Here is a 57,671-nt window from a genome sequence, read left to right as displayed (position 1 = left end):
CATCTCTTCCATAACGTATCGGTCCCCGACCGCCGTCTTAGCCGAGCGCAATCCAAGCTTTTCAGCCGCTTTGAAGAACCCGATGTTCGCCATAACCGTCGTCACGACCGTATCCTTCGCCAGCTTGCCCGCGCGCCTCATCGCGTCGCCGCAAATGCACAAAATATAGTCGCCGTCCACTTCCTCGCCGTTCTCATCGATCGCGATCAGACGATCTGCGTCTCCATCGAACGCCAAACCAAGATCGGCTCCGTGCTCCTTCACTTTAGCGGCCAGCATCTCAGGGTGCGTCGACCCGACGCCTTCATTAATGTTCAGTCCGTTAGGCTCGGCTCCATAAGCGATAACCTCCGCCCCCAAGGCGCGGAAAATATCCGGAGCCAGCTCGTACGCGGCACCGTGAGCGCAATCCAGCACCAGCTTCACGCCGGAGAAGGAATTTCCCACAGTAGACTTCAAATACTCGGCATATAAGCTTTTGGCGCCTTTATCGGAAGTTACCGAACCGATGTCGCCGCCGACCGGCCTAGGCAGCGTATCTTCCGCCGCATCCATCAACCGCTCAATCTCCGCTTCCGTCTCGTCGAGCAGTTTATAGCCGTCGCCGCCGAAAAACTTAATGCCGTTATCCGCCACCGGATTGTGGGATGCGGAGATCATAACGCCCGCATCGGCCCCCATCGTTCGAGTCAAATATGCAACCGCCGGCGTGCTGACCACGCCCAACCGGACGACGTCCGCCCCGATAGACAGCAATCCCGCCGTCAGCGCGCTCTCCAGCATTTGTCCCGAAATCCGGGTATCCATCCCGATCAACACTTTCGGGCGTTTAACCTTGCCTGCCAATACGACGCCTCCGCAGCGTCCAATCCGATAAGCCAATTCCGGCGTCAATTCCTGATTCGCCACACCGCGAACGCCGTCCGTTCCGAAATATTTCCCCATATCCCGCTACCTGCCCCTTTGCTCTCCTGTTGTTGCTCAAGCCTGTCTTTTCTCTGTAATGTTATACCGCAGGCTCCTGCGTTCCGCCGCCGCTCTCCGGCGGCGGAGTCTCGCTTTCCTCAGGCACGCCTTCCTCCGGGGGCTCCTCCCCCTCCGTAGTCGTCTCCTGCGCTGCCTCGTCGACAATCTCCACGACGATGCTGCTCGTACCGCCTACTTGCTCCATAAACCTCTCCAGACTGACAACGAGAGGCAGCGTATAGACGCCCGGTCCTCTTCCGCTGAGGTCGACGATCACGTCGACGTCTCCCGGCCTCAGCCGATCCAGCGTCTGCGGAGCGCCTTGAATCGTAATGTCCGCTTTGCCTGTCTCCGGATCGACGATCTTGGCGAGCAAGCCTTCGCCTAGCCCGATCAGTTCGATCGGCAGCCCTTCCAGCTTACGGGTCGTAGACAGCAGCACTTCGATCTGAATATCGATCGTCGCCGGCGAAATCTCGATCAATGGAGGCGTCACCTTGAGCGGCACGGAAACTTTACCGGAATTCCGCACGTCCCCAAGCGGAACCTCTACTTCGATAAACTCGATTTTGTCCAACGCGTCCTGCGGTCCGTACACTGTCACCTGCTCCACGTCCGGCTTGAAGGAAGCGACGCCCAGACCCGATTGCACGCGTCCGACCATTTTGAATTGCAGCGGCACCGTCTTGAACGGATTGGTAATCGGCACCTCGACCTCCAGCACCGCCGGATCGATCGTAGCCCCTTCCATCGGCTTGCCTTGCTTATCGTAGACGACCAGCTTAACGCTCTTGTTCTTGATCGTCTCCTTCTCCCCGTCGATCTCGATCGTCGCCCCGACGCTCTCCGCCTCGGCCAACTGGCTCTTAGGCAGCGTTACATGAACCCGGTTGCCCGGCTTTAAGATCGGCGTACCGACTTTATATCCCTTCGCGGGGTTCCCCTTCGTCTGGATCGCCACTTCAAACTCCTTCGTCTGAAGCGCTTCGATACTGACAACGACCGTAGAGGGCGATATCGATACCGAAGTGATCCCTTTAGGAAGATTCTCTTCTAGTGTCAATGTATGCTGGCCTTCGCCCACCGTTCTCAAATCGACCCGAATGCGATAGTCCTTCGTCTGAGCGACTTTAAGATCGCTTTTCGTCCCTCGAACCGTCAGATTCACCTTGAGCGGCTCCATGCCGATCAGCACGAAGTTCCTCTCGTCCAGTCCGAAAGGCTGAACCGTCACTCCCTCGATTACCTTCGTATCGTACAGCGAAGCGACGTTGTTCGGTGCAGAATTGTCCGGATCGTAGTGCACGACCGCCCACATCAGAATGCCAAGCGCAAGCGCGACAAACTTGGCGATGGTAGGATGGTTTAGCCATTTATCCACGCTTGCCACCTTCTTTCCGCTTCCAGAAGGCCCAATCCGTATTCTTCGGCTTGAATTGCGGCCGAAGCTCTTCGAACAGCTTGGAAATCAGCGACTCTTCCTTAATGTCCCGCACGATCTGTCCGTTGATCGCCAGCGAAATCTGTCCCGTCTCCTCCGAGACGGTTACGGAGACCGCATCGCATACTTCCGTAATGCCGATGGAGGCCCTATGACGAGTCCCCAATTCCTTGCTGATAAAAGGGTTCTCCGACAGCGGCAAATAACAGCCCGCAGCCATAATCAGCCCGCCCCTTATAATGACGGCTCCGTCGTGAAGAGGCGTATTCGGAACGAACACGTTGCTGAGCAGCTCCGAGCTAAGCTTGGACTCCATCTTGATGCCCGATTCGATATAGTCGTTCAAACCGGTATTTCTCTCGAACACAATTAACGCCCCGATTTTTCGACGCGCTAAATAATTCACCGACTTAACGACCTCGTTCACCCTGTGGCTGACGTCCTGCTCCTCGGGCGACGAACGTTGGAACAGCTTGTTTCTCCCGATCTGCTCAAGCGCTCTTCGCAATTCCGGCTGGAAAATAATGAGCACCGTCACGACTCCGAAGGTGAACATTTGGTTCATCAACCATTTGAGCGTATATAGATTAAGCAGGTTGCTTAGCGCCCAGACGAGCACCAACAGGAAAATCCCTTGCAGCAGCTGTACAGCCCGCGTTCCTCGCACCATCATGAGCACTTTGTAAATAATGTAACTGACGATCAGCACGTCGACGATATCTTTTATTGAATTCTTCAATGTCAGCCCGGCAAAATAGTCCAAGACGCGACCCCCCGTCCCGGCGCTGGATTAGTTGCGACGAATAATGTCGAAAATGCGCGTAATTTCTAAACCTTAATTATCTTCTCTACTATTGCCCAAAAATCCTGTCATTTACACAAAAAAAACCTCCCCGACATCGGAGAGGCTCCTCTTGCCCGGTCTACGGTCGTGCGAGACGCTCTGTCGGACGCCCTCCGCGCCCTTAATGCGAGCCGTAAGCGAGCGTTCCGAAGAAGGAACTCACCTTGTACCAGAACCAATCGACCGCCCGGTCGATCGTCTTGATCTCGCCCGCGATATGAGCCGTAGACGCCAGCGGCGTCAAATGGCCGTCTATCACGGTCAGGTTGCCGTCCAGATCGCCCAACACTTGTACGTCTCCGTTTACGACCGTCAAATCTCCCGATACTTTTTGCCCTTCGGGTACGATCACCTTTTTACCTTCGATCACAACATGCTCAAGATCGGGTCCCGATACGGAAAATTCCTGACTCTGGTTCCACATCGACACGAAGCTGGACAACATGACCACCAGGAAAATAGCCGCAGCGGATACCGCCGGATGACGGCGCACCCAGGAAGTCCAGGCCGCTGGACGCCTTGAGCTGGGCAATGCTTTCATAATCCGGTCTCCGAGCTCTTTCGGAGCCTTCTCTATAGGTTGAGCTTTGGCGAGCGCTTCGGTGCGCTCCAACGCTTCATAACGAGAACAGCACTGGGGGCATTCACGCAGGTGCTGCTGCAACTGTAGGATTTCCTCGCGCGCCAGTTCTCCGTCCAAATAATCATGCATGTACATGACGGCGACGTTGCAATTCATATCAGCCATCCCTTTCCTCGGCGGGATCCCCTTACCCCGCTATCGATGCTTCTATACTGTACGTGCGGTTAAGCGACACGGTTTCACCTATTTTGTAGAGGCAGTACAAAAAGTCCGCTTTTGATCACGAAGCTGTGCGCAGAAGCCTATTCGACTTCGAACCAGCCTAAAGCTTATGCTCCAGCTTCTTCCGCAGAAATTCGCGCCCTCTGTGAACCCGTGTCTTAATGGTCGTCACCGGCATATCCAGAACATCCGAAATTTCCTGAAGGGACAGATCCTGCAAATAGCGCAAAATCATCACCGACTTATACTTGATCGGCAACGTCGCAATAGACTCTTGAATCAGCCGCTGCGTCTCCGAGAGCAGCAGCTCGCTTTCCGGCGTCCGGTCGTCGCTCGGCAGCATAGCGTAGCCGTCCAGCCCTTCATGATCCGCCGATTCCGCGTCCAGCGAATAGATCGCCCTCCGCTTTCGGAGGCGATCGATGCACAAATTCGTCGTGATCCGGTAGATCCACGTCGAGAATTTCTGATTCTCGTCGTACCTATCCAAATTTTTGTACACTCGCAGGAACGTCTCCTGCACGGCGTCCTCCGCCTCTTGACGGTTGCCCGTCATCCGAAAGGCCAGGTGGAACAGCTTGTCCTTGTACATGTCAACGATCTCCGCGAAGGCCCGCTGGTCCCCCTTCAGGGCCAAACGAATCAATCGCGTCTCAACTGGCTTCAATGTTGCGACTCACCTTCTTTCCCGTCCGCAGCCTGCTGGGACTTGCGTTGCGCTGTCATGGTGCCTGCGAGTATGAGTACTTAGCGAGGGTGCGGTCGCCATGACCGCGGACTTCGGAGTTCGCGAATGCTTGCTAGCAAAATCGTAATCCACGGAAACCGAAAAATCAAGGCGATTCCGTTCAAGCACAAAAGGACCCGGGTATATTGCCCGGGCCCTTCTTCCTCTTATGAATCAGCCCGTATTGCGAAGCCCGGCGGCGATGCCGTTAATCGTCAACAGCACTTCGCGCAGCAGTTCCGCGTCGTCCTCGTTCTGAGCGCGCAGGTTTCTAAGCTCGGTCAGCAGCTGAACCTGCAAGTAGCTCAGCGGATCGACATACGGATTGCGCAGCCGGATCGACTCCTGAATGACCGGAACGTTGTCCAGAATATCGTCTTGGCCCGTAATGGAGAGAATCATCGCCTGCGTCTTCGCGTACTCTTCCTCGATTTGCGTGAAAATACGGTTCTTGATCGTCCCGTCCTCGATCATGCCGGCATACTGCCGGGCGATCATGAGATCGGCCTTGCCAAGCGCCATCTGCAAATTGTCGATCAGCGACTTGAAGAAAGAATATTCGCGGTACATCGTCCGCAGCGTCTCCAGGCGGGCCGGATCGTCGTTCACGAACTTCGAGAAGGCCGTTCCCGCGGCATACCAGGCCGGCAGCAGATAGCGGCTCTGCGTCCAAGCGAACACCCAAGGGATGGCGCGAAGATCCTCGAACCGATCGCTACCCTTGCGTTTGGACGGACGAGAACCGATGTTCAGCTCGCCGACTTCCGGAAGCGGAGTCGATTCCTTGAAGAACGTCATGAAGTCCGGATCGCGGAAAATCAAATCCTGATACTTCGTCTGAGCGTCGACGGAAATGCCGCGCATGATTTCTTCCCACTGCTTCTCGTTCGAGCGCTCCTGCTCCGAATCCCGGGACAGATAAGCCGCCGTGATCAATGCGCCGGTAGCCTGCTCCAAGCTGCGGTAAGCGATCCCCTTCATCGAGTAGCGGGAGGACAGCACTTCTCCTTGCTCGGTAATCTTGATGCCGCCTCCGATCGTATGAGGAGGCTGGGCTAGAATGCTGCGGTTCAGCGGCATACCCCCGCGGCCAAGAGCGCCTCCGCGGCCGTGGAAAAACTTCAGGCGGACGTTATGCGACTTGCCCATCCGGGTCAGATCGTTCAATGCGACTCTCAGCTCCCAGTTGGCCGTCACCATACCGCCGTCCTTGTTGCTGTCCGAGTAGCCGAGCATAATTTCCTGCAGGTCTCCCATTGCGGCCACGCTCTGCCGATAGATCGGCAGCTTGAACAGCGTATCCATAATTTCCGGAGCGGCATGCAGATCGTCGATCGTCTCGAACAGAGGCGCAGCCTGCAGCGTGGAGAAAACGTTGCCGCTCTCGTCGCGGCCGAGCAGATCGGCTTCCTTCGCGAAAACCATGACTTCCAGAATATCGCTGGCAGCTTCGGACATGCTGATCAGGTAACTCGTCACGCAGCCGACGCCGAACTCTTGTTGCGCCTTATAGATCGTCGTGTAGACATCCAGACACTCTTGAGTGGACTCGCTAAGCTCGATTCCGTCCTGAAGCAGCTTCTTATCGCCGCTAAGCAGACCGTGCAGCAGATCGATCTTCTCCTGCTCCGCCAGCTCCGCGTACGCGCTCGCTATGCCGGCCTTAGCCAGCAGCTCCGACATCGCGTTCTCGTGCTCCTTGCTGTGCTGGCGAACGTCCAGCGCAGCCAGATGGAAGCCGAACAGCTCGGCCTGACGAACGAGCTTCTTCAGATGCGAATCCGCTACGTAGTCGGCGTAGTGGTGGCGAAGGCTGCGGTCGATAATTTCGAGGTCCGCCTTGAATTCGTCCACGGAGCTATAACGCTGCTTCGTGCCTACGAACTGTTCTTCCCTCATATTTTGCAGCTTTTGCAGCATGAATCTCGTCTTGACGCGATACGGCTCATTATCGTTCGTCCACGGCTCGACCGTCCGCAACTCCACAAACTTCTCGTCTATCTTAATCGAGGCCAACAGCTCATTCGACACGTTCACAATCGTCTTGCTGAAGCTGAGATGGCGGGCCAGCTCGCGCAGGCTGTTCTCGTATTTATGAATCGCCAGATTGCGCTGCATCTTCAACGTCTGCCACGTCACATCGGACGTCACCGAAGGGTTGCCGTCGCGGTCGCCGCCGATCCAGGATCCGAAGCGCAGATAAGTCGGCACGTGCCACTGCTCTTCCGGATAGTACTTGGTCAGACAGCGTTCCAGCTCCTCGTATACGTTAGGCAGAACCTCGAACAGCGTCTCATGGAAGTAGTACATGCCGTTGCGTACCTCGTCGAGCACCGTCGGCTTGCGATCCCGCAATTCGTCCGTCTGCCACAACGTCAGCACTTCGTTCATAAGCTTCTCGCGAAGCTTCTCTCTTTCGCGGTACGTGAGCGTCGGATTGTCCAACTCCATCACTTCGTCCGCGATCCGCTTATGGATGTCCAGCACGTCTCTGCGGGTCGCCTCTGTCGGGTGGGCCGTCATGACCAGCTCAAGCGAAATGCCGTCCAGCATCTGGCGCACTTCGTCCACCGGCAGATTTTTCTCCTTCAACGCTTGCACGACGCTCTCGATCGATCCCGGTTGAACTCCTTCGCCCGCGGAACGCTCGTAGTCGCGTTTGCGACGGATACGATGATTCTGCTCCGCGATATTCACGAGTTGGAAATAAATTGCGAACGCGCGAATGACCTGGTGGCGGATTCCCGGCTCCAAGCCTCTCACGTTTTGAATAAACCCTTCGTACAGTTCCGGCAAATACTCCGCGCGCAGCGCTTTGCTCATTTCCCGTATTTTCTCGACATGTTCCAGCAGCTCCCGACCACCCTGATGCACGAGCACTTCTCCCAGAATGTTGCCTAGAAAGCGCACGTCTCTACGCAGCAGATGATTGGAAGGAGAACGTTGACCTACAGTCGTTTCCGTCATCTCACTCACCCCAAACCTTGCTTCTCGAAATTGATGTCAAACCGCCCTTTAGGACGGGAATTGCCGACGCTCCGAGCGATCAACTTTGAAAACAAGCCTTGCCAAGCAAAACGCCCTCGACGTCTTCCCGACGCCAAACCGCATATTGTCGGAGGCGATTCGGAAAAGTATAGCGAATTTTATACTTTCTGAATCATCCAGCTCATTGTTCACCGATCGTTCACCAAAAGCTCTAACTTTTATCATACTACAATGAGCGACGAAAATCTCCTTTTAATTCATCTTTTTCGGGCTAAATCCCACAGGACAACAAAAAAAACGACCTCCTTCCTCCCATTATTGTGAGTGGGGAAGCCGTTTTTTTTAGCCCATTGTCCGCGCAGACCGCTCGCTCAGGAATCCCGGCGCAGCCGCTCGCGGTATTCCTGCGGCGTCGCGCCGAACTGCCGGCGGAACACTTTAATGAAATAATTGGCATTCAAGTAGCCCGTCATACAGCCGATTTCATAGATTTTAACGTCCGTGCTGCCGAGCAACTGGGCCGCCCGCTCCATCCGCAGACGGGTCAAGTATTCGCTGATGCCCTCTCCCGTTTCCTTCTTATAGATTTTGGACAGATGCGTCGGGTGCATATAGATGTAATCGGCCATTCTCTGCAACGATAGATCCTCGGCCAGCCGCTCCGCAATGAATTGCTGAAGCCGGACAATCGCATCCGTCCTTCCCCCCGCCCTCTCGTCCCCCTCCTTGCGAAGCAAATCCAAAATTTCGGAGATCCAACTTTTCAACCGCACCGGAGTCCACAAGAAGGCCGAGTCCGGGCTCGGCCCGGGGACCCTGCCGAGAAATTCCGTCAACCGTCGTCCGCGTTTGTGCAAATGCGTGCACAAAGCGGCGGCGAACGTTAAATATACCTCTGCCGATTGCTCGGTCTTGGAGCCGTCAGGAGCATCGGTATACTCCAGCGCGCGGTTCATCTTATCTCTGATCGCGTCCCAATCGCCAATTTCGAACAAGTGCCTGAGCAGCGGCGGCTCATGCAAGCAGCGCAAATAGCCGGGTTCGGCGGTTCTCGCCTCGTCGGCCATAATGAGGAATTGTCCCTGTGGAGAGCTCCCGTCGCGAATCGCCGACAGCGTACACTCGTACATGTCCGGAACCTCCGAAGGAAATTCGCCGATTCCGCTCATATACAAAGTAACATTCGCTTTCAGAAATTGCTCCGCATGTTTATGGAATAAAACCGCGCAGCGTTCCGCGTCCCGGATCGCAGACCTTTCGCCCTCGGGCGAAAGGGAGTCGGCACGTCCCACAGGCTTGACGAGAAACACGAGATGGCCGTGGGCGTCGCGGCAGCGCCAGAAATGAAAATCGTCGGAGAACGTTTCCTCGGCGATATTTTCCAGCCCGTACGCCAACAAGGCGGCATCCTCACGATCCTCCGCCCCCTCGGAATGCTCCGTTCTCGCCAGCAACAGAATGCAGCCGTCCCCCTTGCCGTAAGGGAGCCCGAACCATGCCAGCTTCTCTGCCAGCTCGGACTCGGCCATCCGAAGACCCGCGATCAGATCGTTGAGATGCTTCGCCTTCAATTCGGGCTCGTACGTACGCAGCGTGCGCATCGCTCGCTCCGCCGAAGCGATCTCCTCCCATTCCCCGCGCAGCTGCTCAATGGCTTGGCCGACCGTCTTCTCCAGCGTGTCCTTGCGCACCGGCTTCAGCAAATAATCCGTCGCCTGCCCTTGAAGCGCCTCCTTCGCATAATCGAAATCGGCGTACCCGGTAAGCATGATCACCTTCGTTCTCTTCCATCGCTCTTTGATCGCCTTCAGCAGAGAGATTCCGTCGCAGTCCGGCATCCGGATGTCCGTCAGCACGATGCCGATCGGCGAATCCGCCAGCTTCCGCAGCGCCTCCTCGGCGGAATACGCGACATGCACGGCGCCGATCCCCAGTTCCTCGCAAGGCAGCAGCGCCGCGATTCCGTGCGCGATTTGAGCTTCGTCGTCAACGATCATCACATGGATCATTCGGCCGCTCCTCCGTTTCTCCGGAATAGGGAATGCGCATCTCAATGCGGAAGCCGCCCTCCGGCAGCCGGTCGAAGCTTAATCCCGCTGCCGCGCCATATACGAGTTGAAGCCGCTGATGCACGTTATACATCCCGTACCCGCTGTCCTCCGACCTGGAACCGTCCAGATCGGAGGCGAGCGACCGCAGCTCCTCGCCGGACATGCCCGGTCCGGTGTCGGCAATGTATAGGGCCAGCTCGCCGGGGCGAATTTCTCCGCTCACGGACACAAAGCCGGGGCGGGAGAACGGCTCGATTCCGTGCACGACGGCATTTTCCACCAGCGGCTGCAGCAGCAGCCGGGGAAACGGCAAGCTTCGCGCCCGTTCCGGCACGTCGATCCGGTAATCGAGTCGGGGGAGTCTAATCTTCTGGATCTCCAAATAATTCACGACCAGCGCCAGCTCCTCCGCCAGCGTCGCGTCCGGCTTGTCCGCCCTTGTCGTATAGCGGTAATAATCGCTCAAATTGTGCGACATCGCCGCAACGCCTTCCGCATTGCCCATTTCAGCCATATGAATAATATGCGAGAAGCAGTTGTACAGAAAATGCGGATTGATCTGCGACTGCAATTGCTTCACGCGCGCATCCTTCGTGCGGATTCGCTCCTCGTACACGCGTTCGATCAATTCCTGAATCTGCTCGGCCATCTGATTAAACCGATTGTACAGGAAAGTGAACTCGGAGCTGGCCCGGTCGTGGATCCGGGCTCCGTAATGGCCCAACCGGATATGCTGAACGCCTTCGACCAGCCGTCTGATCGGCACTCTCACATGGCGATAGAGCAAAAGGGCGGACAAAGCAGCCGTGACGAGCATCAGGGCGGATACCAGGTAAAAAAGCCCTCTCTGGCGGGCGATCGGGGCCAGCGACTCGTTCAGGGGCACGTAATCGATCAGATATCCTTGCAGAGCTTCGGAGTATAAGAAGGTAGAGAGAACCTTTCCCCCATCCGTAAGCGTCTGGACAACGGAACCGCTTCGATCCGGGAATACGGCCTCAAGCTTCTCTGCCACCTCCCGCGCCTGCTCGGGTAAAGAGTGTCGATTGCCGATGACAATCTCCTCCTCCGGCAACCAGATAAACGGATTGCCCGAGCTGCCTGCCTTGTATTGATCCAGCATGCTCCGAAGACTGAGCCCGGAGAACGTCGTCTCCACTGCAAGGGACGCATTGCGAATGTCGCCGGTTTTGGGCCGACTGTCCGTCATTCTTCTTACGAAAGCCCACGTACTCGGCTGGGACGGCTCTCCCTTGAAGCTCCAGGAGGTCGGCTTGTCCTCTTCGCGCTCGGATTTGTCGAAGCCGCTTTTGCCGTCGCTCGATACTACGATGTCCAGCATCGGCGCGTATAGCGCGATCCGGTTCGTCCAAGGGCTGGTGATGCTGAGGAGCAGCAGCTTGTTTTCCAGCTCCGCCCGAAGGCGGCTTCGATCGTAGGGATCTTCCGTGAACCGGGTCGCGTATTTCTGGGCTTCGACATCCCTCACCAGCGTCAGCATATTGGCGTTAAGCTGATAGATTTGCGCGTCCAGTTGGCTAAGCAGGAAGCTCAGCTTGTGAACGGACGAAGCTTTGATTTCCTTCTCCACGACGGCGATACCGGTTTGATTGGAGTAGAACAGCAGCAGGAGCATCGGCAGCAGCAAGGAAACGATAACCGCCAGCATTTTGCGAAAAATGTCCCTTTGAATTTGCACGATCTCGTCCTCCCGCCGAACTCCGCCGCTTGCCGACGGCTACTCCTTGACGGCTCCCAGCGTCATTCCTTTAACGAAATATTTTTGCAGAAACGGATACACAACGAGAATCGGAAGCGCTCCCAAAAAGATCTGCGTCGAGCGCAGCCCCCGCTGGGAGAGGTTCTTAATATCCTCGGGATTTAGATTAATCCGCGTCAAATCCAGATTGGCCACCAGCGCCTGGACCATCGTGGCGAGCGGCTGCTTGGCCGCCTCCATATAAATCAAGCCGTCGAACCACGAATTCCAATGACCGACCATCGAAAACAGCGACAGAGTGGCGATCGACGGCATCGATATCGGCAAATACACGTTAATCAAGGTACGAAGGTGCGAAGCGCCGTCGATCTGCGACGCCTCCTCCAGCTCGGCGGGAATGCCGCGAAAAAAGTTCATCATCAGCACGACGTTAAACACGGCGACCGCCCCCGGCAAAATCAGCGCGAGCAGCGTATTGTTAATGCCGGTTTTGACAACGACGATATAAGCGGGAATCAAGCCGCCGTTAAACAGAATCGTCGCAACGAAAAACCAGGAGTACAGCGAACGTCCCTTGAATTTCTCGTCCGCCTTGGACATCGGATAGGCCGCCAATACGCATAGCGCCATGCTCAGCAGCGTTCCCAGCGTCGTGCGCAGCACGCTAATCCAGAGCGCTTGGAGAAACTGAGAGCTGCCGAACGTCTTCGCGTAATTGTCGAGAGTAAAGCCGATCGGCCAGAGCGACACCAGATTGCCCGTAGCCGCCGCGCTGGAGCTGAGCGACACCGCGACGACGTGAACCAGCGGCAGCACGCATGCGATGCTGATGGCCAGGAGCAGCCCGGTATTCGCGAAGGCGAACGCTCGATAGCCTGGTGATTTATAGTACATGGGACCGTCTCCCTCTAGAATATCCGATAATTCGCGTATTTGTAAGCCAGACGATAGGTTAGCGCGATCAGCACTAATGAAACGACCGATTTGAACAGACCGACGGCCGTCGCGAACGAGAATGCGCCTTGCAGCAGCCCGACCTTGTAGACGTAAGTGTCGATAATCTCGCCCTTGCCGGCTACGATAGGATTAATCATATTAAAGACCTGGTCGAAGCCCGCGTTCAGCACATTGCCCAGAGAGAGTGTGCCGATTACGACTCCCACTTTAATAATGGAGGGCAGCGTTACATGAAACGTCTGTCTCAGGCGGCTCGCCCCGTCGATTTCCGCAGCCTCGTAGAGCGCGGGGTTTACGCCGGCAAGAGCGGCCAAATAAATGATCGTGCCGAACCCGAATTCCTTCCAGATGTCGCTGACCACCAATGTAAAACGGAACCATCCTCCGCTTCCAAGAAAGAAGACGGAAGGCAGACCGAGCGCGCGCATCGCGGCGTTGACGATTCCGTGCTCCGACAGCATATCCGTCAGAATGCCTCCCAGAATGACCCATGACAGAAAATGCGGCAAGTATACAAGCGTCTGCACGGCTCTCTTCAACAGCAGAATGCGAACCTCGTTCAGCAGCAGCGCGAAGATCAGCGGCGCCACCCAACCGGCAGCCATTTTGGATAGCGCAATCACGAGCGTGTTCTCGATTATTTGGACGATTCTCTCGTCCATGAACATCGTGCGGAAATGCTCCAGCCCTACCCACTCGGAGCCGCCGATGCCCTTGTAGGTTTTGTAATTCTGAAAGGCGATAACGATACCGGCCATCGGAATATAGCTGTATACGATCAGCAATATGACGGACGGCAGTAAAAAAAGATGGAGCATCCCGTTTCTGCGAAGCCCCCCTTGTCCGGAACGTTTCGCTTGTTGCGCCGAAGCCTGCATATGCTCCCTCCTCCGTAACGGCTCACATGGACGCAAAGAAGGACAGGGTGCTGTCTCATAAGCCAACCCAAGTTGCTGTGAAAGATAATCGATGATAAAGGTGAAAGGGGGATGTACCTCGCTCCGGTGCTATACACTCCTGAAATCTGAATAGGTAAACTCATGATAGGGTGATTTCAGGAGAGTATGAGGCAGTCCCCGGGTTAATCGCGACCCACAACGTTTCCACAGCTTAAATAAGAAGCAAACGACGTAGGCGCTGTTCGAAAAATCGTACAAAGCAATTCGAATCAGGCTCAAACGACGGAAATTTGTAGGAAAATTCGTACAAAGCAATTCGAGTCAGGTTCAAACGACGGAAGCTTGTAGGAAAATTCGTACAAATCGACCGAAATCGAAGGTTGCAAATCACTTAAGCGTCTTCGATGATTTTGCAGATAACTACCGGTAATTATCTGGAAGTGTTATAGGCCATGATTAGGTCTCCGGGAGATACATACATCTCTTTTTTATATCGATCCTCTCAAGCAACTCTGCTTATGGGGGACAGCTCCCTCCCCCTCTTCGTTCATGTGCCCCCTAGATCACTGGACCGAGGCATACCATTCGTTAACCTCGTCCGTTATTTGCTGTCCGCCCTTGGACAACCAATCCTGAATGAATTGGTCCAGCTCGGCGTCGGTTAATTTTCCATAGATATACCCGATCGTAACTTCGCTCTCCATCTGGGTGAGCAGCGGCCACTTGCTGACCATCGTTTTCACCGGAGCGCCGATAAACATATCGCGACGCGCCTTGTCCAGCTGCTTGAGCGAGACGAGCATGCCTTCAAGGAATAACGGCGTGCTGGAGAAAGCCAGCTTCTGCTCATAGATTGTATCTCTCTTCCCGGCAATTACGCGTTCATAGATGTTCGGGCCTTCGATCATTCCAGGAGGCGTATTGCCGACCGTCGCCATCGTATACCTCAGATCAATCGCGCCGTCCGGGACGTCCCAGCTAGGCTTGCCGTCCACCATCACATAGTCGTAGCCTTCGCCCTGTCCGGCGGCGAACGGACTGTCCGGATCTTCGAGCAATACGCCCATCGACACGTCGTAGTACTGAAACAGTGCATCCATATGCTCGAAGTCCTTGCGGAACACGTACGTAATGTACACCAGCTTGGTGCCGATGCGGCCGACGGTACCGTCGACGCCGGACGGAAGCTCGTACGGCTTAACGACCGCCCCGGGGACATTCTTCGCCGTATCCTCCAGCGGCCAGGCGCCCATCCAGCCCGGTCCGAAAATGATGCCGGCCTCCCCCGACGTAAACAGCGAAGCCGCCTTCTGCTCATCGTGCGTCGCGAATTCCTTGCCGAGGTACCCTTTCTCGAACCAGAGCTTTAATTTGGCGAGGCCGTCTTTAAATCCGGGCTGCACGGAGCCGTATCGCAGCTTGCCGCCCTCCCCTTTGTCCCAAATATAGGGCTGCGTTCCGCCGAATACGAATTGCGCGTCGCCCATATAGCCTGCAAGCGGCTGCAGCGCCTTGCCGGACAGCGCCAGCGGAACCTTGTCCGGGTATTTCTGCTTAAACGCCTCCAGCAAAGCCTCGAATTGTTCCATCGTCTGAGGCGCTTGCAGGTTGACCGAGTCCAGCCAATCCTGGCGAATCCACATAATCGTATCGCCGATATTTCCGTCCGAGATCGTAGGCAGCCCCCACTTTTTCCCGTCCTTGGTCACGGCCATCCACACGTCCGGATTTTTCGCATAGGCTTCCTTCGTACGCGGCGAGGCGTACTTCTCGAACGATTCGTCGATCGCCATAATTTGTCCGGATTCGATCAGCTCGTTCAGCAGAACGTTATCGCTGATCGGCAGCAGGTCCGGCAGCTTCTCTCCGCTGGCCATCGCCAGTCTGATCTTCTGATTCAACGCGTCTCCCTGGTCGGTCAGCAGCCATTGATACTTCGTCTGAATGCCGAGATTGTCCCGATACCAGCGCGTCAGCGGATTGTCCTCGTAAGTGTCGCCGTTCCGAAGCTTATCCAGATCGCGAATGGCGAAAGCGGTCGATATCGTCACCGGCGGATCGAACTTCTTGCGCTTCCAGTCCCCGGCGTCCGACGAGGACGAGCTTTCCTGTGCCGTCGCGGACGGCTGCGACGAAGATGTTTCGCTTTCCCTCGGCTTCGCAGCCTGATTTCCCGAGCAGCCGGCCAGCCATAGCATTAGGCTGACCGCAGCCAGCAAAGATAACGTTTTCACGGTTCTGTTCATATCCGTCCCCCTGGATCATAATGACTACCGGGCTTCGCGCGTTGCCTGGCCTCATTATAGCAAGGCGCTTCCGTCGCCCGATATGGAAACCTGTCAAGCTTATCGCACTATATTGGGCGATTGGCCTTCTCCAGCGGGAGCCAATCCAGCACTTTGCGGATATGTGCGTCCCAATAGTCCCAAGCGTGCGTGCCCGGACCCTCTTCATAGGTCAGCGACAGCCCCAGCTTGCGGACGTGGTCCAGAAACCGCCGATTGTCGTCGTACAGGAAGTCTTCCGTGCCGCAGCACTGATAAAAGGCCGGAAGAGCCTCCTTATCTGCCGCTCCCCGCGCGAGACGTTCCGCCAGGGCGAACAAGTCGTTGTCGGATCCGGCTGCCGGACGATCCCCGAACACCTCTTGCGCTTCGTCTCCCATAAAGGCGCCGATACCCGCAAAATCGAGCGCTCCCGACAAGCTGGCTGCCGAAGCATAACGCTCGGGCAACCGCAGCGCCAGCTTAAACGCCCCATAGCCCCCCATCGACAAGCCCGCGACGAACCTTCCTGAGCGGTCGGTCGCAACGGGAAACAGCGCTTCCGCGATGGAGGGAAGTTCCTTGCTGACGAACGTCCAGTATTGACGATGCTTGCCGATGTCGGAATAGAAGCTCCGATGAACTTCCGGCATCACGACAGCCACACCGCGCTCCTCCGCATAGCGTTCGATCGACGTGCGTCTCAGCCAAGTCGAATGATCGTCGGACAAGCCGTGCAGCAGATAAAGTACAGGCAGTCGGCGTCCTCCGTTTTCCCATCCAGTCCCCCCGGCGTTCATCGCGAGCGCTTGCGGAACAATAACATTCATAGAAACGGACAAGCTCAAAATATCCGAATAAAAACCGCATTGAATAAGCGCCATGCTTCTTCCTCCCCTTGATAAAATCCATATCGTTCAGCCGCAATTTTCTCCCCAATCGTTGTACGAACCTATCGTAGATCCGCCCGAAACCATTTTCAATAAGCTCGGAGGAAACGACTGATAAGTAACGATAAACCTAAAAAAGTCGCATGCCTCTATGCGAGGAGCGACTGGTACGTGCGAGCAGACAAGTAGAAAAAGGAGCCGAACCGCTGTTCGACTCCCTCTGCGACCTTATGCGATGACCGTTCTAAAAAGGTTGCTCCGGCAAATAAACGTCCGCCCCGGCCACCAGATGGTAAATTCCCCGGAAAGTGCCGAGCAGCGTATTCTCGCTCAACAGAATGGGAGCGTTCAGACCGGCGCCGCGAAGCTTGGCGGCCAAGGCAGGAAGAAATAGCTCCCCGCTTTTCGCGATCTGGCCTCCGATTACGATCGCATCCGGCCGGTAGCTTAGCAGAGGCGCTTCCAGAATGCTCCCCATCCGTTCTCCGAACAGCCGGAATACCCGAATCGCCGGTTCATCTCCCGCTAACGCCGCCTGAGCAAGCTCCCTGACATCCTGCCCTTCGTCGAGACGCAGCCCCAGTTGCGCAGCCAATCCAAGCACGCCCCGACGGGATACGAAGTCGTCCGCTACGCCGTTCTCGTAAGGCACATGATACAGCCACCCGTTCTCCGGTACGTCCGAACGCCGCTTGACCAGTCGTCCGTTCTCGACGAAGCCGGAGCCTAAGCCGGTCCCGATCGTCATGCATACGACGCGATTGTAGGCGCTGGCGGCCCCGTGCACAGCCTCGCCGAGGGCGAACAAGGAGGCGTCGTTCTCGAACGCGAGCCGCCAGCCCGGAGCCAGGGATGCCGCGATGCCGGCATCTTGCTCGCAGCCGCTCCTGAGCTTCTCCCCTATATTTACCCCGTAGATCGCCTCGAACTTATTCAGCTCGCGAATATAACTGATCCCGCGCTCATAGTCGAAAGGCCCGGGAAACGCATAACCGATTCCGCTAATTCGCGCCTTCGGATCCCCATTTATTTTCGCCGCCAATTCCCGTGTAATCGAAATAAAATGAGCTATGATCTCCTCGGCGGTCCCGTTCGCGCATGACTCGTATTGCGTCAGCGACTGTTCCAGCACCGTGCCGTCCGCAGCGATAATTCCGGCTTTGATATAGGTTCCCCCGACATCGAAAGCAAGCAAAAGCCCGTTATTCATCTGCGTATCCCCCTCAAGCGTTCAAGACCGAACATAGGCTTTGATCGTAGCAATCTTCCCGCCTTCGCTCGGGCCGCTAGGACGAATTGTGTAGCTTGAGACAGACGCCGGAACAATAAACGTTTCCGCATACCGTACAACAAAAGGCTCGAACTCGCCACTCGGACTTTCCACGACCGCTTCTTCGCCTTCGACGAGATTCAGCATATGCACGCTTCCGTTCGCTTCGTGCAGAACCGGCTCCGAGAACCAGTGCCGACGGGTTTCGATAAACTGAAATTCATGCAGGCCCGTTCGTTCCTCCCGCCAGCCCGCTCCTCCTCCGACCTGCACAATCGAATTGACGAGCTGTTTCTCAACCCAGGATGTCGTGCGATCCCACTGAATCACTTTCTCGCCATGCTCAAGATGAACGGGACGCGGCTTGCCGTCCAGCCCGATCTGTCCCCAATCCCACAGCTTAAAGGTGAAAATGTAAGGCGTTGCGCTGATCTCCAGAACCATGCAATCCGATGCCGAGCAGTGAATCGTGCCTGCCGGAATGAGAAAATGGTCGTGTTTGTTCGCGGCATACGTGTTTACGTATTGCTCCGCCGGGAATGAGATCTCTCCCTCCTGAGCGAGCTGCAGTTCCCGCAGCATAGCCTCGCCGTCTGCATCTTCCCTCAGACCAAGGTACACGAGAGCGCCCGGCTTGGAATCGAGAATATAGTAGCTCTCATCCTGCGTATAATTCATTCCGAACGTTGAGCGAATGTAGTCCGTCGTCGGATGCACCTGAAGGCTGAGATTTCCGCCCCCGATCGTATCCAGTAAATCGAAGCGAATCGGAAACTCCGCCCCGAAGCGGGCGTACACTCTGTCACCAAGAAGCTCGCGTGGCTGGAAAAAAACCAGATTGATGGACGGCAGCTCCATACGAACCGAGCCGTACTGGAAATATAGACTGTTCTCTTCCGGGACGCCGTCGAAGCCCCATGCATACGGGTTCTCTCTTGGCGGCAAATCGATCTTCTCCTCCAGCCACTTGCCTCCCCATACGCCTGGATCGAAATAAGGAACGAGACGGAACGGCTGCGAAGCCGTCTGCCGAAGCCCGGCCATCAGGGCATCCCAGGTCACCATTTTCGGATCGTCCTTGGCGTTGGTATCCAGATAATAGTCGATTCGGGAAAATAGTTGGCGCTTCAGCCGATCAGCCATACGCCATTCGAAGAAGAAACCCGCTTTGTACTTGCGAAGAGTTTCCTCCTCCCGGTTGTCCAGACGCCAATTGCCGAATTCCTTCGATCGATAGCGCTGCTGAATTTCCCAGCGGGCAATATCCGCATAGACCAGGATATCCCCCTCCGCAACCAGCGATGCGCCAAAGCCGATGACGACGACCAGCCCGTCCTCGACCGTATCCGCTTCATTTTTCAAATCTTGCAGCAGCTCCCGCGAATAAAACTCGTCGACCGTACAAGGCGACATATACCCGAATACCCTATCGTCGGTCAAATAGCGCTGGATTAGCGCCTTGATTTGCTCGCCGGGCATCGCCGCCTGCTCGGAACGGATTACCTTGGTGAGGTTAAGCCGCGATTGAAGCGCCTGAATGATTTCTTCTTGCCGGACTGTCGGGTAGCATTCGACGACCAGCACCGTTTTACGGCGCGGCGAGCGGCTGATCCGGTCTTGAAGCTCCGATGCGATCTGATCGTAGCTTTGCCACACATATTGATCCCAGTCTTTGATTGGCACGGTAGGCGTCAGATTATAGCTTTTTTTATTGTTCGCATTGGATGACATTTGTACGAAGCGCCTCCTTCAGCTTAATCATAGTCAATCAAACTATATCATATATTAACATTAATTATCACATTATAACATGTAATCTTAAAAAAAATCTGCCCTATAATAGAATAGGCAGATTTAATAGCTCGTCTATCGTCTCTATACGATGTGCAAGGGGATATTGTGTCGATTGAAGTAATCCGCTATGTCCGCAGGTACTCCGCTATCCGTTATCACGGCGGAAACCTCGGTCGCCATGACCGTCGTCGTGAACGACCTGGCCCCGAACTTGGACGAGTCCAGCAGCATAATGGTTTGCCGAGCGGAACGAACCATCGCCTGCTTCACTCGGGTATCCAGCAAATTAGGGTCGGTGAAGCCGGTGTCCGAAGTAAAGCCAAGCCCGGACAAGAACACTTTATCGGCATGAAACTGCTCGAAGAACGATTCCGCGACCGGACCGACGAATGTGCCGGATTGCTCCCGCAGCGTCCCTCCGCAGCTCAGCACGACATGCCGCCCCGCTCTCTCCCGCAACGAATTTAACGTGCTTAATCCGTTCGTCAGCACAGTCAATTGGGAGAACGGATGCAAATACGCGGCCATGCGAGCCACAGTCGTTCCACCCTCGAGAACGAGCACGTCTCCCTCATGCACGAAATGCTTAACGGCATAAGCAGACAGCCGTTCCTTGACATCCTTATTCCGGCTTTCTTTATCGGTTGCCTGCGGTTCCTTTACATAATCCGGAGCAAGTATCGCTCCGCCATGCGACAGGATCACATTCCCGCTGGATTCTAATTGCTTCAAATCGCGGCGAACCGTCATCTCGGACACTTTCAACACTTGGCTAAGCTGTTTAATCGTACATCCGCCTTCATTGGCTAAATGCTCGATAATCGCGGATTTGCGCTGAATGGGAAGCACGCCATGCACCTCAACTTTTCAATTTCAATCATAATATAACATACGATTTCAATTTGGCGAAGGACGCTGCGGTAGAGAATCAGTTTCAGTTAGCTAAAATCAAGTTAGATTTGGCCGAATAGCTGTTTTAATTTTATAATTACATACATAATAGTGCTTTCTAATGAATTGAAGGGACGATCTATTCTTCTGTGAAAATTCGGCCAGGGGACCTCATGCCAAGGCACAGTCTACGGGAGGAATTGATATGGCAGATCAGGCACTTGTAGTGACGGAAGACGATGTGCGGGCTATGCTGCTTGCAGGGGACAGCATTGTCGGACAAGCCGGCCGAAGCATGCTGGCAAAAGTATTGAAAGGCTCGCGCGACAAGAAGCTGCTTGCGATTGGACTGGACAAAAGCGCAGGGTACGGATACTTTCGGTCTCTGACGTTGGACCAGATTACAGAGCGTGTCGACTGGATGATCCTGCACGACTTCTTTGCGATTGATTACGATCGGGATATGCCGCTGCTCGTATTCACGGACCGAGGCTGGGAAATCCAGATCGAGAATATGACGGAGCTAATGTTGAAACAGTGGGAGATGTGGGCCGATACAGTTCCGCAGGATCTGGATATGACCTATTTAAAGGATCTGAACCGCAGCATGATCCTCCTGTTTCTCGAGAAGGTCGCACGCACGCACGACGCTCGGTACCTCCCGCTGCTGCGACAATGGGCACCGATAGACTATCGGAAGGTGCGAGAAGCAATCGGAAAAGTAATCGACTATCTGGAACAGGGGAATTCTGAGTCGCCGTTAATGCTGGAAGGCGCTTACAGGTCGTTCTACTACACGCCTGGAGAGCCTCTCATCGAGCCGCGTGGCAGCGAGCGTCTGAAGTGCTGGGAGTGCGGCAAAAGATTCGAGTGGACTGTCGAGGAGCAGGACAAGTTCCGCATGCGCGGCTGGAAACCTCCAAAGCGATGCGAATCGTGCCGAGAGAACCGCCATGGACAGCGCGAGGCTTGGTTGTGAACGCGTAGCCGCACATTCAGGTAACCGATTCGAGAGTGCGGCCATCCTCTTACGGTCTGTCAGACCGTTACACGCGCAAATTCGTGCGGGCGCCCCTCTCTTACGGTCTGCCAGACCGTTACAGGCGCAAATTCGTGCGGGCGCCCCTCTCTTACGGTCTGCCAGACCGTTACAGGCGCAAATTCGAGCGGGCGCTCCTCTCTTACGGTCTGCCAGACCGTTACACGCGCAAATTCGTGCGGGCGCCCCTCTCTTACGTTGTCAGACCGTTACACGCGCAAATTCGTGCGGGCGCCCCTCTCTTTCGGTCTGCCAGACCGTTGCACGCGCAAATTCGAACTCTCGATGAAATCATGATCGCTAGCACAGTATATAAAAACAAAAAAATTGCGGGCAAAAACCCGCAATCCGTGATTGTGTAATGGTCGGGACGACACGATTTGAACATGCGACCTCTTGGACCCGAACCAAGCGCTCTACCAAGCTGAGCTACGTCCCGACAAATATGAAATTAGTGCCTCGACCAACAAGCGACATGAGTCAAAAAAAAGCCCGTAGGCTTGTCGTCTTGTTTGTTATAAATGGAGCGGGTGATGGGAATCGAACCCACGCTATTAGCTTGGAAGGCTAAAGTTCTACCATTGAACTACACCCGCAAAACGATGGTCGGGACGACACGATTCGAACATGCGACCCCCTGGTCCCAAACCAGGTGCTCTACCAAGCTGAGCTACGTCCCGACAATTATGAGTAAAAATGGCGCGCCCTGAGAGATTCGAACTCCCGGCCTTTTGATTCGTAGTCAAACGCTCTATCCAGCTGAGCTAAGGGCGCATATGGAGCGGAAAACGGGATTCGAACCCGCGACCTTCTCGTTGGCAACGAGATGCTCTACCACTGAGCTATTTCCGCATGATTTTGGGCATTTCCGCCGCCGCCCGTTTAGTTCGTATCACTTGAGGCGACAAGAAATAATATAACAAATACCTAAAACAATTGCAAGCCCCTTTTACAAAGTTTTTTTATTTTTTTCATTCACCGGTTTTAGACCCTTCGGCAACGCGCTTTTCCGCCACCCTTCCCGTTGACGTTAACGGAGTCGGCGTCCTTTTGCGCAGGCAGACCAAGAGCCTGCCTGCGCAAAAGCCGTTCACCGCTTCAACGATAATCAGATAAGATCGGACTTCTCCAACAACCGCTTCAGAAGAGCGGCTACCTCCGCCCGGGTAATCTGGGCTTTAGGCGCCAGACGTCCGTCCTTGGCGCCGGACGCGATTCCGGCCTGCGTCGCCGCGGCAACGCCGCTTCTCGCATAGGCGGACACCTCGGCGGCGTCGGCAAAAGGAAAGCTCGCCTTCGTTCCTGTCGCTACGTCGGTCTTTAATCCGGTTAAGGACATCGCTCTGGCGATCATGACCAGCGCCTGCTCGCGGGTCATGCGAGCTGTTGGACGGAACGTACCGTCCTCGAATCCGCCGATCATTCCGTAAACGTATGCCGTATGCACCGTATCCGCGTACCAGACGCCCGGATTCACATCTGCAAATGGAATCGTCGTCCCCTCCGCCTGCGGAAGCCCTAACGCGCGTACGAGCATCGCGGCGAATTCGGCCCGGGTAACCGGCCGATCCGGTCCGAACGTCCCCTTTGCCCCGTTGATTACGAGTCTGGCGCTCATCTCCGCGATATCTTCCTCCGCCCAATGGCCCGCCATATCCGAGAAATGAACCGGGCGCGAAACGAGCGCATACACACTATTGGTCAGACTGCTTATTCTTGCATACTGCTTGCCGTCTCTCTTAATCAGCTTAGTGGGCGCATGCCGCAAGCTTCCGTTATCGTCCATGACAACTCCCGTCGATATTCCAGCCCCGGCAGCGCCGTCCGGAAGCGCGATCAGCCGTTCTACATAGCCATTAAAGCGGGAGATTGGCACGGACTTCGCCCCCTGCACGGCGCGAATCGCAAATTCAACCGGCGAGCCGCGCAGTTCAAGCCGTTCTGCGGCCGCAGTCTTCGCGAGCCGCTCCTGAGCGGCCTCCGCCGGAAGGAAAGCTTCGATCCGCAGGCTGAAGCCGGTCTGCACCGCTGCACCGCCGAGACGCCGCATTACGTCCGCCAGATCGATCGCCTCGACGGGAACAGGGTATATGCTTGTCCCGATATCCAGCTCGACGGTGGCGTGTCGCTGCTGCAGCATTCGCAGCGCTTGCGCGTCCAACGCCACGACTAACCCGCCCGCCGAGCGATCCGCGACCTTGAGCGTGGCGTTGGCGCCTTCGCTTGCAGAAAGCACGCGCTCCAATAGGACGGAATCGACGACCAACAACGTCGCCTCCCGATCTCCCAGCCGTTCCTTCGCCGTTGCTCCCAGACTTGCGACTTGACCGTTCACCCAAACCTGTACGCTCGCAGCCGGGTTCTCCTTCGATTCCGCCGGCGTCTGCGGCGCGGACGATCCGCCTCCGCCTCCTCCGCCGACGTTGCCTCCATTACCGCCATTCCCCCCGCCTTCTCCGCCTCCCGGATTGCCTCCGTTGGAAGCCGCTCTCGGCGTCACTTCATTAGAGAGCGCCGAAGGCAAGCCCGGACCGGCAACATTAACCGCGGTGACGGTAAAGGCATACGCCGTTCCGTTCTCCAATCCTGTCACGGCGATCGGACTTCCCGCTCCTGCGGCGACCATTCGTCCGGCTGCATCAGCCACTTCGTACCGAACAATCGGACTGCCTCCGTTGCTGGCGGGGGCCTCGAATCTAACCTCGGCTCTGCCGTCGCCGGCCGTCGCGACGACGCCGCGCGGAACTCCCGGAACCGTTCTCGGAACGGCGACAAGCTCGTTGGACAGCTCGCTGTCCACGCCCGCATACGAAGCCTGAACGACGAAGAAGTAGGCTGTTCCGTTCGTCAATCCCGTTGCCGTATAACCATACACAGCGCCGGTTACGGTGTACGCCGGCGCAGCATACGAACCTTCGCCCGTGCGCCAATAGATTCTGTAGTCGGTCGCCCCCGCTGCAGGCGACCATGTCAAGCTCACCTGACCGTCTCCCGCTTCCGCCGCCATGAGAACAGGCGCATCCGCCGAATCCACCGGCCGGATCGTCACGTTCGCCGTATAGCTTTGCTCCGATCCGTCCGCCGCCGTCACCGTATAGATCACCGGCCCTGTGAAATCGCGGGCTTCCCCGGGTGCAGGCGTCACTGACGCTCCGGTATAAGCAATCGTCGGCATCAGCGCCTTCACATTCGTCCCGTAAGGAACCGACACCGAGATCGTCTTCTCCGTCTCGTCGACGATCCCGATCGCCGGCGGCGTCAGGCCGTCAAAACGGAAAGCTTCAATCGTCTTAACGGCGGACTTCTCCGCATTGACCCCGTCGATCACCTGCTGAAGCGCCGCCAAATCCTGAATGACTCCGACTTGAGCGATCGCTTCCCTGTAGCCATGCAAATAATCGTCCACAGCGCCCTCGATCCCCGCCGAGATCAAATCCGCATAAGCAAGCTCGCCGACATCCTCTCCCGCGGCGTAGGACCGAATCTTCGCCAGCGCCGGCCCAGGCTCGCCGGCAAACAACGTATAGTACTCCGCTCCGCCCGCATCGTAATAAGGACCGTAGACTTCCCTATTCGAGCCAATGTTGACGCTAGGCCTCACGCTTTGAGCCGTAGAATCAAAATACTTGTACGAGAACGTCCCGTTCTTTTTCACATAAAAAATGCTCGGACTGTTGTCATAGCTTGGAGAACGCGTCCAGTAATCCGCATTGATCGTCCGATAGTTTTCCGAACCGGGCACAAGCGTACCGTGATCCTTATACATATCGTAAGTATCGGCGTATCCCCACTCGGCGACCGACAGCAGGAACACGGTCTCGTCCGTCAGCGTCTGGCCGTACGTCTTCGTCGTCGTCGTTTCTATCGCGCTGCGGAAGCGCTCGGACAAGCTATTATAGAAGCCGTTCCTTAGCCACGTCCGAAGATCGGAATTTTCCCAGTTGGATAAATCGTAATCAAAGCTGCTATGGAACGCTCGACCGCCGCTCGGATGAACTCCCTTCAGCGTAAGCAGCGTCAAGCCTGCCCTGAAGTGGCCTTGCGCATGCACGATCCACGGCTCTCCGAACCCTTTGGTCTCCTTGACCACCGTTCCGGCGGGAAGAGCCGCTATCGGCTGAGGAACAAGCCTGCGCGCGCGGGTTTGCTCCACGTTGGCCCGATCGACGAGCTGTTGAAGCGCCCCCGGAGAGCTCACCGCTGCGGCATGAACGAGTGCCCATCGGTAGGCCGCCAGATTGGCCGCGACCGCTTCGGTCGTTCCGGCGTTCTCCAGCTCGGCGATCGTCAGCGGCCCGGCGTTCCGGTTGGCCGTATAATCGCGGATAATCGTCAAAGCGTTCGACCGATCGATCATTCGCTGCAACTCGGCCAAATCCGCAATCGTTCCCGCTTCGGCAATCGCCGCTTTATAGATCGCCAGATGAAGCGCAATCGTTCTAACTGCTCCGACCGTTAGCAGCTCTTCCATCGTCAGCTCGTCGGCATTCCCCGACGCCGCGTACTGCCGAATTCGGTCGAACAACTCCTGCAGCGCCTGCCCGTTGGCCTGGTCGACCAGCTCCTGCAGCTCCGTCGCGTCGCCAATCGCGCCCGCTCCGCCAACAACCGCCCGATACCGGGGCAGCTCCTCTGTTTTCACGCGATCCATACCGGCGGCGAGCAGTTCCTCAATCGTCAGCGACCCGGCATCCCCCGCCGCCGCATAATTGGCTATTGCGGCAACCCATGTCGCACGCTGCCCAGCATTGACGTCCGTCACGAGCTGCCGAACCCGAGACACCGAGCCTATCGTCCCCGCCCCCTCAATCGCGGCCTTATAAGCCTCCAAGTTCACGGCATAAGCCGGAGCGGCGTCCATAGCATCCAACTCTTCCATCGTCAGCTCTCCGGCGCCGTTAGCGGAATAATGCTGCATTCTGGCCAGCACGACGGCCGGATCAGCTGTGAACAGCGTGTAAAACTGCCCGCCCGGCCCCGTATAAGGGCCGTAAACCCGAGCGTTCTTGTCCAGATTCGCGCTAGGTCTTACCCCGTAGCTCATTCCCGCGTAGTACCGATATTCGATATCCCCGTTCGGCTTGACCATCAATAGACTCGGACTGTTGTCGTAGCTCGGCGAACGGGTCCAATAGTTCTGGCCCAACGTTTTGTAGCTCCCCGCTCCGGCAACCGCGGTACCGTGGTTAAGCTTCATATAGTAGGTATCGGTATACCCCCACTCCGCCGCCGACAGTAAAAAGATTGTCTCGTCCGTCAGCGCGTCGCCGTACGTGACCGTCGTCGTCTCTCGCACCGCGGCGCGAAAACGATCGGACAGACTGCCGTAGAAATCTCCTCTCAGCCACAGTCGAATGTCCGAGTTTCCCCACTTGGACGTACCGTATACGTAGTTTGAGCTCGTATAGTAAGGACGGTTGCCTCCCGAATGAAGTCCTTTTAATACCAGCAGCGTGCGATCCGTTCCGAAATGATCCTGCGACAGCACGATCCACGGCTCCGTAAACCCTCTCGTATCCTGTACGACCGTCCCGACCGGCAGGTCGGCCAGCCGCTTCTGCGGCTCCGCCCGAACCGCGGCCGTATCCAGCATCGCTCCCAATAGAAACAGCAACCCGCTCGCCCCGACAATCAACGCCCATTTTCTCATTGCCAACCGCATAGATAAATCCCCCGTCTCCCGTTCTATGAATACCCGGAACTTCTGTCCGCAATTCGTTAAATTCCGCTTGAATTCCACCTCTCATTTATGGATAATACGACTAGCTCGTCCCCAAGATTAGCCGATTAAGTTTAAGTTTCGTTTAAGTCCGAGCCAAAATCGCCTAATTCGACCTCACTCCCCACCCGATCGGAGAGTCACCCATATGATTCATAGGAATAAGGGTATGAACGCCACCGTCGTGTGGCTGCTTGCGGCTCTATCCATACTGTGGGGCGCCGTTCCTTCCTCTTACGCATCCTCTTCCGACGACGCTGCCGAAGCCGGCGTACTCGATCTGCGCGGCTGGAATCCCGGAGCGGATCGCCCCGTCGCCTTAACCGGGCCATGGGAATTTTATTGGAATCGTCTTCTTGAGCCGAACCGGATGGATCGAAGCTTGACGGACGTTCCGCTTTCTGTCGAAATACCGGCACAATGGCAATCCTATACGCTCGATAACGAGCCGCTTCCTAACGAAGGATATGCCACCTACCGTTTGACCTTTACGCTGTCGGAAAATTCCGCCGTTTACCCGCTAGGCTTGTATGTACGCAACGTGGCTACGGCCTATCGGCTCTGGATTAACGGCGTACCTGCAATGGGCAACGGGAAAGTAGGCGCGGACGCCAAATCGATGGTTCCGAGAAACTACCCTAAGGCGTCCTATTTTCAACCGCGCCCCGGCGTAAACGAAATGGTGATTCAGGTGTCGAACTTCGTGCAGCGCACGGGAGGAATTTGGGAGGGCATCGAGCTGGGGGATGCGGAGAAAATCGCTTCGCTTCACCGAAACGATGTGATGACATGGGCCTTGATCGCGGGAGGCCTGCTGCTTATGGCCGTCTATTCGGTCTTCCTCTACCTGTTTCGCAGCCGCGAGCCGGCCGTCATCTGGTTCGGCCTGATCTGTCTGGCCGTCTGCGTTCGGTCGGCGCTGCTCGGCCCTTCGTTCGCCTATGTTTTGTTTCCGGGACTGAGCTGGGAATGGGGAGTTAAGCTGGAATATCTCTCGGAGATTGTCACCCTCGTCTGCATGGCCGTATTCGTCCGCAAACAGTATCCGCGGGAAGCCGTTCGTTTCGCGGTTCCCGTCTTCGGCGCGGCTCTCGGCGGCTTCGGCGCATTCGTGCTGGCGACACCGGCGAAGGTGTACACGCAATACCTGGTCCCGTACATCCTGGCGCTCCTCCTCCCCGTTTACCTTTGCGTGCTGTACAGCTACATTCGCGCCGCGCTTCGCCGCAGGACGGGAGCCCGCGTCAATGCGACCGGCTTTGCCGTTTTCTTCGCCTCCGTCATTCATGAGATTTTATACTACACAGGGTTTGTTTCATTCGGAGGGCTTGTCTCTTACGGCATGCTGTTCTTCCTGCTGACTCAACTGCTTAATCTCTCGTCCATGTTCGGCAAAGCGCTGAACCGTTCCGAGGCGCTCTCCCGCGAGCTGGCCAAAGTCATCGAAGCCCAGGAGGAGACGATCGTCAGCCGAACAGCCTCTTTGCAGGAACTCAATCGCAAGCTGGAACAGGGGAACCGGGACCTTACGCGGCTCGAACAGGTGCGCAGCACGCTGCTGGCGGATGCACATCATGATCTGACGACACCGCTGACCTCAATCAAAGGCTTCTCGAAAGCGATCATGACGTCCGTCATTTCGGAGGAAGCGCCTCAATACGCCCGACGGATTTACGAACGCAGCCTGTTTCTGGAGAAGCTGATCGACAACGTTTTCGAATTAAGCCAATTGAAAACCGAAGAGCTTCAGTTCCAGTTCCAAGAGCTGCCTCTGCCGCCCTTCCTTCGACAATTGACGCAGAAGTACGAATCCGAAGCGTTATCCGCGAACGTCTCGTTGCGGTGGGAGAATACGGAGCCTGCTCTCCTCCCGTCCGGGGAAATTTGCGCGATCGTCGATCCCTACCGTTTTGAACGCGTATTCGCCAACCTGGTCGGCAACGCGATCAAGTTTACCCCCGGCGAGGGCCTCGTCCGGGTCTGGATCGAATTCCGGCCAAGCGAAAATCCGCAGGAAGAGGATCGAGTCGTCATCCATATCACCGATACGGGCGTCGGCATCCCCGAGTCCGAGCTGCCTCTCATTTTCGAGCGCCATTACCGAAGTCCGTCCGGGCACAGCGACAAAGCCGGCAGCGGTCTGGGACTGGCCATCTGCCGTGAGATAGTCGCGCGCCATCGGGGCGAGCTCGGAGCAAGCAGCGTCCCCGGGCAAGGCAGCGATTTCCGGATTGTGCTGCCCGCGCTAATCAGTCAGTCCGAAGCGAACCAAGAGCATCCCCCCCAAGGAGAGAGCCTATGAATCGGAAAATACTGCTGATCGAGGACGACGCCGATATCTGCGACCTGGTCGCCATCTACTTGCGCAGGGAAGGACTTCTGGTCGATATCGCGCCCGATGCGGAGCAGGGATTGGATATGTTCCGGCGCAACGATTACGACTTGCTGATTACCGATATATTGCTGCCTCGCATGGACGGTCTTCAACTGGTCGAGCGGATTCGGCGCGACTCCGACGTTCCGATCATTTTCATGACCAATAAAAAAACCTCGCAGGATATCGTGAACGGCTTGCGGCTCGGCGGAGACGATTATGTCACCAAGCCTTTCGAGCCGGAGGTTCTCGTTGCTCGCGTGCTGGCCGGACTTCGCCGCTACCAAGCAGGACGGGGAAAGGGCAAAAAAGAGGAGGGGAAGCTGTGGGAGGACGGTTGGCTTAAAGTCCATACCGGAAGGTTAGAGGTATTCGTCGACAACAAGCCGACTACCCTGCCGGCCAAAGAGCTGCAGCTCCTGCTGCTGCTGCTCGAGCATCCGAATCAGGTGTTCAGCGTCAGGCAATTGTACGAGAAAATATGGAGCCTGGACGGCGTAAGCGACGAACGCACCGTCATGGTCCACATTCATCATCTGCGCAAAAAGATCGAGAGGGATGCGGCCAAACCCGCTTATATTGTGACGATTCGCGGATTTGGCTACAAATTCGGCGATACGGGGAAAAGAAGCTGACCGCTTAAAACAAGATTCATGCATCCATATCTTATTACGCGGTCAACCGCTCTCCCGTAAGGCTTGTTCCTTTCCAAATCATGCATAAAGAAGCTGCCCCCTAAGTAAAAGAGTCGTACAAAATGACTCTACTTATGGGACAGCCCCTACTGTTCGGATATAATTAGGACTCTGCCGCCTGCGTTTCCCGCCGCAGCCCTTGGTTAAGATCGTGCCCGGTCGGACTCTGGAAAATGCGCAGGCCGAAGGTCGGAGCGGAGGCGAAAATGTGGTCGAAAATATCGGATTGAACCGACTCGTAGACGGCCCAGTTCGTATCTTGTACGAAAGCGTAGATTTCCAGAGGCAAACCGTGCTCCGTCGGCGCCAGCTGTCTGACCAGCAGCGTCAGGTCCCGATGAATCAGCGCATGCTGCCGCAAATAATTTTCTACGTAAACGCGGAATACGCCGATATTCGTCAGCTGCCTCCCGTTCACCTCCAGCGACTTGTCAACGCCGTTGCGACCGTTGTGTTCGACAATTTCCCGCTCTTTATTTTCGATATAATCGGCCAACAACTGAATCTTACGAAACCTTCCAAGCATTTCGCGCGAACAAAAGCCGATGCTGCTCGCATCGATATAGACGGCCCGCTTAATGCGGCGCCCGCCTGCCTGCCTCATCCCTCTCCAATTGCGGAACGAGTCGGAAATGAGCGCATAGCTCGGAATCATCGTAATCGTCTTATCGAAATTCAGCACCTTGACCGTGTTAAGAGAAATATCGATCACATCGCCGTCCGCGTTGTACTTCGGCATCTCGATCCAGTCTCCCACGCGCACCATATCGTTGGCCGAGAGCTGCACGCCGGCGACAAGCCCCAGAATGGAATCCTTGAAAATCAGCATCAGAACGGCCGACAGCGCCCCCAGGCCGCTTAGCAGCAGAAGAGGACTCTGCCCGATCAAGCCGGAAACGATAATAATGGCGCCGATTATGAACACAAAAATTTTGATTACTTGCGTGTAGCCGCGAATCGGCTTTATTTTGGAAATTTCATAGGTATTGTAGATGTCGTTGCAAGCATTCAGGAAGGCGTCGATCGCCATCATGCTTACGATGATAATGGTAATGACCGCCCCCTTCTCGATCAGCGTCTGATAGTGCGGGAACACCTGTGCAAAATAATAAATGATGACAGCAGGTACAATGTGGGCCAGGCGGTGGAAAACTTTGCGCTCCAAAATGACGTTGTCCCAAGTGAAGCGATTTTTCATAATGAATGAGGCGATGACGCGCAATACGATTTTCTTGGTCACGAAGTTCGCCACTGCGCATAGCCCGACAATAAGAAAAATGACGATGATATTGGCGAGATACACCGTTACGGTCGACGAGACTCCCTGCTCAAGCAATTGACGCTTAATAAAATCCATTCATTTCTCCTTATGCAGATAAATTTTGTGGCTTCATTATAACACTCTCTGCATAAGTGGCAAGCCGCCGAAAATGAATCAATTCAGCGGCAGATGAATCAATAATTCGCATCCCGCGGGGTTGCCTTCCGGATCGGCCGAAGACCCGATAAACACTTCTCCTCCCAGCAGCTCCACCCGCTCTACGATCGACGACAGCCCGAATCCCGGAACGGCGGACCCGAACGGTTCCCCGTCGTTCATAAGTCGAAAATGCAGCGTATGCTCAGAACCGCGAATCGTAAAGCGCGCGGAAGTACATTTGCCGTGGCGTGCGGCATTCGTCAACCCCTCCTGGAGCGCATGATACAGCACGCGCTTCGTTAGCGCGCCAAGCGTCAGATCGGAAGGCAGAGCAATCTCCGTCTGAACCCGAATGTCCATCGTATCCTCGGTATATTGAATCAGCTCCCGAAGCGACGCTTCCAGCGATAGCCGCGGATGCTCGTCGTCTACCTTCATCATCCGAACCGCTTTGCGGATGTCGTCCAGCCCTTTGCGCACAAGCTCGCTTAGCAGATCCAGCTTCTCGACGGCCAGCCGACTATCCCGATCAGCCAACGTCTTGGTTGCTTCGATCTGCACAATCACCGCGGTAAGCGTATGCCCCACCACATCGTGCATCTCGTAAGCGATGCGATTCCGCTCCTCCAGTACGGATTTTTCGGCCAGCGTCTCGGCTTTCTCGCGCAGTGTCAGCGCCAGACTGCGGTTGGCCTGCTCCAATTCGGACGTTCGCGTCTGGACCAGCCGCTCCAGATTGCGATGAAAGTGCTCCAGCTCTTTGTTCTTCGCCAGCAGCTCCTCGGCGCTGCGCTCCGCCTGCTGATGAACCTTGCGTACTCTGCTAACGATGACCATGGACATGCAGATAATGAAAAGAAACAAGGCGTTGGGCAGCAGCCCTTCAATGACCTTGAACCCGTAGGCGTGCGCGTTCAGCCATTCGGTTAATAGATCCGGCATCGTATAAAAAATCAGGCTAACCGTCGCGCAGACGGTAAAGGTGGAATTTCCGCGCATCAGCCACAGCCGCTCGCGACGTTCGGCGACCGACGAGACGCCATTGTCGAGCGGGAGCTTCCATAGCTTGTAGTAGTTCAGCGCGTACGCCACAAGGATAAAACCGACAACCGCGGCGGCTGCGTTGCCGTACATTCTCGCTTCCAGGAAGAGCCGCGGCAGCAGGATCGCGGCTGCGACGGATAGAAGACAATACAAAGCCATGAGGCCATGCACGATTAGAATAATCGGTTTACGGCCGGCATTAAGCGCACTTGTGTAAAATCCGATGCAAGCCCATATCGCCAGAGGAATGAACAGCTCATTCCAGTAATAGATCTGCTCCATCTCCGCAAACCATTGCATAAACCGGCAGGAAAGCAGAAAGGAAAAGCCCATAGAGACGCAAAACAGAGCAAACCATCCGTACAGCGGCACCTTGCGCCTCATAAACATACTCAACCCGACAAAGCCGACCGCCAAGCTAAGAACAGCGTAAATCGCAAAAGCCAACTCCGCCCGGATAAGCCAATATAGAATCTGATCCGGCTCGCCTGCCAAAACCATGTCCTCATCGAGAGAAGCGGCGCCGTTCCACTCCGTTCGTATTAACAGCGTTTTCCCTTCATCCTCTTGACCGATCGGAATAGGGTGAATTATTTTCATGACATGGATACGGCTCCGCGCCTGCTCCAAATTATACCGATATACGGAGTCCTGATTCACAAACACTTCAAACCGATCCATGCGGGTCAAAAATAAATACGGGCTTCGCCAGGCCAGCTTCGGCAAGCTCCGCTGCAGCCACACCGTGCCCTTGTACCCCTTCAGCAGGCCCTTGGCTTCCACTTCATCGAACGGCCGCCACTCGTTTCCCTTTGGCCGCTCCGGGCCAAACCCGATTTCCAGCCGTTCGACAAGCGACGCGAAGCGCTCGCGTTGATGATCCATACGGCTATTCGGTTCAAGCAGCAGGGAGGGGAGGAAAGTGCAGAAGACGATCGCGCAGACGAAGCACCACACGAGGAGTGAACGACGTTCTGTTCTCATTCCAGCAACAAACCTTTAAGAATAAGAATCGCCGCCTGCCGGTCGCTTGTGCCGAGCTTATTATAGATAACGCTAATATAATTCCGTACCGTGCCTTCGCTCATAAAAAGCGTCGACGAAATTTGGCGATTCGAATACCCTTCAACCAGCAGCACGATAATTTTCCGTTCACGCTCCGTGAAAGAATAGCCGCTCTTCTTCAGCTTGACCTCGTCCAGCGTATCCGCTCTTTCATTAGAGAGCACGGACAGCTTGGCGGCAATCCTCGAAGCAATCTGGGCGGGCAGAATGACGTCCCCGTTCATCGCTTCATGAATGGTTTGTACAATTAACTTGGAGGGCATATCCTTCAGCAGAAAGCCGTCCGCTCCGCCCGCCATCGCATCGACGATAAACCGATCCTCCGCGAAGGTGGTCAGCATCAGCACGATTGTGCCCGGAAGCTCGCGCTTGATTTGCTTCATAGCTTCAATGCCGTCCATTATCGGCATCTTGATATCCATCAACACAACATCCGGCCTGCATGCCTTGGCGGTCTGCAAAGCCTCCAGTCCATTTTCGCACAGGCCAACGATATTCAAGCCCTCCTCGGCCTGAAGGATCGTCTGCAATCCCTCGCGCAGCAGCCGCTGATCATCCGTTATAAGGATCGAAATCATGCCGTATCCACCTTCTGTCCTTTCAATTATCGGGCGCATTTCCTACCATGTTGGCAAGATTGTAGCAGATGCCGGCTGGATCGTACAGGGCTGCCTGAAGATCATGTCTGGCGCTCGACGCTGCTGATCTTGGTTGCGGTCACGGTTTGGCGAGCATGCCCATAATCATGGATTCGAGCTGCGACGGCTCTACGGCACGATTGTAAACGCCAAGGAACGTGCTGGTCGCTTCGGGACTAGCGGCGATAATTTGATTGACCATACGCTGCTCCTGCGTGAACGGAACGTTTTTCGTAAATTGGCAGGCCATTTGAAAACGCGGCATCAGCTTGGCTTCCAACTGCCGATGATATTCTTCGGCCATTTGCTCCCAGTTGTCCGACCAATGGCTCTGTCGACTCAGGATGCCTGTCAGAATACGCGCTGCGTAGAGCGCGTCCGGCATGCCTTGACCGACGACGGGATCCTTGAAGGATAACGCGTCGCCGACAAGCGCCCATCCCTTGCCCATGCCCTGGAACCAATCATTATTGTAGCCGTGCAATCCTCTAACCTTCTCGGCCTGCCGGGCCCCTCTCAATCTGGCCTGAAGCGGCGAGCCGACAAAGCCGCTTTCCGCAATCTCCAGCATGGCGGCATCCGGCGAGCTCTGGAACCTCCCCATCCAATATTCGTCCGTTAACGGGAACATCGCGCCTACGACATACAAATTGTCGCTCGTAGGGAACACAATGCCCATCGTGTCGCCGATTTTGTACAGCTCCACATGAATATCGCCATCCTGCTTATAGTCTTCATAGTAGCCGACGTAGGAAGCAAAATCTGTGGGCACGGACATCAAGCACGGACTGTTCACGAGGCCGCGCAGCGTAGATAAGCGACCGTCCGCTCCGACCACCAGTTTGGCCCGGAAGCTCGCCGCCTCTCCATTGCGATATACGCCCTTCACTCCCGTCACCGTTTCTCCTTCCTTAATCACGTCGGTGAGACGGAAGCCCGGTATCATCGTCACGCCGCCCTGCGCCAGAGCATGCTCCTGCAGCATCAGATCCAGGTATTTGCGCCGAATGCACAGGCACTGCGTCTCCCCGTCAACCTCCGGGAAACGGCCGTCGATAACGATGTCGTCGAATTGGATAAACGCTCGATTGTAAAGCGGCGTGCTCGTCTCCAACAGACGGTCGAGCACCCCCATCTCCCGCAGCATGGCCAACGAATTGTTAAGGAAATTATGCGTGGACAGCGTCTCGCTTGGAAAATGCGCCTTATCGAGCATCAATACCTCAAATCCGGCCTTCGCCAATTCATAGGCAAGCAAAGCGCCCGCTACCCTCGCCCCGACTACAATGACATCATAGCTGGTTTTCATATTTTAACTTCCTCTCTCGCCGTTTTATTTCATTGTAATGGAGAGAATATGCCGCCAATAGTTACGGACTGTCATTGTTTTTGTCATGATCGACTCGAAATCGCGGACAGGGAAGGCGTTCGGAATGTCGTGGAAAACACGGAAGGCATGACGATCGTCGGAAGCGTCTAACGGGGAAGAAGCGGTTTCTCAGGGATGCCGATAAGGACGACATCGTCCGCGCGATTCGATCCGTCGCCTCCGGAGAAGCGATCTTCGGCGGGGATATCGCCAGCCGGGATTTTGAGAAGGAAGCGGCAGCTCAAGCGGCTAGCGGCATTTCGATCTCCAGCTCGCAGCCGAGCGGCTTGCCGTCGGCGTCGACGGAGGAGCGGATAGACACTCCTCCGCCCAACAGCTTCACCCGTTTGATCATGGACGACAGCCCGAAGCCGGGAGCGGCGGAGCCGAACGGCTCCCCGTCACTGACTAGCAGAAACTTCAACATCCCGTTGGACGCGCGCAGCGAGAAGCTGGCCCGGGCGCACTTGCCGTGACGAATGCCGTTGGTCAATCCTTCCTGCAGCGCGTGGTACAGCGCCTGTTCGGTTAGCCTTCCAAGCTCCGGCCTGGGAGAAAGCGAAATATCCGTCTCGATGGCGATTTCCATCGTTTCTTCCGTAGATTGGATCAGCTCTCGAAGCGCCTCCTCCAGCGTCTGAGACTTCGTCGCCTCGTCGGATCTCATCAGCTTCACCGCCCTGCGAATATCGTCCAGCCCCTTCCGCACGAGCCCGTTCAGCAGTTCCAGCTTCTCTGGCGGAACGCAGCCCTGCTGTTCCGCTATTTTTTTCGTCACCTCGAGCTGGACGATCGCAGCGGTTAGCGTATGTCCGACCACATCATGGATTTCATGCGCGATACGGCCCCGCTCTTCTTGCACCGACAGCTCCGCAAGCCTCTCCGCATTGCGTTGAAGCCTCGTCAGCTCCTCGTTTTTGACGTGCAGTTCGGCCGCAATGCGTCCCGCTTCTTGGCGAACTTGATAAAGACGGATCGCGAGAATCCCGACCAAGCTGCAGGACACGAACAATAAGCCGATAAAAGGCTGGCTTTCGCCGAACGGATACGCCATGCAAGCAATCGCAAGCCATACGAGCCGGCGACGATCGGGCGGCTGAAGACCGCTCTGCGGAAGCGCATTCTGCACGGTCCATGCCGTCCGTCCTCCCGCTGCCCGGCTAAGCGACCAACGCTTTATGCTTTCCGTCCACTTGAATCCGCTCTCGTAAGAGACCATCTGTTCATCACCTCGTTACCTCCATCATACTTGCGGTCCGTTCCCGGCCACAAGAGTCCCGTTCCCGACGACGCCGGGAAATTCCCGGGAGCAGAGCGGGAACGGATGAAACGCCAAATGAGGCTGTTCCATAAGCAGAGTTGCATGAGAGGATCGATTAAACAAACAAGGTGTATGTACCTCCCGGAGACCTAATCATGACCCACAATGTTTACAATTTATTGGATATTAAACTTTTACGACGGATCTTTTTGCACACATGAGCTTACGCAGGGAAGTTAGTCGGAAATTCGTACAACGCAGCTCGAACCAGGCTTAAATGGCGGACTTTTGTAGGAAAAACCGCACAAAGCAACTCGGATCAGACTCAAACGACGAACGTTTGTAGGAAAGATCGTATAAATCAACCAAGATCAGGGGTTCTATGTCACTAAAGCGTCTTCGATAATTATACGAATAACTTCTGGGAATTATCTGGAAGTATGGTGGGTCATGATTAGCCTGGAGACTGCCTCATACGCTCCTGAAATGACCTTGTCACGGGTTTACCCATTCAGGATTTCAGGAGCGTATAGCATCGGAGGGAGGTATATACACCTTTCACCTTGTTCATCGATTATCTATTACAGCAATTTGGTTGGTTGGCTTATGAAACAGCCTCGGTTCGTGTCGGCAACCGCTACGCTACCGCTCAGTGATGGATGAGTTTGAAGCCCCCGATCAGCGGAAGCGGTTTGCATTTCCCCCCGGCGGCGTTCACGATTCCAAGAATTGCGAGAATGAACAAGGCCAGATTGGCGAGCGGGCCGATTAGCAGCCAGCCGATCACCGGAATGATCGTGCTGACGATATTGATAGCGACCAGCGCCAGAAACAAGATCAACCCTTGGTTGGCATGATACATCGCGAACCTCGATTGTTTGGCCGCGAGCAGCGGGATAAAGAAGAGAATGTAACCCAGAATCGCCATCCCTTTATTGTTGGCGATATCCGTCGGTTCGGCTTGAAGCTCCGTATTTTCGGCGTTCATTGTCATTTTCCTTCCTTCGGTAAAATGGATTTTCGTTTATTCCTCGGCCTCCGGTTTATTCGAATAGACCAAAGCTCCGGTAATAGTTTTGTTGTCCTCCAGATCGAGCTGCAGCGTATAGACGAACCGTTCCGTACCTTTCTGGAATGAATGGTTAATCGTCTGATCGGCCTCCAGCTTATGAACCTCCGAATAGCCGGCTTGCTGCGCGTAATCGGAATATAATTTGACTACGTCCTCGTACGGCATTTCCGTTTCGATCGTTACCGTGACGGAATCGCTGCCGCTGATGGACGCAGTAACTTGAATCTCGTCTGGAATCGGCACATCGGACGGGAACATATCCGGGACGTCCGTTTTGCTGGAAAGCTTAATCTCCTCGCCGTCTTCCTTCGTAATCGTCGTCGTTCCCTGTTCCGCCTCTTTTATCGCCTTTTCGGCCTTCGAGCAGCCTGTCGCGATCATCATCGCCAGCAGCAGGACGGCGAACAGAGCCGCGCTCAGCTTTTTTCCATTTTTCATTTTGCGTTCTCCCTTATCTCATTTGGATTTGATTTGGATCGTTATCCGTTCCATTCCTCGTACCGGTCTATCCGATTGCCGTTAAGATCGTAGATCGCGTCCCAATCTATCTTCGACGGGTCCTCGGCCGGCGGCTTGACGACATCTAGCTTCAGCTCGAGCTCCATTTGTTGGATCTTGGCCGTGACGCTTCTGAAACCGGAGACGACCGAGGAATGAAAAGGATCGTCCTGCCCCGGGTTCACGACCCTGATCAGCAATTGCTGGGGCTCGGCTCCGGGAGGCGCATAGACCGCGCTTACCTTGTACTTGCCGACCGGCACGTTATGCACGCCGTAGCCGTTGTTCGACCTGCTGCCCTTGCTGACGATTTTCTTGCCCGAGGTTCCGTCCATCATCTTGCCAACCGGCTCGAGCGTCAGGGTGACGTCGTCCCGGTCCGGCGGCTCGGCGACCGGGTCGAGCGGATGAATGAGATCCATCATGTAAAACAAAACTTCTCCGCTTCCCCCCGTTCCGGTCGAGCTGTCGAGCTTGACGGTAAAGTTCCGGATAGCTCCCTCATTGCCGGCGAACGGACTATCGTCGTCGGGCGTCAGATCCACGCTATGCTTCGCGCCCTCGTACATGACCGAATATTCCGCATACGCCATATACGTCGCCGCCATTTTCGTCAGCTCGATCCGATAGCGTCCGTTCGCGTCCGTCTTCGCTTGCGCATTGCTGTTGTACAGCAGTTGATTGTCAATCGTGATCAAAGCGCCCTTAATCGGCTCTCCTTGCGGGTTGACGACTCTGCCCTTCACGACGTACGGCTCAGGCTGCCCGTCATTGCCTCCTTGAGATTGTCCGCCGTTGCCTCCCTGCGGCTGGCCGGCGGAGGCGCCTTTTCCGATGTGGATTACCGTCGACCCGGATACTTTCTCAGGCGTAACCGTGTATCCGCTGTTCTCCGACACGAACCGCAGCGGAATCATTGTGCTGCCCCGAATCGTCTGTGCCGCGACGGACAGCTTGACGGCTTTGCCGTTCACTTTGGCGGTCAGGCTGCCCAGCGTCAGCTCGATCTCCACGCCTTCCTTCTTCCCGATCGCCTTCTGCTTGGCGCCATTCCATTCGACCTTGTATCCCAGCGCCTCGAAGGTCGCACGGAAAGGAACCAGAGTTGTCCCGTTGCGAATAATCGGCTGCTGTCCCTCGTATTTGAGCAGCTTGCCTTCCACATAGACCTTAACGTCGTCATCCTTGGCCATCGCGAACGAAGTCGTGCTCGTAAGGACCAGAAGCAGGCCTGACAGCCAGATTAACGCCTTCGTCGAAAGCTTCCTCATTCTCCCATCTCCTTTTCTTGCTCCCGCACCTGACTCGCACTCGAAATTCGTTACCATCTTATACCGGCTCCCTATGACGCGCTAGTTACACATTGTCATCATCCTTGTCATAGTCCCGGAATCGGCATCCGACCAAGTTCCTGATCTTTCATTCCATCTTGTAAACGGACGAGATTGTGTGTCACAATAATAGAAATTGCTAGAAATCCCGCTAATTTCGGGAGGGAACGTCGGAGACCTATGAGTTTAATAACCAAAATGATTCTGTTGATCTCAATGCTGATGCTTCCCGTCATTTACCTCTTCATCCATACGAATCGTCAAAGCATCGATCTCGTAAAATCGCAAATCGACTTTGCGAACGCGAATCGGCTCGAGCATTTTCTTAAGGAAATCGAAGACACGCTGGAGCAATTTTCCGGCTATTCGGGCATCATTCTGTCCGATCCGGATTTCGCGGAGTTCGCCGGCGGCTCGGTGCCCGAGAATCGCTACGAATTCGCGGAGCTGCTGCAGCGGGCCGAACGCAAGCTCAGACTGTTCAGCTCGGCGACCCGGTGGGTGAACCGAATCAATCTGTATTTCCCGCAGTCCCGCATCGCTGTGTCTTCCGATCGCCCGCCCAAATACGACGAAATCTCGTTGGCATCCAGGCTTAACCCCGAATGGCGATTGCGCCCGGTTGTTGTGAACGGGATCGCCGCGCGGGCTTTTACCCGTTATTTCGTCAATCCCTACTCCGGCTATGCCGATCTAAATAACGCTTCCACTGTCATCGAAATCGAGCTCATGGAAGACAATGTCATCGAGAAGCTGGACAGCTTCAAATCCAAGGGCATCAACGATCCTTTCCTCGTCGCCAGCACGGGCGAAGTCGTGTTGAACGCCACCTCCGACGAAGAGACGGCCAACCGGCTGATCGGCGCGGCCAATCTGACGAACCGCTCCGGAGACGTGGCTTACAGCACAATTAAACTGGACGGCAAGCAGATTCGGGTATACATGCTGCGCTCGGAGATTCTCGACATGACTTTCGTCGATTATGTTCCACTGGAGGATATTTTGGCCCCGGTTACGCAGGCGCAGAGGCAATTCATTCTTACGGCCGCGCTGCTCATTCTGCTCGGCATTGCCGTCGCCATCATTCTTTACTTCAATGTGCAGGTGCCGATCCGGCTGCTGACCCGAGGCGTCGAGAAGCTGAAGGACGGCCATTTCTCGGTACGCGTCCGCTCGCGCACCGGTCCCGACTTCGAAAGACTCGTGGGTCGTTTTAACGAAATGGCGGCGCAAATTCAGCATCTCGTCGAGAAGGTATACCGCGAAGAAATCCGTTCCAAAGAAGCGGTCATGAAGCAATTGCAGTCGCAGATCAACCCGCACTTCCTCTATAACAGCATGGCGTACATAATTAGCATGGTTAACATGAACCGCTTAAGCCAGGCTGTGAACATGGGGCACGAATTATCCAATTACTTCCGCTATACAACGCGAAATAGCGAAATGGAGACAACGCTTGGAAAAGAACTGGCATTCGTGCAGACGTACCTCTCCATCATGGAGGACCAGCTGCAGAAGATCAGCCACACGATCGACCTGCCGGAGGCGATGCTCGAATGCCGCATCCCCCGCCTGCTGATTCAACCGCTCGTCGAGAACGCGATCGTTCACGGGCTGGAAGAGAAGCTTGAGCGCGGGCACATTTCCATCATTGGGATTACGGACGGCGAGTGGCGCCAGCTTCGCGTCGAGGATGACGGCGTGGGGCTGTCCGCAAATGCCTTGCAGTTGCTGAGGCTTCGACTGTCGCTGCAGGATCCTGACGGGGGCAGCTTCGGCCTTTGGAACGTGAAATGGAGGCTTCACTATCAGTTCGGAGAAGGCTCGGACATGACTGTCTCTTCTGTCGAATCGCAAGGCTTCACCGTTCAATTGCGCTGGAAAGAAAGGCCGGAAGAAACGGCCTATGGAAACGGAGGCCCGACATGACAACGCTGATGATCGTTGACGATCACCGACATATCGTTCAGGATCTGGCGACGACAATCCCCTGGCCGAAGCACGGGGTCGATCGCGTACTGCAAGCGCATTCAGGTCCGGAGGCGCTGAAGCAGCTGGACCTTGAGCCTGTCGATATCGTCGTAACCGACATCCGAATGCCTGCGATGTCCGGACTGGAGCTCATTCGGGAGATCGCGAGCCGGAGTCCGGCGACAAGCTGTCTGCTCTTGACGGGACATGCTGAATTTGAGTACGCCAGAACGGCTGTCGAAATCGGCGCGGTCGGTTATTTGCTGAAGCCCGTCAGACACGAGGAGCTCGTCGAAGCGGTCAAGCGGATTCTGACCGAGCGCGCGAAGAAGGAGCAACAGGCTGCGGAAACGATGCGCATGCGCGATATGCTGCAAATGGAACTGCCGCGTATAAAAGCCGAACTGCTGGCTGCGCGGACGGATGCCGAGCAAGCCGCCGAAGCGGAACGGGAACGAATCGTCGGGGACATTCACGATGTCGTTGGATATGCCCTTACGGCCATGATTGTGCAGTTGGAGGCAGCGGGCAGACAGCTTCTGACGGATCGCGAAGCGGGGATGGAACGCCTCGAGCAATCCAGCCGGCTAGCTCGCCAGAGTCTCGATGATATTCGTGAGACTTTGGGACGCTTGCGAAATCGTTATCCGGGATACGAAGACGGAGAAGACGAATCCCCAAGCGATCTGGAAGGATTGATCGAGCGTTTCGCCCGCGGCGCGGAGCAAGCGGTGCACATCACTATCGAACGGCGCATGAGCTTACCGGGCAAAATCGAGGATCCGGCTCTGATCAAGGCGCTGATGAACGCATTGATGGAAGGCGTCACGAACGGCGTGCGTCATGGCGGCGCCGGGATGTTCCGGCTAGCCCTCGATGCCGAAGACAAGGAACTCCGCCTCGAACTGTGGAACGACGGCAGACCGTTCGACGGCGCTCGTCCCGGCAACGGATTGTCGATCATGAACGAGCGGATCGCCAGATTAGGCGGCAGGACGGCGCTCGCGGGGACTCGCAATCCGGACGGTGCGCAGCTTTCGATCTTCTTGCCGCTATCTTCCGAAACTAGAATCGCCGAAAACTAGATTTCCAACGGAGGTGAACAAGAACAGAATGTGGCTTTCGGATCAGGAGATTCGCTCCGGACGGTCAGGCGTGCGATTGTCGCGCATCGCATTGGCTCTTGTGCTTCTCCTGCCCGCATTGGCGGGCTGCAGCGGGGAGGAGACGAAAGAATCGGCGCCCACGGCCGTTGCCTCCGCGAGCGATCGATGCGAGGAACTGACGGTTATCACAACGGCGAGGGCGTTGCGGGATTTCGATATCTTAAAAGGAAACGATACGACGGACAACAATCCGATCACGAGATGGGCCCGCGATCGGCTATGCGTCGTGCAAACGAATCAATGGCTGGTCGCCGATCAGGATCATGCGTTGGAAGATCGCATTCGCACCGCTCTCTCGAACAACGAGCCGTTGCCGGACGTGCTTTTTTTGCGCAGTCAGGATTTGCCGTCGATCCTGCGGGATCTAATTGACGCCGATCGGATTCAAGAGATGGGAGCCGTATTCGAGAAGTACGCATCCGAACGGATCAAAGAGGCGTACGCTCTGAATCCGGACGTATGGAAGTCGGTCACGTTGGATGGCTTGCGATGGGGGCTGCCGCAGATATCGGCCGCCAATTTGGCCGATCCGATTTTATGGATCCGGCAGGATTGGCTGGACGCCCTCGATCTTGAAGCTCCCGCAACCCTGGACGAACTGGAAAAGGTGATGGATGCGTTTACGAATCGGGACCCGGACGGCAACGGAGTCGACGACACGGTCGGCATTGCCGTTGCGGGCCAAAATACGCTCAATGGCTGGATGGGCGACGTAAGCTTTATGTTCGGCGCTTACGGCGATCAAGCCCATCAATGGAACCGCGCGCCGGATGGAACGCTCGTCTACGGCTCCGTTCAACCGTCGGTCAAATCGGCGTTGCAACGATTGGCGCAATGGTATGAGGCCGGTTATCTGGCGAGCGATTTCGGCACGCATGACGAACAAGATGCGGCAGTGCTCATGACCTCGGGCATTGCGGGCATGATCTCCGGCCCCGGCTGGATGGGAGGGTGGCCGCTTGGCGAAGCCGATCTGGAAGGGGCCGTCTTCAAGCCATATCCCTATCCCGCAGGCGAAGACGGCCGAATCGGTCGGATCGGCACCCTTCCCTCCTACGGCAGCTACTTGTTCCGCAAGGACTTCGACCATTTCGATAAAATCTTTGCCTATTACGATAAAGTGTACGGAATGTTGATTGAGGACCCGGAATCGGATTTCTCGATCGGACTGGCAGAAGGCTACGACTACATCATCGTAGACGGAGAACCGGAATATGATTTCCCCGGCACGACCAGTACGATCGGCAATTTCTTTCTCGTCGCTCCCGGAAGCGCTCCCTCGAAGGCCATCAAGGGAGGCAGTCTGGAACGCCGGGTCTATAACGGGAAAATCGACAGCTATTACGAGAAAAAAATGGCGACCACCGCTTCCCGCTTGTTCCTGGAAGGCAAGCTCGCCGTCGAACAACAGCCGGACATTTCCCATCCGGAGCAATTTGTCGGTCCGCAGACCCCGACGATGGCCTTGAAGTGGCGGCTGCTGAACAAGCTGGAACAGACGACCTTCCTGCAAATCGTTTACGGGTACGCGCCGCTTGACGAGTTCGACCGATTCGTTCGGGAGTGGCACGACAACGGCGGCACGCAAGTGACCGTCGAAGTGAATGAATGGGATCGCATGTCGGATGACAAAAAAGATGACAGCCTGTAACTAGGGAGGCTCTCGGCATTCTTTTACAATGAAAATAAGGAACTTTATTTTCTTGGGAGGAATGAACATGAGCTTCATGAACAAAGTGAAATCCGGCTTTTCGGAGGCGGGCAGCAAGGCGAAAATCGTCGTGGAGGTCAACAAGCTTAAGCTGCAAAACAGCAACAAGCAGAAGGAAATCGAGAAGCTGTATCAGAATATCGGCAGGCTGTTTTTCTTGAATGCGGTCGGTCGGCTGGAGGACGTCGCGGAAGCGAATTATCAATCCGACGTGGCGGAAATCGTGCGGCTGGAAAGCGAAATCGAGGAAAACAAAAAACAAATCAAAACGCTCACGAATGAAAAAGACTGTGTTTGCGGCAAACCCGCTCCTCTGGATGCGCGGTTCTGTCCGTCCTGCGGGCATACTTTTTCGGCAACGGACGGGTAGGAACGGAGGAGCGCCATTCCATGAAAAGCTGGCTTATGAACAAGAACGCCAAGATCGCCCTTCTCCTTCTGATCGGCGCGCTCTTGGCGTTTGGCGCTGTTGTCGTATTTCTCAAGGATAGCCGGAGCCCGCGCGATGCGGCCGTCGGTTCCGTCGCTCCGGGACCGTCCGTAAGCGTAGAGACTGTCAAAGATTTGCCCCGCAGAAAGTCGTATCCGATCGGCAAGTGGGACGTTGCGATCCCCTACTTGAATCCGTTCGGCTCCCAGGACAACTATCAATTCGTCGACTACACCCCCAATCAGACCCACGAATTTAAATACGTCGATGAAGAAAATAGGGAAACGGCCCGAATGACCGGCGGAGATCTGTGGCAGCTGCAGGTGCAGTGGCAGGATTCGCAGACTGACCCCTGGGAGGATCTGAAGCTGTACGTTAGCGAGCTCGGCGGCAAGTTCTATATGGGCGCCTCCGAGGATAGCTGGGTGCTTCGCGCCGACGATCCGGAAGGCACCGTCTGGTGGGCCGTCGCGGCGAAGTACGGCGAAGGATACTTGTTGAAAGTATACCGTGAGCTTCGTCTCAAGCATGGAGAGTCCGTCACCTTTCAGACGTCCGCTTATCCGAATCAGGAAATCTACTTTATGACGACCAACGAACGGCATAAGTATCAGAGCCTTAAAGTCGATCTGGCGGAGGGCCAAGTTCGACTGGCGGGCAAAAGCTTCTATTCGCAAGGGCAGTATCGCAGAGATTTGGCTTACAATCAGGACCTGTTCGCCTATAAAACGAATCAATATACGTTGAACGATATTCCGCAGATTACGTCCGCCCCGCTGCTGTGGAAGCTGACCTGGAGCCCGGACTCCGCTCCGAAGGAAATCGTCTTCACGCTTGATGAAGGCGAGGATATCCGTCCGATCAAGGATGGGGAACGGCTGGGAGCGCTCAAGGTGCGCGGGGACGCGCTGGGCCTGATCACGGTCGAAGCGCCGCCGGGAGTTACGCTGACCCACCCGGAGCTTCATCTGAAAGGCGACAAAACGCCGGAAGGAGACACGCTGTTCTGGCTTCCCTCCGGCTTCTGGAACGTCGTAGTCGAGCAGGAAAATAGAACCCCTCTCAATACAAGGCTTGTTCCTGTTAGCGCGGGAGAGATGACGGAGCTGGAGATCAAGCCGCTGCTGCAGAGCGCCTACCGGAACGACGGAATCGGCGACGCCAGCGGCGAAGAGAGCAAGCTGAAAATCGAGGAAGCTGTCGAGCTCGGCGACCAGGCTCGCTTGACCTTCATGCTGCTCGATTCTCAAAACCCCAAATTTACGCCCGCTATGAAAGACATCGATATTGTGGAGGGCGGCAGATCGGGCAAGCCGGTTAAGCTCGACCGGATCGCGACGCCGCCAAGCGTCGTGCTTGCGCTGGATTCCTCCGGCTCCATGTCCAAGTCGATGGATCAGGTGCTGAAATCCGCCCGCGCCTTTATTCAGCGACTCCCGGACAACGCTCCTATTCAGGTGATCGATTTCGATTCCGAGATTCGAGTTCTGGAGGGCAGCGGCAAGCAGGAAGTGCTGGCAAATCTCGATCAAATCAAAGCAAAAGGAAATACCAAGCTGTACGATTCAGTCATCGAAGGGTTGACCTTGCTGAAGGGGAAACAGCGACCGACGCTGGTTGTGTTTACCGACGGCGTGGACAGCAACGCCGAGAAAGCGGGCACGGGCAGCAAGGCCAGCAAAAGCGAAGTCGAGCAAGCCGTGAGAAGCTCGGGGATTCCGATCTACTCGATCGGCTTCGGCCCGGATCACGATAACTCGACGCTGCTGGAGCTGGCCGCGATGTCGGAAGGCACGTATTATTCCGCACAGGACACCGCCGCGCTGAACCATGTGTTCGCCGCCATTAACGACAGGCTGGGCAATCGGTTCGAGCTCACCTACGAGCGGCCGAAGGAGCAATCTCCGTCCGACGTTCCGGTCATCGCCATGACGCTGGACGTAAGCGGCTCGATGGATGTCGATCCCGCTTCGGGCAACGGCGATTACCGCATCGACAAGGTGAAGCATCTGTTTCACGACTTCATCGGACAGCTTCCGGACAATAGCCTGATGCAGTTGCTCAGCTTCTCTACAGAGCTGAAGTTCGATCAGGTGTTCACCTCCCGCAAGTCCGAGCTGCTGCAAGCGCTGGGCAATCTGAAGGCAGTCGGGGGAACCGACATTTTGAACTCCGTCTACGTGACATACCGTTCGTTAAAGCAAATTCCTTCCGAGAAGCGCGTCATCGTCTATGTGACCGATGCGGCGCTTGATGTCGAAGAGGACAAAAAGACCTTTTTCGGAGAGATGCTTAACGGGATTAAAGAGGAAGGCATTCAGGTGCTATGGGTCGGCCTCGGAACGAAGGACAGCGAGAAAGCGTTCAAGTGGGCGGCGGAGAAGTCGGGAGGCAAGTACGTGATCTCGGAAGATCCGACTGTATTGGCCCAAGCGTTCCAAGATGCGCTTGCCGAAGTCCAGAAGCAGCCTTCCAAGCAGATTCCTCTAACGCTCGCCGTTCGCAATGCTGCGGATGACGGCCCTGCTCGCATTTATGCGGATGACCGTTTGGTCGATTTCTCCATACTCGTCGATGCGGGCGATAAGGTCGAATTTCAGACGATCGGCTTCGAGACGGGCAAGAAGGTCGCGCAGTATGAACAAGCGACGGCTGCGCTCGTCTATGGACGCGATCTCCCGAGCGAGGAGGTCAAAATCTACAAGCGCCTTCCGCTGAACAGCCAGGGGAAAAATAAAGCGGTCGAATGGACGGCTCGGGAGCTCCTCTTCCTCAAGAAGCTGAAAGGCGTGGATGCGCCGACGAATCGCAGCTTTGCCGCAATCGAGATGGAACTGACCAACGTTCATCCGGACGGCGCCGATTACTTGATTCCGGATTTCGCCGCGCATTTCTTCATGAACGTCAACGGCGCGGGAACCTATCCGGCTTCGACGGCGACTTGGCTGACAGAGCAGCCGCTGGCGCCTCCCGGCCAAGGAGATGTCACGGTCAAGAAGGGCGAGACGGTACGGGGAATGCTCGTATTCGTCGTTCCCGACGAGAAGATGGAACAGGCTTCCGTCCACTACTACGACATCGCACACGGCCATATGTCGCTTGCCTTGGCAGGCCCCCTGCCGAAAGAGGACCCCGATGCGCTCTCCGGTATGCCGAAGAGCGCCACAGGCAAGCTTTCCGACACGTTCGAGCTGGTTTTGACGGCAGTCGGGGAAACGGATCATATCGAGAAAGTCGCCCTGACCCGCAAGACGAGCGTGTTCACAATCGTGGAAGCCGAGTTGAAATCTCTCGTTCAGGCCGATCTGAAGCTGAACCCGCAGGAACGGTTTTATCTGAACGTCAAAACCGCCAAGGGCCCTTTCCTAATTCCCGTGCATACGGCCACCGCCCTGCTGCCTCACGGCTTGCTGCGGCCCGTCTTGATCGGTCCCGGCTCCTCCAACAAAGCTCGCCTGGCCTTCCAGACGCCGAATGCGCTGGGGGGAATGCCGACGGAGCTATACGTCGATCTTTTCGGCGGTGCGACGGTGCTTCCGGTAAGCGGAGGCTCCGTAAGTGAAAGCGGTACGGAAGGTGCAGATGGCGGCGCTGCGGCGATTCCCGGCAAGGGAGTGGCGCTGACCGTCAACTCGCTGTCCCGCATTCGCGATCTCGAATCCGGCAGCGGCAACTTCGTCATCGTCGACGTGACGGTTGCCGACGAATCCGACGGCTTCGGATCGTCCGGCTTCCGCGAGACGTTGAAGCTTGCGCCGGTTCAAGCGCCGGCAGGGCGCGAGGTTGCGGACCTGCGAGCGGACCCGATTACCGACGGGCTGCTGCTTGGCGTCGACAAGGATTGGTCCGTATTCGACGGCGCCTCGCGGCGCGGGCTGCTCGTGTTCTCTATTCCTAACAATCAGGCGGATTTAAACTGGACGCTGCAATCCGACTTGTTCGCCGGCTTGAACCTTCCCGTCGGCAACGAAACCTATAAGGAAGAAGGGCTGCTTGTCAAACGGGTGGAGCCGCCGCTGGACGAGAAGTTCGACATCCAGCTTTCGACGGCGCTCACGGAAGCGATCAGCCGTCACCGCTCGCTGGAGGCGGCCAGAGCTTCGGCAAGCGCAGTGCGGACAGCCGATTTCGGCGCCGGTCAAGGCCGCAAGGAAGGCGTTTCGGCTCCTCTGCCAAGCGTTCGCGGCATGTTGCAGTTAGAAGCGGTCAAGACGTGGAGCGACTTCCAGACGCTGGCGGACGGACTCAGATGGCTGCCGTCCACGGACTTGTATTCGATTTACCGCTACGCTCCGGAAGCCGTGCTGGCCCAAGGCTGGGGAACGGAAGGCGACCTGGCCAACCTGACCGGCGGCCTGCTCGCCAAGCTCGGTTACAGCCCGGCGCTTAGAGTGGTGCAGGTCACCGATCGGGGAAGAACGGCGCTTGAGGAACTGGGCTCCGTAGATGCGGTAACCCTGAAGCATCTGCCCGCATGGTCCTACTCCGACGAACAAGGAAAGACGAAAATCTTCGTCGTACCGTTCATGAAGGACCTGTCGGAGCTCGACGGTCTGGCCTTTTTCCCCGGCGGTCAGGAAAGCAAACGTATGACGTCCGCGCAGAGCACGATCAGCGTCTATTTCAAGGCCGAAGCGAAAGATGACCGGGGAGTCGGCGGCATTACCGGAGACATCGGGGGCGCGCTCGGCGGGGGCGGCGGCGACGAGGGGCCGCTCCTCGAGGAAGTTCGCGTTCTGGAAACCGCGGTGAGCCTCGATCAGTTGAGCCGCGAGCCGGTGGACATCCGCGCGGGCGGTTCCGGCGGCAAGTACACGGCCGTGCTGGAAAGCCAGACGCTGCAGATCGTCGGCAATCGTCTGATCGATACGAACGAACAGAAGATCGTCGGCGTGCGCATCGAAGTTCAACTTCCGAAGAAGAAGCTTTTCCACGAAATACAGCTCAAGGACGGAGAAGAGATCGCCGACATTTTCCATACGGTTGCGGTTAATCTCCCCGACTTGTCCGCCGAAGCGGCCGAAGCGCTGCAGCAGGCAGCGGGCCGAGTGCACAAGGCGACGGAAAAACCGGATGACCACTCTGCGCTCGTCTGGTATACCCGGAGCATTCTGTACCGGATCATCGCCAATCAGACCGCCTACGAGAACGAGCTTGCGGAAGTGCTGGACGTTACTGCCGGACGCGTCGACAAGGAACGGGTCATATTCGTAACCGTCCGCAACGATCGGACGCAAGCGAAGCTCCGCACGAGCGTCGACCTGCAGCAGATCGCGAACCGGATTCATCGGGGCTCGGAGGAGGCCGTCCACGGCTTTCATATTATGAGCGGTCTGTTCGCTTCCCGGCTCGAAGGCGCGGCCCTGCCGGGAGACAAAACCGATTTTATGGACATCTGGCTGAACAGCCCCGAGGATACGAAACTGTTCCTGAGCCTCGTGAACAACCGGAAAGAGGATTTGCAGCATATGGAGGATAAAGGCTTCCCGGTCACGCTTACTGAACGGGCCAAAAGCTCCCCCGCGATCATGCTGATTCCGGACCGGCCGACAAGCATTCATGGGGAAAATCGCTGGGCTTGGCTGGAGATCGACCCGAACACTTACGAGACGATCTCCGTCACGGATACGGGCGAGCATGGCAGCTTCGCGGAGTATCTGATGTCATTGGAACCCGTGTCGCCGACTGGCGACGATTATATGGCTTTCATGGCCGGCGCTTTTATCGGCGTCAGCTCGTCGGTGTGGAACGTCAGCTCCTTCTCGTTAATGCTGGACGATTACGAACAAATCATCAAAGCGGCCAAAGCGTACACGTACGGCTTGGGCGAAGTGCTGAGCGGCTTTATGAGCAACAAGGACCTCCCCAAGCTTGAATACAGCCTCGGTTCGCTTAAGCTGAAAATCACGGATTTCGATGCGGATAAACTGGCCAAACAGTTCCACATTCTGAAATCGGGCAAAGCGGTGGAAGGAGCCGGCGACCTCGTAGGCTTCGGGCTCGGCTTCCAGATCGGCGCCGCTTACTACTTCGAGCAAGCGGAGAAAGCCATCCAGAAACCAACCGTCAAGAACGGACCTCCAACCAAGTAAAGCGAAAGGGATCGTCCCGCAGGCAGCGATTGCACCGCCCGCCGGGACGATCCCTTTTAAGTTGATCCATCTGAGACAACCCAGTGTACGAAAGAAGCGGCCGCCCCTCCGTCAGGATCGACGGAACGGGCAGCCGCTTCTTCTTTCAAATTAGTTCGAAGGGTCCACCACAAGCAGCGTTGCCGAACGCTTCGGCAGCTTCAACGACACAGAGCCGTTCTCGCTTGCTGCCAAGTCTCCAGTCTTGGCCAGACGACGAATCGCATCGAAGTTATAAACCTCCGCAGCGTCAAAGCCTTCGCCCAGTTCCAATTGAACATCCCGGCTTAACGTGTCCTTGTTGAACAGCAGCACATATGTCTTGCCGTCAGTTCCTTCGATCGTATAGGAGCCTACTGCGTCAAAGAGCGACGAGTTGGTGCGAACGCTGCTTCCTTCGATTTTGGAGCCTTGGCCGTCATAATCCAGGTACAGCTTAAACGCATCCTCGATCGGCGTATCCGCCTCGAAGTTGCCGAAGCGAGTCGCCAGATCGACACCCTCTCTGCCGAAGATCGCGAGCGCTTCCGCCTGCGCCAGACCTGCCGTAACGCCGAAGCCGTTGCCGAAGTTGTACTCCGTAATCGCCAGCTTCACGCCAGGCTGATTGCGCTCGATGATTTCCTTCATGCGCGGAATGAGCCGAATCGGCTCTTGAATCCACGATTGATCGACGAAATTATTGTCGTACAGCGCCTTGAGCGCCTGGAAGCGGCGTTTCGAGACTTGCGGGCTTTCATTCTCGGATGGAACTCCGCCCTCTTGAGAGTAATAGTGAATGGTCAAATAATCGACCAGCTTCATGCCGGTCTCCTGCTCATGACGGCTCGCCTGCTGCAAGTACCATTCCAGGAAAGGCGTTCCGCCGTGTGCTTGGCGATCCGGGCCGTCGGCGCACCAGTCGGCCGGGGAATAGAAGTAACCGCACCAGCCCCACGATACAGGGCCTAACAATTGAGCGTCAGGATCGGCTTGCTTAATCGCCGTGCCGTACTCCACCGTTTTGTTCCACAGCTCGTCATAGGTCGGAGCCTCCGGATGAACGTCGCGATGCGTCACATGCCACAGGTCCGGCTCATTGTCCAACGCATACAGGCGGACTTTGTCGTTCGATTTGGCCGCCATATCGCGAACCCAATCGGTTGCAAACTCCGTTCCGACGCGAATCGAGGTGTCGAATGGATCGTTGTTCGTCACTGACGTTCCGTCCCTGAACACTCCGTTGCCGGCATCCGGCAGTTCCCATGCGCCCTCTTGCTGGGCTCCGTATTTTTGCTGCGAAAAGCCGTAGCTGACCGTGCGGTCCTTCGGCGTCCAGCCAATCGTAGGAATCGTCATCAGCACCTGATTGCCGCGTGCAAGCACCCGCTCAACAAACCGATCCGACAGCGAGCCCTGCGAAGGGTCCCAGTCCTGATTATCGTAAGGATAGTTGATGAAGAACCAGTCGCTGGCGCGATTCGCCGCATTCAACTGCCAATTGTAACGAGTCGTTTGGTTGCCGCCCCAACGTTCCACTTCAAAAGGCAGAGTAGAAGTCGTCGGATGACCTTCGTCATAGTTAATGCCGTAAATATTGTTGCTGATCGGCTTCCGCTCCGAGGTCTGATCGACAGACACGTTAACGAGCGGCAGCTCCGGCTCAGGCAGTTGCCCGGCATTCGGATTGGACAGGAACGCAATATCGTCGATATAGATCGCTTCCTGGTTCTGCTCCGTTGCAGCCTGGACGATAAAGCCGTCGAAAAATCCGAGATCAAGGCCGAGATCGGCCAGGCTGACCGTTACTTCCGTCCATTGACCGGCCGGCAGGGAGCCAGTCGGGAATACCTCGTTCAGATCAAGCGAACCGAGCGACTGATTGCCGTTGTAAAAATGGAACAGCAGCTCCTGGCCGCCGGTGCTGCCCCCATGGAGCCAGAACCGAATGCCGTAATAATCTTCCACGGACTTCTTGGACTCGCCGGATACCCATACGCCGTCCCAGCCGTCCGGCTCGAACTTGATCGAGCGGCTGCCGCTTCTGGCCTGCTCCGTATTGGCGAAGTCCTTTTCGTGCCAACTGTAGTTATGGAAGCCCGCGGCAAGCGATTCATCGTACACCTGCTCCGCCTGAACTTCCGTAATTTGTACGAACCCATCGGTCGTAAAATTTTTGTGAGTTGCCGTAATCTTCGCAATGCCCGGCTTCAGCGCAACCAGTTCACCGCCTTCAACGGACAGAAGCTCCGGTTGGTCAACCGTCCACTCTGTGTTGCCCGTCACGATAGCCGTGTCACCCGATTGCAGGAGTGTCTCAGCCTGAATCTGACGGTGCTCTCCCGGCAGCATGACCAGACGCGGCTGATCGATTCTGAGCTCAAGCACAGCAGCTTGCGCCGCTTGTCTCGAAGTAATCGCGATGTCGTCCAGATAAAGCGGCGCTTGTTTACCCGGCTCCAGGCCAGTCAAACGAATGCCGTCGAACAGGCGGTGCTCCAGCCCCAGCTCGGCCAGATCCATCTCGATCAGCGCCCACTCCCCTGCGGGTACGCCGTCCGGCAGCCAGTGTTCCAACGGACGCTCGAACGCTGTAGCGCCTCCGGCAGTCAGCGCCAATTGCACTTTCTGTCCGCCATCGGAACCTCCGTTCACCCACAGTCTCAGCTTCTCGTACGCATTAACCGTCAACAGTTGCGTGCTGTACAGGTACAACGCTCCGTCGCCGTTCGGGGTAAAGCGAATCGAACGCGTACCCGTCCGTTTAACCGAGCTGTCCGCAAGGTTGACCTGGCCCCAACTGTTGTTCGTTACCGAATCCGCCAGCTTGTCGTCGTACAGGTAAAATCCTTCAACCGGCTCGATCGGATCTCCCGGCTCTTCATTGCCTGGATCTTCATTGCCCGGATCTTCATTGCCTGGCCCCTCACCCGGTTCTCCTCCCGGATTTCCCCCCGGATTTCCGCCAGGCTCTTGGCTTCCGCCTTGGCCGGTAAACGAGATATTGTCCAAGAACAACGGCTCTTGCTGCCCTGCACCCCAAATCAAGATGCCGTCCATCCATCCTTGCACGCCGGCTTCGTCAAGCGGAACCGTCACTTTCACCCATTCCCCGGCAGGTATGCCGTCAGGCAGCAAATCGGCGGAGTTAAGCTCCGCAAGCGCCTGCCCGCCAAGCGTGAACGCCAGCTTAAACGACTGTCCCCCCTGGCCGCTTCCGCGCAGCCAGAAGCTGAAATCATCATACTCCCCCGCATTCATAATGCGATCCTTGTACAAATAGACGGCTTGCCCTTCGTCGGCTTCGAACCGGATCGAACGGATCCCTTCATACACCGTCCCCGTCTCGTCCAGGCTGACGCCCGCCCAGCTGTTGTTGTGAAACGTTTCCTCCAACTGATCGTCGAATACGCTCAGCTGATTGATCTCCGAGCCGAGGGCTCTCGGACCCGGAACCGCCAGCTGAGTAAACAGCATCGCCGTCGTCAGCAAGACAGCCACCTTGGAGCGGCCCTTAGCTTTCATGCTTGTCCCCATTAACAGTGCTCCTTTTCTAGTTAGTAACACCCCCATTTTACTGGACAGGATCGTCCACTCGATAGTTACAGACTGTCACAGTTATTGTCACTACTTGGCAGCGAGACTCCTCTGCGGGAACGGCAAAAAGCCGCTCGGCGGTCCGGTAAGACTTAAGCGGCGTAGCAGCGTATGAAGGATGAATTGCTTAATAGACGTCTTCCAGAAGCAAGCCGCTTAGGATGGCAACAGCGGCTATTCTGTCGTTCGTACCCACTTTATTGTAGATGACGCTAATATAGTTCCGGACGGTCCCTTCGCTCATGAACAGCGATGATGAAATTTGCTTATTCGTATAGCCCTCGGTCATAAGCTCGATAATCTTCCGCTCTCGCACCGTAAAGCTGTACCCGCTTTCTCTGAGCTTGCGTTCATCGAACCGATCTGCTCTTCCTTCGGATAAAACGGACAGCTTGGCAGCAAGCTTCGACGCGATCGGCGCCGGCAATATCACCTCCCCGTTCATCGCATCGCGTATCGTCTGAACAATGATTCGGGATGACATGTCCTTCAGCAGAAAGCCGTCGGCTCCGCCTGCCATCGCATCGACAATATAACGGTTCTCCGCGAAGGTCGTAAGCATCAACACGACGGTGCCGGGATACTCTCTCTTAATCCGCTTCATAGCATCAATACCGTCCATCCCCGACATTTTTATATCCATTAGCACAACATCAGGTTTATGTTCCTGGACCGCTTGCAAGGCTTCCTTTCCGTTGGCGCACAAGGCCGAGATCTCCAGTCCCTCTTCGGTTTGAAGAAGCGTCTGCAGGCCTTCTCTGAGCAGTCTCTGATCATCCACGATGATGATGGAAATCATGTTACCTCACCCTTTACGTTCCCCTATTCATTCAATGGATAAAGTTTAGCAAACGTCGCTTGAAGCGTATAGAGGTATGAACACGATCATGACAGGCATGACGAAGATGATGACAAAAGGTAACTATTCGTACAGGTGAACACGATCTACGATGAGTGAAGGACTTTCACCATTCCGAGTCAGAACGGCGAATTTCCACCACTCATCGAGGAGGAACGTTTTTCATGGAAGTAAAACAAATCACACGAATTTTAGGCGCCGTTGCCCTGCTGGGCGGCATAGCGCGAATCTGCATGGCGCCATCCGCCTACATCTGGGGAAGCAACAGTATGCAGGAGCTGATTTGCGGCTTCGTCGCCTGCGTGTTGATGGGTATCGGCATCATCGGAGTTTACCTGTACCAGGCGCCGAGAAGCGGTATGCTCGGATTGGTCTCGGTATTGCTCCTCTCCGTTAGCAGCTCGTTGACCGTAGCGCTCGTCTGGAACAACATGCTAGGCTTGCTGCCGGAGGACCACAGCTATATTTCAACGCTGATGCCCATTAACTCCGTGTTGGCGCTGATCGGTCAGATCGTCTTCGGCATAACGGCGATCCGTGCCCGCGTTTATCCCATTTGGAGCCTGATTCTATTCATCGTATATCCCGGCATTTATTTTATCCCTGCCGTGTCCGATCTAGGGTCCGTCGCCTGGGGACTCTGTTATGTCGTATTTGCTTACTACATTTTGCAAGGGCGTGCTCGTAGAGCCTGAGCCTCTCCCCCGCATATCCGTCAAGGTCGAACCGACCGTCAGCATGCCCTTGCAGCAATCGCAGCTGCTACCCGGTTCGATTCGCTTGAGGGAAGTATGTAGCATTATGCATTTAAGCGGAAATTCCAGCTTAATTCCGCAGTCGCACCATTTTAGAGCAATTTAAGGCGGCTATCCCGCTCTAATTTCGCGATTCTCTACTTTTTGCGAAATTAACGCGGAATAGCAGCTCTAAATCTTCCGCAACGGCCCATTTGAGGAATTTAACGCGGATTTTCCGCTCTATATAATCCTTCTATATAACCTTTCCTCTTGAGAGATGGGATCAGGGAATCCAAAAACATCAAAAAACCTTTAGATCTCATCGGATCTAAAGGTCGTCTTATTAGTATGGTGCGCGTAGAGGGACTTGAACCCCCACGGTTGCCCGCCAGATCCTAAGTCTGGTGCGTCTGCCAATTCCGCCATACGCGCGCATTCGCTTGCATTCGATCCGGATATGGAAAGAATGGTGAGCCATGAAGGACTCGAACCTTCGACACCCTGATTAAAAGTCAGGTGCTCTACCAACTGAGCTAATGGCTCGAGAATGGCTGGGGATCTAGGATTCGAACCTAGGAGTGACGGAGTCAAAGTCCGTTGCCTTACCGCTTGGCTAATCCCCAACGGTAGGAATAAATGGTGGAGGCTGAGGGGATCGAACCCCCGACCCTCTGCTTGTAAGGCAGATGCTCTCCCGGCTGAGCTAAGCCTCCACGATAACGATATTAAAGAAGATGGTGACCCCTAGGGGATTCGAACCCCTGTTACCTCCGTGAAAGGGAGGTGTCTTAACCGCTTGACCAAGGGGCCATGGATAGTAGGGAAATGGAGCTCTCAACCGGGATCGAACCGGTGACCTCATCCTTACCATGGATGCACTCTACCTACTGAGCTATGAGAGCATGGTCCTTACTTATACACAGCGATAGAGGAATCAATCCAGCCTGGCGACGTCCTACTCTCCCAGGACCCTGCGGTCCAAGTACCATCGGCGCTGGAGGGCTTAACGGTCGTGTTCGGGATGGGTACGCGTGGAACCCCTCCGCCGTCATCACCAG

General features: G+C 55.8%; 35 protein-coding genes, 11 tRNA genes and 1 rRNA gene (1 of these 47 running past the window's edge). 9 read left to right on the top strand and 38 right to left on the bottom strand.

Annotated features, from left to right (window positions below):
* From glmM to DFP98_RS18015, 15 genes are all read right to left on the bottom strand, one after another.
* Positions 1–945, bottom strand: the 5' portion of a protein-coding gene (gene glmM / locus DFP98_RS18090) for a phosphoglucosamine mutase (RefSeq protein ID WP_116062006.1). It extends 396 nt beyond the left edge of the window; only the first 945 of its 1,341 coding nucleotides appear in the window; it begins with the start codon at positions 943–945; the stop codon falls past the left edge of the window.
* 61 nt (positions 946–1,006) lie between these two features.
* A complete protein-coding gene (locus DFP98_RS18085; protein WP_116062005.1) occupies positions 1,007–2,347 on the bottom strand; it encodes a CdaR family protein in 1,341 nt (446 codons plus the stop codon).
* Complete coding sequence (gene cdaA, locus DFP98_RS18080) at positions 2,340–3,170, bottom strand: diadenylate cyclase CdaA (RefSeq protein WP_116062004.1); 831 nt, start codon at positions 3,168–3,170, stop codon at positions 2,340–2,342. Before cdaA ends, DFP98_RS18085 begins: the two co-directional genes overlap by 8 nt.
* A gap of 202 nt (positions 3,171–3,372) precedes the next feature.
* A complete protein-coding gene (locus DFP98_RS18075) occupies positions 3,373–3,999 on the bottom strand; it encodes a zf-HC2 domain-containing protein (RefSeq protein WP_342772497.1) in 627 nt (208 codons plus the stop codon).
* Between the two features lie 157 nt (positions 4,000–4,156).
* Entirely contained in the window at positions 4,157–4,723 is a 567-nt protein-coding gene (gene sigW, locus DFP98_RS18070; protein WP_116062002.1) for an RNA polymerase sigma factor SigW, read from the bottom strand.
* Between the two features lie 234 nt (positions 4,724–4,957).
* Positions 4,958–7,750, bottom strand: a complete 2,793-nt coding sequence (gene ppc / locus DFP98_RS18065; RefSeq protein ID WP_116062001.1) for a phosphoenolpyruvate carboxylase — start codon at positions 7,748–7,750, stop codon at positions 4,958–4,960.
* Positions 7,751–8,142: 392 nt separating this feature from the next.
* Complete coding sequence (locus DFP98_RS18055) at positions 8,143–9,780, bottom strand: response regulator (RefSeq protein WP_116061999.1); 1,638 nt, start codon at positions 9,778–9,780, stop codon at positions 8,143–8,145.
* Entirely contained in the window at positions 9,758–11,521 is a 1,764-nt protein-coding gene (locus tag DFP98_RS18050; protein WP_116061998.1) for a sensor histidine kinase, read from the bottom strand. The genes DFP98_RS18055 and DFP98_RS18050 overlap by 23 nt, the downstream gene beginning before the upstream one ends.
* 39 nt (positions 11,522–11,560) lie before the next feature.
* Complete coding sequence (locus DFP98_RS18045; protein ID WP_116061997.1) at positions 11,561–12,436, bottom strand: carbohydrate ABC transporter permease; 876 nt, start codon at positions 12,434–12,436, stop codon at positions 11,561–11,563.
* A gap of 14 nt (positions 12,437–12,450) precedes the next feature.
* Entirely contained in the window at positions 12,451–13,377 is a 927-nt protein-coding gene (locus DFP98_RS18040) for an ABC transporter permease (RefSeq protein ID WP_181917764.1), read from the bottom strand.
* A gap of 584 nt (positions 13,378–13,961) precedes the next feature.
* Complete coding sequence (locus tag DFP98_RS18035) at positions 13,962–15,644, bottom strand: extracellular solute-binding protein (protein ID WP_116061996.1); 1,683 nt, start codon at positions 15,642–15,644, stop codon at positions 13,962–13,964.
* A gap of 107 nt (positions 15,645–15,751) precedes the next feature.
* Complete coding sequence (locus DFP98_RS18030; protein ID WP_116061995.1) at positions 15,752–16,546, bottom strand: alpha/beta hydrolase; 795 nt, start codon at positions 16,544–16,546, stop codon at positions 15,752–15,754.
* A gap of 250 nt (positions 16,547–16,796) precedes the next feature.
* The gene (locus DFP98_RS18025; RefSeq protein WP_116061994.1) at positions 16,797–17,762 is read right to left on the bottom strand and encodes an ROK family protein; all 966 of its coding nucleotides are present in this window, start codon (positions 17,760–17,762) and stop codon (positions 16,797–16,799) included.
* A gap of 21 nt (positions 17,763–17,783) precedes the next feature.
* Positions 17,784–19,553 (bottom strand): class I mannose-6-phosphate isomerase, encoded by a 1,770-nt coding sequence (locus tag DFP98_RS18020; protein WP_116061993.1) that lies wholly within the window; start codon positions 19,551–19,553, stop codon positions 17,784–17,786.
* A gap of 144 nt (positions 19,554–19,697) precedes the next feature.
* Positions 19,698–20,465, bottom strand: coding sequence for a DeoR/GlpR family DNA-binding transcription regulator (locus tag DFP98_RS18015; RefSeq protein WP_181917763.1), 768 nt, complete (start codon positions 20,463–20,465; stop codon positions 19,698–19,700).
* Between the two features lie 247 nt (positions 20,466–20,712).
* Here DFP98_RS18015 and DFP98_RS18010 point away from each other — a divergent pair, with 247 nt between their 5' ends.
* A complete protein-coding gene (locus DFP98_RS18010) occupies positions 20,713–21,486 on the top strand; it encodes an RQC-minor-1 family DNA-binding protein (RefSeq protein ID WP_246016582.1) in 774 nt (257 codons plus the stop codon).
* Between the two features lie 422 nt (positions 21,487–21,908).
* Here DFP98_RS18010 and DFP98_RS18005 read toward each other — a convergent pair.
* From DFP98_RS18005 to DFP98_RS17980, 6 genes are all read right to left on the bottom strand, one after another.
* Positions 21,909–21,985: transfer RNA gene (locus DFP98_RS18005), tRNA-Pro, on the bottom strand.
* Positions 21,986–22,068: 83 nt separating this feature from the next.
* Positions 22,069–22,142, bottom strand: a tRNA-Gly gene (locus DFP98_RS18000).
* Between the two features lie 7 nt (positions 22,143–22,149).
* Positions 22,150–22,226: transfer RNA gene (locus DFP98_RS17995), tRNA-Pro, on the bottom strand.
* 17 nt (positions 22,227–22,243) lie between these two features.
* Positions 22,244–22,320 (bottom strand) — tRNA-Arg (locus tag DFP98_RS17990).
* Between the two features lie 3 nt (positions 22,321–22,323).
* Positions 22,324–22,398 (bottom strand) — tRNA-Gly (locus tag DFP98_RS17985).
* Between the two features lie 256 nt (positions 22,399–22,654).
* Positions 22,655–27,208 (bottom strand): S-layer homology domain-containing protein, encoded by a 4,554-nt coding sequence (locus DFP98_RS17980; protein WP_116061991.1) that lies wholly within the window; start codon positions 27,206–27,208, stop codon positions 22,655–22,657.
* A gap of 205 nt (positions 27,209–27,413) precedes the next feature.
* On the opposite strand from DFP98_RS17980, the gene DFP98_RS17975 reads away from it, so the two are divergent.
* On the top strand, positions 27,414–29,567 hold the full coding sequence (locus tag DFP98_RS17975; RefSeq protein ID WP_116061990.1) for an ATP-binding protein: 2,154 nt from the start codon (positions 27,414–27,416) through the stop codon (positions 29,565–29,567).
* Positions 29,564–30,274 carry a response regulator transcription factor gene (locus tag DFP98_RS17970; protein WP_116061989.1) on the top strand — a complete coding sequence of 237 codons (711 nt, stop codon included), beginning with the start codon at positions 29,564–29,566 and terminating at the stop codon, positions 30,272–30,274. The genes DFP98_RS17975 and DFP98_RS17970 overlap by 4 nt, the downstream gene beginning before the upstream one ends.
* A gap of 163 nt (positions 30,275–30,437) precedes the next feature.
* On the opposite strand, the gene DFP98_RS17965 is transcribed toward DFP98_RS17970, so the two are convergent.
* The 8 genes from DFP98_RS17965 to DFP98_RS17930 form a co-directional block, all read right to left on the bottom strand.
* On the bottom strand, positions 30,438–31,691 hold the full coding sequence (locus DFP98_RS17965) for a mechanosensitive ion channel family protein (protein WP_116061988.1): 1,254 nt from the start codon (positions 31,689–31,691) through the stop codon (positions 30,438–30,440).
* A 78-nt stretch (positions 31,692–31,769) separates the two neighbouring features.
* Entirely contained in the window at positions 31,770–33,782 is a 2,013-nt protein-coding gene (locus tag DFP98_RS17960) for a sensor histidine kinase (protein WP_116061987.1), read from the bottom strand.
* Entirely contained in the window at positions 33,779–34,441 is a 663-nt protein-coding gene (locus DFP98_RS17955) for a response regulator transcription factor (protein ID WP_116061986.1), read from the bottom strand. The genes DFP98_RS17960 and DFP98_RS17955 overlap by 4 nt, the downstream gene beginning before the upstream one ends.
* Positions 34,442–34,580: 139 nt before the next feature.
* Entirely contained in the window at positions 34,581–35,810 is a 1,230-nt protein-coding gene (locus DFP98_RS17950; protein ID WP_116061985.1) for an NAD(P)/FAD-dependent oxidoreductase, read from the bottom strand.
* A gap of 301 nt (positions 35,811–36,111) precedes the next feature.
* On the bottom strand, positions 36,112–37,089 hold the full coding sequence (locus DFP98_RS17945) for a sensor histidine kinase (protein WP_116061984.1): 978 nt from the start codon (positions 37,087–37,089) through the stop codon (positions 36,112–36,114).
* A 691-nt stretch (positions 37,090–37,780) separates the two neighbouring features.
* Complete coding sequence (locus DFP98_RS17940; protein ID WP_116061983.1) at positions 37,781–38,119, bottom strand: DUF4870 domain-containing protein; 339 nt, start codon at positions 38,117–38,119, stop codon at positions 37,781–37,783.
* A 36-nt stretch (positions 38,120–38,155) separates the two neighbouring features.
* Positions 38,156–38,641, bottom strand: a complete 486-nt coding sequence (locus DFP98_RS17935) for a hypothetical protein (RefSeq protein ID WP_116061982.1) — start codon at positions 38,639–38,641, stop codon at positions 38,156–38,158.
* A 41-nt stretch (positions 38,642–38,682) separates the two neighbouring features.
* A complete protein-coding gene (locus DFP98_RS17930; protein WP_181917762.1) occupies positions 38,683–39,972 on the bottom strand; it encodes a stalk domain-containing protein in 1,290 nt (429 codons plus the stop codon).
* A gap of 240 nt (positions 39,973–40,212) precedes the next feature.
* Between DFP98_RS17930 and DFP98_RS17925 the strand changes: the two genes are divergently transcribed.
* From DFP98_RS17925 to DFP98_RS17905, 5 genes are all read left to right on the top strand, one after another.
* Positions 40,213–41,961: a sensor histidine kinase gene (locus tag DFP98_RS17925; protein WP_116061980.1), complete on the top strand. Its 1,749-nt coding sequence runs from the start codon at positions 40,213–40,215 to the stop codon at positions 41,959–41,961.
* Complete coding sequence (locus DFP98_RS17920) at positions 41,958–43,088, top strand: response regulator (protein WP_181917761.1); 1,131 nt, start codon at positions 41,958–41,960, stop codon at positions 43,086–43,088. The genes DFP98_RS17925 and DFP98_RS17920 overlap by 4 nt, the downstream gene beginning before the upstream one ends.
* Before the next feature lie 28 nt (positions 43,089–43,116).
* Positions 43,117–44,820: a type 2 periplasmic-binding domain-containing protein gene (locus tag DFP98_RS17915; RefSeq protein WP_116061978.1), complete on the top strand. Its 1,704-nt coding sequence runs from the start codon at positions 43,117–43,119 to the stop codon at positions 44,818–44,820.
* 67 nt (positions 44,821–44,887) lie between these two features.
* The gene (locus tag DFP98_RS17910; protein ID WP_116061977.1) at positions 44,888–45,250 is read left to right on the top strand and encodes a zinc ribbon domain-containing protein; all 363 of its coding nucleotides are present in this window, start codon (positions 44,888–44,890) and stop codon (positions 45,248–45,250) included.
* A gap of 20 nt (positions 45,251–45,270) precedes the next feature.
* Positions 45,271–51,402 carry a vWA domain-containing protein gene (locus DFP98_RS17905; protein ID WP_116061976.1) on the top strand — a complete coding sequence of 2,044 codons (6,132 nt, stop codon included), beginning with the start codon at positions 45,271–45,273 and terminating at the stop codon, positions 51,400–51,402.
* 150 nt (positions 51,403–51,552) lie between these two features.
* Here DFP98_RS17905 and DFP98_RS17900 read toward each other — a convergent pair whose 3' ends face one another.
* Positions 51,553–54,957 (bottom strand): glycoside hydrolase family 44 protein, encoded by a 3,405-nt coding sequence (locus tag DFP98_RS17900; RefSeq protein ID WP_181917760.1) that lies wholly within the window; start codon positions 54,955–54,957, stop codon positions 51,553–51,555.
* A gap of 187 nt (positions 54,958–55,144) precedes the next feature.
* The gene (locus DFP98_RS17895) at positions 55,145–55,816 is read right to left on the bottom strand and encodes a response regulator transcription factor (protein ID WP_116061974.1); all 672 of its coding nucleotides are present in this window, start codon (positions 55,814–55,816) and stop codon (positions 55,145–55,147) included.
* A gap of 224 nt (positions 55,817–56,040) precedes the next feature.
* Between DFP98_RS17895 and DFP98_RS17890 the strand changes: the two genes are divergently transcribed.
* On the top strand, positions 56,041–56,571 hold the full coding sequence (locus tag DFP98_RS17890) for a hypothetical protein (protein WP_116061973.1): 531 nt from the start codon (positions 56,041–56,043) through the stop codon (positions 56,569–56,571).
* Positions 56,572–56,962: 391 nt separating this feature from the next.
* Here DFP98_RS17890 and DFP98_RS17885 read toward each other — a convergent pair.
* The 7 genes from DFP98_RS17885 to rrf all read right to left on the bottom strand — a co-directional run bounded on the left by DFP98_RS17885 (position 56,963) and on the right by rrf (position 57,671).
* Positions 56,963–57,045 (bottom strand) — tRNA-Leu (locus tag DFP98_RS17885).
* Positions 57,046–57,080: 35 nt separating this feature from the next.
* A tRNA-Lys gene (locus DFP98_RS17880) sits at positions 57,081–57,156 on the bottom strand.
* Positions 57,157–57,161: 5 nt separating this feature from the next.
* Positions 57,162–57,236 (bottom strand) — tRNA-Gln (locus DFP98_RS17875).
* 14 nt (positions 57,237–57,250) lie between these two features.
* A tRNA-Val gene (locus tag DFP98_RS17870) sits at positions 57,251–57,326 on the bottom strand.
* 22 nt (positions 57,327–57,348) lie between these two features.
* Positions 57,349–57,423, bottom strand: a tRNA-Glu gene (locus DFP98_RS17865).
* Positions 57,424–57,439: 16 nt separating this feature from the next.
* Positions 57,440–57,515, bottom strand: a tRNA-Thr gene (locus DFP98_RS17860).
* 40 nt (positions 57,516–57,555) lie between these two features.
* A 5S ribosomal RNA gene (gene rrf, locus DFP98_RS17855) occupies positions 57,556–57,671 on the bottom strand.

This window comes from Cohnella phaseoli, assembly GCF_003386235.1.
In the GTDB taxonomy this organism is placed as follows: Bacteria; Bacillota; Bacilli; order Paenibacillales; family Paenibacillaceae; genus Cohnella; species Cohnella phaseoli.
This window is presented reverse-complemented; position numbering and strand designations above follow the sequence as displayed.

Excerpts from the sequence above, each read along its gene's own strand:
- DFP98_RS18040 (WP_181917764.1), bottom strand. The coding sequence starts at position 13,377 with ATGCAGGCTTCGGCGCAACAAGCGAAACGTTCCGGACAAGGGGGGCTT.
- DFP98_RS17975 (WP_116061990.1), top strand. The coding sequence starts at position 27,414 with ATGATTCATAGGAATAAGGGTATGAACGCCACCGTCGTGTGGCTGCTT.
- DFP98_RS17955 (WP_116061986.1), bottom strand. The coding sequence starts at position 34,441 with ATGATTTCGATCCTTATAACGGATGATCAGCGGCTGCTGCGCGAGGGA.
- DFP98_RS17980 (WP_116061991.1), bottom strand. The coding sequence starts at position 27,208 with ATGCGGTTGGCAATGAGAAAATGGGCGTTGATTGTCGGGGCGAGCGGG.
- DFP98_RS18030 (WP_116061995.1), bottom strand. The coding sequence starts at position 16,546 with ATGGCGCTTATTCAATGCGGTTTTTATTCGGATATTTTGAGCTTGTCC.
- DFP98_RS18055 (WP_116061999.1), bottom strand. The coding sequence starts at position 9,780 with ATGATCCATGTGATGATCGTTGACGACGAAGCTCAAATCGCGCACGGA.
- DFP98_RS17925 (WP_116061980.1), top strand. The coding sequence starts at position 40,213 with ATGAGTTTAATAACCAAAATGATTCTGTTGATCTCAATGCTGATGCTT.
- DFP98_RS17890 (WP_116061973.1), top strand. The coding sequence starts at position 56,041 with ATGGAAGTAAAACAAATCACACGAATTTTAGGCGCCGTTGCCCTGCTG.
- DFP98_RS17965 (WP_116061988.1), bottom strand. The coding sequence starts at position 31,691 with ATGGATTTTATTAAGCGTCAATTGCTTGAGCAGGGAGTCTCGTCGACC.
- DFP98_RS18025 (WP_116061994.1), bottom strand. The coding sequence starts at position 17,762 with ATGAATAACGGGCTTTTGCTTGCTTTCGATGTCGGGGGAACCTATATC.
- DFP98_RS17900 (WP_181917760.1), bottom strand. The coding sequence starts at position 54,957 with ATGGGGACAAGCATGAAAGCTAAGGGCCGCTCCAAGGTGGCTGTCTTG.
- DFP98_RS17930 (WP_181917762.1), bottom strand. The coding sequence starts at position 39,972 with ATGAGGAAGCTTTCGACGAAGGCGTTAATCTGGCTGTCAGGCCTGCTT.
- DFP98_RS18045 (WP_116061997.1), bottom strand. The coding sequence starts at position 12,436 with ATGTACTATAAATCACCAGGCTATCGAGCGTTCGCCTTCGCGAATACC.
- DFP98_RS17935 (WP_116061982.1), bottom strand. The coding sequence starts at position 38,641 with ATGAAAAATGGAAAAAAGCTGAGCGCGGCTCTGTTCGCCGTCCTGCTG.
- DFP98_RS17915 (WP_116061978.1), top strand. The coding sequence starts at position 43,117 with ATGTGGCTTTCGGATCAGGAGATTCGCTCCGGACGGTCAGGCGTGCGA.
- DFP98_RS17910 (WP_116061977.1), top strand. The coding sequence starts at position 44,888 with ATGAGCTTCATGAACAAAGTGAAATCCGGCTTTTCGGAGGCGGGCAGC.
- DFP98_RS17905 (WP_116061976.1), top strand. The coding sequence starts at position 45,271 with ATGAAAAGCTGGCTTATGAACAAGAACGCCAAGATCGCCCTTCTCCTT.
- DFP98_RS17920 (WP_181917761.1), top strand. The coding sequence starts at position 41,958 with ATGACAACGCTGATGATCGTTGACGATCACCGACATATCGTTCAGGAT.
- ppc (WP_116062001.1), bottom strand. The coding sequence starts at position 7,750 with ATGACGGAAACGACTGTAGGTCAACGTTCTCCTTCCAATCATCTGCTG.
- DFP98_RS18010 (WP_246016582.1), top strand. The coding sequence starts at position 20,713 with ATGGCAGATCAGGCACTTGTAGTGACGGAAGACGATGTGCGGGCTATG.
- DFP98_RS17940 (WP_116061983.1), bottom strand. The coding sequence starts at position 38,119 with ATGAACGCCGAAAATACGGAGCTTCAAGCCGAACCGACGGATATCGCC.
- DFP98_RS17950 (WP_116061985.1), bottom strand. The coding sequence starts at position 35,810 with ATGAAAACCAGCTATGATGTCATTGTAGTCGGGGCGAGGGTAGCGGGC.
- DFP98_RS17895 (WP_116061974.1), bottom strand. The coding sequence starts at position 55,816 with ATGATTTCCATCATCATCGTGGATGATCAGAGACTGCTCAGAGAAGGC.
- DFP98_RS18035 (WP_116061996.1), bottom strand. The coding sequence starts at position 15,644 with ATGAACAGAACCGTGAAAACGTTATCTTTGCTGGCTGCGGTCAGCCTA.
- DFP98_RS17945 (WP_116061984.1), bottom strand. The coding sequence starts at position 37,089 with ATGGTCTCTTACGAGAGCGGATTCAAGTGGACGGAAAGCATAAAGCGT.
- DFP98_RS18075 (WP_342772497.1), bottom strand. The coding sequence starts at position 3,999 with ATGGCTGATATGAATTGCAACGTCGCCGTCATGTACATGCATGATTAT.
- DFP98_RS18020 (WP_116061993.1), bottom strand. The coding sequence starts at position 19,553 with ATGTCATCCAATGCGAACAATAAAAAAAGCTATAATCTGACGCCTACC.
- DFP98_RS17970 (WP_116061989.1), top strand. The coding sequence starts at position 29,564 with ATGAATCGGAAAATACTGCTGATCGAGGACGACGCCGATATCTGCGAC.
- DFP98_RS17960 (WP_116061987.1), bottom strand. The coding sequence starts at position 33,782 with ATGAGAACAGAACGTCGTTCACTCCTCGTGTGGTGCTTCGTCTGCGCG.